This window comes from Amycolatopsis sp. NPDC050768 (assembly GCF_040654155.1).
Lineage (GTDB): Bacteria > Actinomycetota > Actinomycetes > Mycobacteriales > Pseudonocardiaceae > Amycolatopsis.
Genome location: NZ_JBFAHL010000027.1, coordinates 1 through 57671, shown reverse-complemented (window position 1 = coordinate 57671; position 57671 = coordinate 1). Strand labels below are relative to the sequence as shown.

Below are 57671 nucleotides of genomic sequence, written 5' to 3'. Positions count from 1 at the left end.
AGCGTGCAGATGCGGGAGCACGGCCCGGATGTACGACATCAGGACTTGTCCGCGCGCGAGAGGAGTAGCAGGCTCGCCTGTGAGGCCGATCACGATCGACCTTGGCCGTTCCCGAACCGGCCCGCCGGCCCCACCCGGGTCAGGCGGGCATTTGCTCTTGGAGGCCTTTGATGCGCATCACCGTCACCGTCGACGGCACGAAGTACACCGATGAGGTGGAGCCCCGCACACTTCTTGTCCATTACCTGCGGGAACGCGTCGGGAAGGTGGGCACGGTCGTCGGCTGCGACACGAGCAACTGCGGCGCGTGCACCGTCCACCTCGACGGTCATAGCGTGAAGTCCTGCTCCGTGCTCGCCGTCCAGGCCGACGGCAGCGAGGTCACCACCGTCGAAGGGCTCGCCCGCGACGGGCAGCTCCACCCCGTGCAGAAGGCGTTCCGCGACAACCACGCCCTGCAGTGCGGGTTCTGCACGCCCGGCATGATCATGGCGTCGATCGACCTGCTGGCCGACAACCCCGACCCCGACGAGAAGGCCGTGCGCGAAGGCCTCGAAGGAAATCTCTGCCGCTGCACCGGGTACCAGAACATCGTGCGCGCAGTGCGCGACGCCGCGCACCACATGAGCCCGGGCGCCGGACCCGAGGCCGAGCAGATCAAGCACGTCGGCGTGGGTGGTGAGTGATGACCGCGACCATTGAGCCGGAAGTCGGAAAATCCCGTCTCCGCAAGGAAGACGAGCGGCTGATCACCGGCCGCACGCGCTGGACCGACAACATCGTGCTGCCGGGCATGCTGCACCTCGCCGTGCTGCGCAGCCCGATGGCGCACGCGAAGATCGTGTCCCTGGACGTTTCGGCGGCCAAGGACTCACCCGGTGTCGTCGCGGTCTACACCGCGAAGGACCTGGACCCGGACGGCTCGATCGGCATGCCGTGCGCGTGGCCGATCACGCCGGACATGAAGGCGCCGCGCCGGCCGGTCCTGGCGGACGGCCAGGTCAACTTCGCCGGTGAAGGCATCGCGGTGGTGGTCGCGCGCTCCGCGGCCGAAGCTCACGACGCGCTCGAAGCGATCGACGTCGAGTACGACGAGCTGCCCGTGGTCCTCGACATGGAGGCCGCGCTCGCCGAGGGCGCGCCGCTCGTGCACGAGGACCTCGGCACCAACAAGAACGCGTTCTGGGTCTTCGACTCGGGTGAAGCGGGTACCGGCGGCAGCGTCGAGGACGCCATCTCGTCGTCGGAGATCGTGGTCAAGCGCCGCTTCCGCCAGCAGCGGCTGGTACCGGCGTTCATGGAGCCGCGCGCGTGTGTGGTCGACCCGACGGGCGCGCAGCTCACGATGTGGTCGGCTACGCAGATCCCGCACATTCTGCGGGTGATGACGGCGCTGACGCTGGGCATCCCGGAGCACAAATTGCGTGTGATCGCCCCCGACGTCGGCGGCGGTTTCGGCGGCAAGATCGGTGTGCTGCCGGAAGAGATGATGACCGTGCTGATCGCGCAGAAACTCGGCAAGCCGGTGAAGTGGAACGAGTCCCGGTCCGAGACGATGGTCACCGCACATCACGGCCGCGACCAGATCCAGGACATCACGATCTCCGCCAACGCCGACGGCACTGTCACGGGGCTCAAGGTCGAACTGCTTGCCGACATGGGCGCCTACAACGGACTCGTCGGTCCCGGGGTGCCGATCCTCGGCGCGTTCATGTTCAACGCCATCTACAAGTTCCCGGCGTACCACTTCGCCTGCACGAACGTGTTCACCACCACGACGATCACCGACGCCTACCGTGGTGCCGGGCGGCCGGAGGCGACGTTCGGGGTCGAGCGGATCATGGACGAGCTCGCCGACGAGCTCGGCATGGACCCGATGGAGCTGCGCGAGAAGAACTGGATCAAGCACGAGGAGTTCCCGTTCACCACGGTGGCCGGGCTGACCTACGACTCGGGCAACTACGAGGCGGCCACCGCGAAGGCCAAGGAGCTCTTCGACTACGACGGCCTGCGGCGCGAGCAGGCGCAGCGACGTGAATCGAACGACCCGGTGCAGCTCGGCATCGGCATCTCCACGTTCACGGAGATGTGCGGCCTCGCGCCTTCGCGGGTGCTCGGCTCGCTGGACTACGGGGCCGGTGGCTGGGAGTACGCGTCGATGCGCATGCTGCCGACCGGCAAGGTCGAGGTCACCAGCGGCGCCTCCGCGCACGGCCAGGGGCACGAGACGGCCTGGAGCCAGATCGTGGCCGACCAGCTGGGCGTCCCGTTCGAGGATGTCGAGATCCTGCACGGCGACACGCAGTCCTCGCACAAGGGCATGGACACCTACGGCTCGCGTTCGCTGGTGGTCGGCGGCGTCGCCGTCATCAAGGCCGCCGAGAAGGTGATCGCGAAGGCCAAGCCGATCGCCGCGCACATGCTCGAGTGCGCCGAGGACGACCTCGAGTTCGCGGGTGGCAAGTTCACCGTGAAGGGCACGGACTCGTCGACGACGCTGCAGGACGTCGCGCTCGCTGTGTTCGCCGCGCACGACCTGCCGGATGGGATCGAGCCGTCACTCGACTCCGACGCCACGTTCGACCCGGAGAACTTCTCGTTCCCGCACGGCACGCACCTGTGCGCGGCCGAAGTGGACACGGAGACGGGCAGCATCAAGCTGCGCTCGTACGTGTGCGTGGACGACGTCGGTGTGGCGGTGAACCCGCTGATCGTCGAAGGCCAGGTGCACGGCGGGCTCGCGCAGGGCATTGCGCAGGCGCTGTTCGAGGAGGCCGTGCACGACGAGAGCGGCACGCTCACCACAGGCACGTTCGCCGACTACCTGCTGCCGTCGGCGGCCGACCTGCCCTCGTTCACGACGGCGCGGACCGAAACGCCGTCGACCACGAACCCGTTGGGCGCCAAGGGCGTCGGCGAGGCGGGCACGATCGCCTCGACGCCGGCGGTGGTCAACGCGGTGATCGACGCCGTGCGCCACTTCGGCGTGAACGACATCGAGATGCCGCTGACGCCGATGCGCGTGTGGCACGCCGTCCAGCACGGAACCACGGACGCCGGGGGAGCCGGCTCGGAGGCCGGTGGCGGCCTCGGTTCGATCGACACCTCCGGAGGTGCCCAGTGATCCCGGCCCCGTTCGAGTACGTGGCTCCGTCCAGTGTCGACGAAGCCGTGCAGGCGCTCGCGGCGGCGGGCGAGGACGCCAAGGTGCTGGCGGGCGGGCAGAGCCTGCTGCCGGTGCTGCGGATGCGCCTCGCCGCGCCGAGCACGATCGTGGACCTCGGCAAGATCGCCGAGCTGCGCGGTGTGCGCGAGGACGGCGAAGCCCTCGTGATCGGCGCGATGACCACGCACTACGACGTGCAGCGCGACGCTTTGGTCGCCGAGCACGCTGCCCTGATCAAGGCGGCGACCGACACCGTGGCCGACCCGCAGGTGCGCCACCGGGGCACGTTCGGCGGCTCCATCGCGCACGCCGACCCGGCGGGCGACCTGCTGGCTCCGGTGCTCGCGCTCGACGCCTCGCTGGTGATCGCCGGGCCCAACGGGCGGCGCACGCTCGGCGCGGCGGAGTTCTTCCAGGACTTCTTCACCACCGCGCTGGCGCCCGACGAGCTGCTCGTCGAGGTGCGGCTGCCCAAGCACACGGGTTGGCGCGCGCACTACGAGAAGTTCAACCGGGTGGCGCAGGCGTGGTCGATGGTCGCCGTCGCGGCCACCGTCCGCACCGAGGGCGGTGTGATCGAGGAGGCCCGCGTGGCGCTCACGAACATGGGCTCGACGCCTGTGCGGGCCGTCGCCGTGGAGCAAGCGTTGGTGGGCGCTTCGGCGAACGCCGACGTGATCCGCGCGGCCGCCGCGCACGCCGCCGACGGCACGAACCCGGCAGCGGACGGCAACTCCGACGTCGAGTACCGGCAGCACCTCGCGCGGGTGCTCACGGGCCGTGCCCTGACGGCTGCTGTCGGAGCCTGATGTCCATGAGGCCCACCTTTCGACCGCCGACGGTCGTAAGGTGGGCCTCATCGGCTTCGGCCGAGACCGGCTTTGATGAAGGAGAGGAGGTCGGCCCGTGCGGCTCGACCACGAATTCACCGTCCCAGCACCCCTCGAGGAGGTCTGGCAGGCCGTCATCGACCCCGAGCGCGTCGCCCCGTGCATGCCGGGGGCAGCGCTCACGAAGGTGGAAGGCGACTCCTTCACAGGCACGGTGAAGGTCAAGCTGGGCCCGATCTCGTTGCTGTACAAGGGCTCCGGCGAGTTCCTCGAAAAGGACGAAGCGGCCAGGAAGGTCGTCATCAAGGCCTCCGGCAAGGACTCCCGCGGCGGCGGCACCGCGGCGGCCACCGTGACGGTGACCCTGAGCTCCGTCGACGGCGGCACCCACGGCGCGGTGGCCAGCGACATCGCGATCACGGGCCGCCCGGCACAGTTCGGGCGCGGCCTGATCTCGGAGGTGGGCGGCAAACTGCTGGACACCTTCGCCGGCAACCTGGCCGACTCACTGCGAACGGACTCCGGAGCGAGTGCTGGTGCTCCTGGTTCAGCCGCGGTGTCGGCCGGCTCGGGCTCGGTTTCGACCGAGCAGGCGGCCGCGGCTGCCCCGGCCGCCGAAGCGGCCGCGAAGGGCGACCTCGCCGAACAATCCGCCGCCGACACCGCCGAAGCCGGCTCACCGGCCTCGAAGCCCCAGCTCCGCAGCGTCTCGTCCGGCGGCTCGACCGGCGAAACCGAACCCATCGACCTCCTGGACTACGCGGGCCAGTCCGTGGCCAAACGCCTCATCCCGGTCGCCGCGGGCGCCGCGGTGCTGTTCGTGGTCTTCATGATCATCCGGGCGCTGCGCCGCCGCTGACCGCCAGGCCTAGCTCGGCTGCTCAACTGGACTCGGCACGGCCGAGTAGCGAGAAGCAGGAAGGTGTAGCCAGGCATAAGCACTCGCGAGCCGAGCCGAGCCGAGCCGAGCTCAGCCGGCCACGGCCTGACCCGACCCCGGAATTGCCCACCCGCTCTACTCTCACCATGTCCGCAGGGCAGAGGACCTCCGGGAATTCCCCCGGTCCGGCGACGGCGGAGGGTTGACCGGCTACCCTGGGCCACCTCGTCGGCCGAAGGGGCGTCACGATGCTGGGAGCGGGTCCCCGGGGCGTGCGGGGTGCGCTGGCGGCGTGGCGGGAGTGGGACGGCCTGCCGTCGCGGTGGGGGATGTGGGTGGTGGCGCGGCGGAGGTGGATCGCGTACGCCGTGGTTTGTGAGCTCGCCGCCGTGACGGCCGTGGTGGTCGGGTTCGCGACCGACTTCGGGGGCACAGTCCAGGTCGGGTGGTTCGCGACGCTCGTCGTGCTGGGTATCGCGCAGGCCGAGATGTCGCGCAGGATCGAGCGGTTGCGGCGGTGGATGAGCGGCCAGACGCACATCAACGTCACCTCCGTCTGGTACCTCGCGGGCGCCTTCCTGTTGCCGCCCGCGTGGGTGGCGTTGCTGGCGCTCGTCCTCTACCTGCACCTGTGGCTGAGGGTCTGGCGCAGCGTGCGTACGCGGCCCGCGCACCGGTTCCTCGCCAGCACGGCGTGGGCGATGCTCAGCTGCTTCGCGGCGTCCTCCGTGCTCACCATCGACCACCTCAACGACGCGACCCTCAACACGTGGCACGGCATGCTCGCCCTCGTCGCGGCGGCGGCCGTGTTCGAGGTGGTCAACATGGCGCTGGTCGCCGCCGGGATCTACCTCTACACGGGCAGCCGCCAGGCCGCGGACCTCCTCGGCACGTGGGAGGACAACGCGTTCGAGATCGCCACGCTATGCCTCGGCGGCCTCGCCTCGCTTGCCCTCGTGGCGCAACCGGTGCTCGTCGTCTTCGTGGTGGCGCCGCTGCTTCTGCTGCACCGCTACCTGCTTCTGAAACAGCAACTGCAGGTCGCCGCCGTCACGGACGAGAAGACCGGCCTGCTCAACACTGCCGGGTGGCACGACCTCGCCACGCGCGAGTTCACCCGGGCCCGAAGGCGAGGGCCGGGCAGTGAGTTCGCCGTCCTGATGATCGACCTCGACCATTTCAAGCGCATCAACGACACCTACGGCCACCTCACCGGCGACGAGGTCCTCGCCGCCGTCGCTGTGGCGATCGAGGACGCCGTGCGCCAGAGCGACACGGTCGGGCGGTTCGGGGGCGAGGAGTTCGTGGTGCTGCTGCCGGCCACCGGCGGCACGCCCGTGCTCGCCATCGCCGAGCGCGTGCGCGTCGCGGTGGGGGAGCTGGGTGTGGTGGTCGGCGGGACGGCGCAGGTCAGCGGCTTGTCGGTGTCCGTCGGCGTCGCCGGGTACCCCGACGCGGGCGACACGCTCGACCAGGTGCTGCGCTCGGCCGACGCCGCCCTCTACCGAGCCAAGGACGCGGGGCGCAACCGCGTCGCCGTGTGAGTCACCGCTCGAAATACGCGCTTTGCCAAGTTGTTGAACGTTGTATGAGTGCGGATCACGAGACCGACGTCGTGGTGATCGGGGCGGGGCAGGCGGGGCTGTCGGCGGCGTACCACCTGCGCCGCGCGGGACTCGCCAACGAGAGCGGCTTCGTGGTCCTCGACCACGGCAAACGGCCCGGCGGCGCGTGGCAGTACCGCTGGCCTTCACTGGTCGTCGGCAAGGTCCACGGCATCCACGACCTGCCCGGCATGGCCTTCGGCACGCCCGACACGACCAAGCCCGCCAGCGAGGTCGTGTCCGAGTACTTCGGCCGCTTCGAGAAGACCTTTGACCTCCCCGTGCACCGCCCGGTCGACGTCACGGCCGTGCGCAAAACCGGCGACCGCCTGCTGGTCGAGACCCCCGCCGAGACGTGGGCCGCGCGCGCCGTGGTGAGTGCGACGGGCACGTGGGACCGCCCGTTCTGGCCGCACTACCCGGGGCAGGAGACGTTCGCCGGCCGCCAGCTGCACACCGCCGACTACGCCGGCGCCGAGGAGTTCCGCGGCCGCCGCGTGGTCGTGGTCGGCGGCGGTACTTCGGCCGTGCAGCTGCTGATGGAGATCGGGCCCGTCGCGAGGTCGACCACCTGGGTCACCCGCCGGCCGCCGATTTGGCACGACCAGGACTTCAACGAGGACTGGGGTCGCCAAGCCGTCGCGAAGGTGGAGCGGCGGGTGGCGGAAGGGCTGCCACCGCAAAGCGTCGTGAGCGTCACCGACCTCGCCGTGACGCCCGAGGTGCGGGCCGCGGAGGCCGCCGGGTACCTCGACCGCAAGCCGATGTTCGACCACCTCGTGCCCGAAGGCGTCGTCTGGGCCGACGGCACCTTCGAACCCGCGGACCTGATCCTCTGGGCCACCGGCTTCCGCGCCTCGATCGACCACCTCGCGCCCCTGCACCTGCGCGCTCCCGGCGGCGGCATCCGCATGGACGGCACGCGCGTGGTCGCCGAACCGCGCCTGCACCTCGTGGGCTACGGGCCCTCGGCCAGCACCGTCGGCGCCAACCGCGCCGGGCGCGCCGCCGTGCAGGAGATCCGCCGGTACCTCGGCCTCTGAACTCGACAACTCCATACGACGTAAAGTATCGTCGGCTCCAATCGCTTACAACGTAAAGAGATGGGGGCCGGCATGGTCACGCTGCCCGGCGGAACGACGATCGACGTCGAGGTGCACGGCGACGGACCCGCGTTGCTGCTGCCTGTGAACCCGCGCCCGATGGAAGGCGAGCAGGCCGAGTCCGTGCGCCAGTGGGGCGGCGACCCCGCGCTGGGCCGCTCGCTCATCGACGGTCTCGCGGGCTTCCGCGTGATCGCCTTCGACTACGAGGGCCACACCCTCACCCATCCCCGCCCGGAAACCCTTACGCCGGACGAAATCTCGGCCGACCTGCTGGCGATCGCGTCAGCCGTGAACGCCGAAAGCTTCGCCTACTACGGCTACTCCTGGCTGGCTCTCGCCGGTCTCCAGCTCGCCCTGCGTACCGACCGTCTCACGGCCCTGGTGATGGGCGGCTACCCGCCCCTCGGCGGCCCGTGCGACGCGATGCTCGCCGTCACCCGGGCGACGCACGCGATGCCCCGCACGGAAGGCGGCGACGCGACACCGGGCGATTGGGACTCCGTCGACTTCACGATGTCCACGGCGCAGACCGGCCAGTTCGTCACGCTTTACGAGGCCCTGCAAGGCTTCGACGACCACGCCGTCCACCTGACGTGTCCCCGCCTGTGCTTCGCGGGCACCGAAGACCGCATCGAATACGGCGAACGCTGGGGTGGCGTCACGGTCGACATCGCGGGTCCTCTCGTCGCGAACCGCGCGGCCCTCGAAGAGGACGGCTGGACGGTCGAGCTCCTCGAGGGTCTCGACCACATGAGCGCCATGCAGGCCAAGGTTGTGCTCCCGATCCTGCGTCCCTGGCTTGACGAGCACGTGGCGTAGATCAAGAAAATAGACAGCCAAGGCTGATCAGTATAGGCTGTCTATCGTGAACGAACAGAGCTCTCCCGACGTTGTGGCCCAGCGGCTGCGGATCCTCGTCGGCCGGTTGCGGCGGCGGATGCAGGACGCGTCGTCCGTGCGTGGACTGAGTGCGCCGCAGGCGTCGGCGTTGGCGCGGCTGGCGATTTCCGAACCGTCGTCGGCCAGTCAGCTGGCGGGTGCGGAGCGGGTCCGGCCGCAGTCGATGGCCAAGACGGTCGCGGCGCTGCACGAGCAGGGCCTGATCCGGCGCGAGGCCGATTCCGAAGACGCGCGACGCCAGCTGCTCTTCCTGACCGACGAGGGGCGCGCCGTCGCCCAGGGGGCCCGCGCCAGCCGGGAAGAGTGGCTGGCCAACGCGTTCGAGCAGCGCTTCACCGAGGCCGAGCGCCAGGTCCTGGACCAGGCACTGACCTTGCTGGAGCGCGTGGTCGAAGAATGAGCGCGCCCGTGAAGCCACGCGAGCGGTTCGGCGCGGGCGACGGGTTCAACCGCAAGCTCATCGCACCACTCGTCTCCGGCGCGATCCTGAACCCGATCAACTCCACGATCGTCTCGGTCGCGCTGGTGCCGATCGGCGCCGCGTTCGGCGCGCCGCCCTCGCAGACGGCGTGGCTGATCTCCGCGCTGTACCTCGCGACGGCGGTCGGCCAGCCCGTGGTCGGGCGCCTGATCGACATCTACGGTCCGCGCCGGCTGTTCCTCCCCGCGGCGGCGCTGGTCGGGGTCGCGGGCGTGATCGGCGCGCTGGCGCCGAACCTGGCGGTGCTGATCGTCGCCCGCGTGATCCTCGGCTTCGGCACCTGCGCCGGTTACCCAGCGGCGATGCGGCTGATCCGCGACGAGGGCCGCCGCACGGGCGAGGACAGCCCCGCCGGCGTGCTCACCATCCTGGCGATCGCCACGCAGACCATCGCTGTGATCGGCCCACCCCTGGGCGGGCTGCTGATCGGCCTCGGCGGCTGGCGCACCACGCTGGCGGTCAACATCCCCATCGCGGTCGTGGCGTTCGTGCTCGGGTGGCTGCGCTTCCCGCGCGACGAACGCGCCCCGGGCAAGCTGAACCTCGACTTCCCCGGCATGGCCTTGTTCGCGACGACGCTGGTCGCACTGCTGCTGTTCCTCATGAACCCGCACGTCGGCTCGTGGTACCTGCTCGTGATCACCGTGCTCGCCGCGGCGGCCTTCACGGTGCACGAGTTGCGCCACCCCCGCCCCTTCATCGACCTGCGAGTGCTCGGCGGAAACGTCCCGCTGTTGCTCACGTACGGCCGCGCCCTGCTCGCGTACATCGTGTCCTACAGCTTCCTCTACGGCTTCACCCAGTGGCTCGAGGACGGCCGTGGCCTGTCGGCGAGCACCACGGGACTGGTCACACTGCCGATGTTCGCCGCCGGCATCGTCGTCTCGGCGATCACCGGACGCCGGCAAGGCTTGCGCGGCAAGCTGTTCGTCGCCGCGGTCGCGCAGCTCGTCGCATGTGCGCTGCTGCTGACCATGGTGCCGTCCAGTCCGTTGTGGACGATTGTCGGGATCGTGCTGATCTTCGGCATCCCGCAAGGGCTCAACAGCCTCGCGCTCCAGAACGCGGTGTACGGGCAGGCGAACCCCGACGACGTGGGCGCGTCCGCGGGTCTGCTGCGCACCTTCGGCTACCTCGGCGCCATCGTCTCCTCCGCCGCCCAAGGCGGCTTCTACGGCCAACGAGCCGACACCGGCGGCCTCCATCACCTGGCGTGGTTCCTCGTGATCGCGAGCGTCGTCTTCCTGCTCGTCAACGTCCTCGACCGGACGCTGGCGCGATCCACCCCCTCCGAAAGGCACCCGGAAATGACCGAACAGCTCGACCCGGCCCGCACTGCCCTGCTCGTCATGGACTACCAGGCCGGCATCGTGAGCCGCGTCGCCGACGACCAGGCGCTCCTCGATCGCGTCGGCACCGCGATCTCCGACGTCCGCGCCCACGGCGGGCACGTCGGCTGGGTCCGCGTCGGCTTCGACGACGCCGAGTTCGACGCCATCCCGTCCACCAGCGTGTTCGCCCGCATGGTGGCGCCCGAAAGCCGCGCGGTGATGCACGCCGACGCCGCGGCCACCCAGATCGACGAGCGGCTCAGCCCGCAGCCGCAGGACGTCTCGGTGCGCAAGATCCGCGTCGGCGCGTTCACCACCACCGACCTCGACACCCAGCTGCGCGAGCGCGACGTCGACACCCTCGTGCTGGCCGGCATCAGCACCAGCGGCGTGGTGCTCAGCACCGTGCGCGAGGCGATGGACCGCGACTACCGGATCCTCGTGCTCGACGACGCCAGCGCCGACCCGGAGCCCGGCACCCACGAGTTCCTCACCGGCACGATCTTCCCGAAGTTCGCCACCGTGCTCGACGTCGACGCGCTGGCGAAGCTCTGGGCCTAGCGGCTCAGGTAGCGGACCTGCCCGGGCTTCGCGGCGTCGAAGTCCGGGCGGCCCGCGAGGTGCTCGGGCACGCCGACCTCCCACCACGCGCCGGCTTCCGTCCACGCTGCGGGCAGCGTGCGCACCACGACCACCGCGGGCCGGCTCTCGGCGACGGCGGCCGTGCGCGCCTTGGCGTACGCGTCCCGGAGGTCGTCGACCGACGAAGCCGAGAACACCACGCAGCCCAGGGATTCCGCGTGGCGCGCGAAATCCACGCGGGGCGGCTCGGCGTGGGAGGTGCGGCAGTCGGCGTAGAAGTTGTTGAACGGCTTGCCACCCTGGCCCTGTTGCAGGCGCGCGATCACGGCGTACCCGCCGTTGTCGCAGACCACCGCGACGAGCGGGTGGCCCGCGAAGGCGGCGGAGAACAGGTCGGAGTTGAGCATCAGGTACGAGCCGTCGCCCAGCAGGGTCGTCACGAGGCCGCTGTCGTGGGCCATCGCGGCGCCCCACGCGCCGGATAGCTCGTACCCCATGCACGAGAAGCCGTACTCCACGTCCATGCTCACCTCGCCGGACCCGCGCCATCCGCCGATCAGCTCACCCGGCAGCCCGCCTGAGGCGGTCATCACGTAGTCGCGCGGCTCGGACAGGTCGTTGACCACACCGACGACCTGCGCGTAGCTGGGGATCTCCGAGGCAGCAGAACGCAGGGAGCCGATGTGCGCGTCCCACTTGACGCGCTCCTCGGCGGCCTGGGAAGTCCACTGTGGATCGACGCGCCAGCTTTCCAGCTGTGCGGCCAGATCGTCGAGCCCGGCGTAGGCGTCGCCCACGACGGCCAGCGCGCCGTGCTTCACCGCGTCGAACGCGGCCGCGTTGAGCGTGACCAGCCGCATGTCCGGCGAGAACACGGTCCACGACGCGGTGGTGAAGTCCTGCAGCCGGGTGCCGACGGCGAACACCACGTCGGCGGTCGCGGCCACGGCGTTCGCCGAAGACGACCCGGTGACACCCAGCGGCCCCGCGTGCAGCGGATGCGTGTGCGGCACCAGCGTCCGCCCCGCCGTGGTCTCCGTGACCGGAATCCCGTGCCGCTCGGCGAACTCCAGCGCGCGCTTACCCGCACCCGAGTAGCGCACGCCGCCACCCAGCACCAGCAGCGGGCGCCGGGCCGCGCGCAGCACCCCGGCCGCCTCGGTCACCGCACGCCGGTCCGGGCGCGGGCGCGGCAGCCGGTGCGTCACGGGCTCGAAGAGCGTTGGCGGGAAGTCGAACGTCTCGGCCTGCACGTCCTGCGGCAGCGCCAGCGTCACCGGCCCGCAGTCGGCCGGGTCGGTGAGCACGCGCGCGACCTGCGGCAGCGTCGCGAGCAGCTGCTCCGGGCGCGTGATCCGGTCGAAGTAGCGGCTCACGGCGCGGAAGGCGTCGTTCACCGTCGCCGTCCCGTCGTGGAACGGCTCGATCTGCTGCAGCACCGGGTCGGGCGCGCGGCTGACGAACGTGTCGCCCGGCAGCAGCAGCACCGGCAGCCGGTTGGCGTGCGCGACCCCCGCGGCCGTCACCATGTTGAGCGCGCCAGGACCGATCGACGAGGTGACCACGCCGACCTGGCGCCGTTGCGTCGCCTTCGCGTAGCCGACGGCCGCGAGCGCCATGCCCTGCTCGGTGTGCCCGCGCCAGACGGGGATCTCGTCGCGGTGCTCTTCGAGGGCGGTGCCGAAGCCGAGGACGTTGCCGTGGCCGAAGATCGCGAAGACACCGGGGAACAGCGGCACCTCGCGGCCGTCGAGCGTCTCGGACCGCTGCGCGAGCAGCCAGCGCACCAACGCCTGCGCCGTCGTCAGCCTCATCGAACCCGTCCTTCGTAATCGGTGACGGGACACCGAGGGTCCTGCTGCTGCGTGGCCCAGGTGTCGCGGACCCAGCCGTGCGCGGGGTCGTCGCAGAACGCCATCGAACGCTCTTCGGCGGGCCCGGCCAGCACGTTCAAGTAGTACATCGGGTAACCCGGCGCCGCGACGCACGGGCCGTGGTAGCCACGCGGGATCACGAAAACGTCGCCGTCGCGCACCGCCACGTCTTCGTCGAGCGAACCGTCGGCCGTGTAGGTGCGGTGCAGGCCGAAGCCCTCACGGGAAGGCGTGATCCCATCGCGCCCGGCGATGCGGAAGTAGTAGATCTCCTCGTTCACGACCTCGCACTCGCTCGCCTCGTCGTGCTTGTGCGGCGGGTAGGAGGACCAGTTGCCGTCGGGCGTGATGAGTTCGCACGCGTTGAGCTTGTCCGCGTGGTCCCACACGCCGGGCACACCGAAGTTGGTGACCTGCCGCGTCGCCTGGCCCGAGCCGCGGACCTCCACGGGCACGTCCTCGGCCGCGCCGTACCTCGGGTCCAGCCGGCGCTCGCAGCGGGCCATCGGCAGCGCGACCTCGGCGCCGGTGGGCGAGGTCAGCTCGACCTCGGCGTCGCGCGGCACGTAGACGAAGTCAGTGACACGCGAGAACACCGAATCGCGGCCTTCGAGCTCGAACTCTTCGTCGTCGACGCGCACGGTGAGCGAGCCGGACAGCGGCAGCACGAACGCCTCGAACTCGCCGGTCTCGATCATCCGGGGCAGCCGGCGGCCGACCTTGAGGACCCGCAGGCCGGTGTGCGACCAGCCGGCTCCTTCGGGCGTCAGCAGAATCGGGTCGGAGTCGTCGGTCAGTGTCCCGTGTGGACGGTGCAGTGCGCTCACTTCGCGGCCTCCAGGATCTTCGCGGCAGCTGCCACGGCGGACCCGACGTCGCCGTCGGGCGGGTAGAGCAGGGTACGGCCCACGACGAGGCCGCGCACCACGTCGTGCCGCAGCGTGCGGCCCCACGACGCGAGGTCGGCGGCGGGGTCACCGGAGGGCACCCCGCCCAGGATCACCACCGGCAGCGTCGTGGCGCCGAGCACGGCGGTGTCGTCGGTCGACGGCAGCTTGAGCCAGGTGTGCGCCGACGTCACGCCGATGCCCGAGGCCACCGTGACGGCCCGGGCCAGCGCCGCGGCGTCCTTCTGCAGCACCAGCCGGCCTTCGGCACGGGCGTAGGGCAGGGGCTCGACCATGGCGACGAGGCCGTAGGAAGCGAGCTCTGTGACGGCGTCGGCGCAGGCTTGCAGGGTCGGGACCGTGCCGGGGTCGTCGTCGACGAGCCGCAGCAGCATCTTGCCGCCGTCGAGCCGGGAGTCGACGAGCGACGCGGCGTGGTAGCCGGTGAAGCGGTCGTCGATCTCCCAGTCGGCGCCGGCCAGGCCACCGCGGTTCATCGAGCCGATCACGACCTTGTCGTGCAGCGCGTCGAGCAGCAGCAGCTCCTCGACGACGTCGGGGGTGGCGAGCAGCCCGTCGACGGCCGGGTTGGCCAGCGCCACCAGCAGCCGTTCGAGCAGCGACCGGCGGTCGGCCATGGCGAGCGGGTCGCTGCCCACGCCGAGTGCGCCGCGGGCCGGGTGGTCGGCGGCGACGAGGAACAGGGTTCCCTTGTCCGACAACAGGTTCTCGCGCCGCCGCCGGGCCGCGTACGCCCGCCGCACCGCGCCCGGGTCGGTGGCCCGCACGCGCAGCAGCTCGCTCCAGCGTTCGTCGGTCAGCAACGGCGTCACAGCAGCTCCTCGATCTCCGCGGCGGTCGGCATCGCGTCGGCGCACGCGAGCCGCGCCGCGACCAGCGCGCCGGCCGCGTTGGCGTACTCCGCGAGGCGCACCGGCTCCCAGCCCGACAGCAGCCCGTGCACGAGGGCACCGCCGAAGCCGTCGCCCGCGCCGAGGCCGCACACCACCTCGACACGCTGCGGTTTCACCGTCGCCCGGCCTTCGGGGGTCGCGACGAGCACGCCTTCCGCGCCCTTCTTGATCACCGCGAGCCGCACGCCACGGGTGAGCATCCGGTCCGCGGCCTCCTCCGGGTCCGCCGTGCCCACGGCCACCTCGACTTCCGCGCGGTTGCCGACGGCCACCGTCACGTGGTCGAGCATCCAGCCGATCTCCTCGCGCGCGGTCTCGACGTCCGGCCAGAACATCGGCCGGTAGTCGAGGTCGACCACGGTGTGCTGCCGCCGGCCGCGCGCCTCGAGGATCTTGCGCTGCGTCTTGCGCGCCGGGTCCGTGGAGACGCCCGTGCCCGTGACCCACAGCAGCGGGACCTCGCGGACGACGTCCCACGGCACGTCGGCGTCGGTCAGCGTGAGATCGGGCGCGATGGGGGAGCGGTAGAACAGCAGCGGTGGGTCGGCCGGCGGGTTCAGCTCGCAGAACACCACCGGCGTCTGCAGATCCGGCGAGGTGCCGACATGGTCCGGTGAGACGCCGAAGCGCGTGAGCGCCTGGCGCACGTAGTCGCCGAACCCGTCGGGCCCCACCTTCGTGAGCACGGCGGTGCGCCGGCCGAGCCGCGCGGCGGCGACCGCGACGTTGGTCGCGGTGCCGCCGAGCGACTTGGCGAACGTGGCGACCTCGGCCAGCGGCACGCCGCTCTGCTCGGGGTAGAGGTCCACCCCGACCCGGCCGACGGTCAGCGCCTCGAGACTCACGTCTCCACCGCGCGCAGCTCGTGTTCCAGGGCCTCCAGCTCGGCACCGCCCGCCATCTGCCGCGTGAGCTCCGCGATGCCGATCTCGGGCTTCTCGTACGAGCCGAGCGCGGCACCCCGCTTGAGCAGCAGGAACCGGTCGGCCACCGGGTAGGCGTGGTGCGGGTTGTGCGTGATCAGCACGACGCCGAGGCCGCGGTCGCGCGCCTGCGCCACGTACTTGAGCACCACGCCGGCCTGCTTCACGCCCAGGGCCGCGGTGGGCTCGTCGAGGATCAGCACCTTCGCGCCGAAGTGCACGGCCCGCGCGATGGCGACGCACTGGCGTTCACCGCCCGACAGTGTGCCCACGGGTTGCTCGACGTCACGCAGGTCGATGCCCATGTCGGCCAGCGCCTGTTTGGTGGTCTCGCGGCCCTTCTTCCGGTCGAGCATCCGGAACGGCCCGAACCCGGTCGTCGGCTCGGAGCCGAGGAAGAAGTTGCGCCAGACGCTCATCAGCGGTACCACGGCGAGGTCCTGGTACACCGTGGCGATGCCGAGGTCCAGCGCCTCGCGCGGCGAGGTGAACCGCACGGGATCGCCCTCGACCAGGAACTCGCCGCGGTCGTGCTGGTGCACGCCGGCGAGGATCTTGATGAGCGTGGACTTGCCGGCGCCGTTGTCGCCGAGCACGCAGGTGACCTCGCCCGCGTTGACCACTGTGGACACATCGCGCAGCGCCACGACGCTGCCGTACATCTTGCCGACGTCCTTGACTTCGATCAGGGGAGCGTTCATCGCCGGACCCTTTCCGCGCGTCGCCGGAAGGCGTTGTTGACCAGGACCGCGGCCAGCAGCATGATCCCGAGGAACAGCATGAACCAGTCGCTGTCCCACCCGGCGAACACGATGCCCTGGCGCGCCATGCCGAAGATCAGGGCGCCGATCGCCGCGCCCACGGCCGAGCCGTACCCGCCGGTGAGCAGGCAACCGCCGATCACCGCGGCGATGATGTACTGGAACTCCAGCCCGATGCCCTGGTTGGCCTGCACGCTGGCGAACCGCAGGATGTTGATCGAGCCGACGAGCCACGCCGCGAGCGCCGTACCCATGAACAGCAGGATCTTCGTGCGCACCACCGGTACGCCGACCGCGCGCGAGCTGGCCGCCGAGCCGCCGACGGCGAAGATCCAGTTGCCGAACCGCGTGCGCGAAAGCAGCCACGCGGCCACCGCCGTCACCCCGATCCACCACACGATGGAGATCTGGAACGGCGTGCCCCCGATGTCCACCGTGGAGGCGAACACGAACCCGGCCGAGGCGTAGCCGTCGGTCGAGCGCATGCCCGAGACCTGCACAGTGCCGGTGACCAGCCGCGTCACGCCGAGGTTGAGGCCCTGCAGCGCCAGGAACGTGCCGAGGGTGACGATGAAGCTCGGCAGGCCCGTTTTCATCACGAGCCAGCCGTTGAACGCACCGACGACCAGCGCGAACACCAGCGAGGCCAGCAGCGCGAGCCACACGTTCCAGCCCGCCTCGGTCGCGAGGATCGCGGTGACCAGCGAGGTCGACGCCGTCATCACGCCCGCCGACAGGTCGAACTCACCGCCGATCATCAGCAGGGAGACGGCCACGGCCATGATGCCGAGCGTCGCCGCGTCGTCGAGCCAGGTGGCGGCGCCGCTGGCGCTGAAGAACTTCTCGGTGACGAGGCTGAAGAACAGAAAGACGACTGCTGCGCCGAGCAGCGCGCCGATCTCCGGCCGGACCACCAGCCGGTCCATGAGCGTCGGTTTCACGAGCCGTTCGTCGAGGGTCGTCATCGGGTGCCCCTTTGCACGTACTGGCCGACCTTGTCCACAGTGGATTTGTCGACCAGGTCGGGGCCGGTGAGCACCGGCTTGCCGCCGCCGACGATGTTCGCGTTGTCGCGGTAGAGCTTGAGGAACATGACCGGCAGGTAGCCCTGCTCGTACTGCTGCTGGTCGACGGCGAAGAGCACGTCGCCCGACTTGATGGCGGCCACCACGTCGGAGTTGAGGTCGAACGTGCCGACCTGCGCCTTCGATCCCACCGACTTGATCGCGCTCACGGCCCGCGCGGCGACTTGCGAGTTCAGGGTCAGCACGGCGTCGATCGACGGGTCGGTCTGCACGGCACCGCGGATGCGCGACTCGGCGTCGGTAGGGTTGGAGATGTCCACCTGCAGCGTCTGCACGTCGCCGCCGAAGCCGGTCTTCGCGCCGTCACACCGTTGCGCCTGGCCGATGTTGCCGGCTTCGTGGATCACGCAGAGCAGCTTCTTCTTGCCGAGGTCCTTGAACTTCTTGCCGGCTTCCTGGCCCGCGATGGACTCGTTCTGGCCCACGTGGGTGAGCGCGCCGTAAGCCGCGCTCTTGTCCTCACCGGAGTTGATGGTGATGACCGGGATGCCGGCCCGCACCGCCGCCTCGATCGAGGGTTGCAGGGCTTCGGGGTTGGCCATCGAGACGACCAGGCCTCCGATCTGCTGGGCGACGGCGTTGTCGATCAGCTTGGCCTGCGCTCCCGGGTCACCGTCGGAGGCGTACTCGACCTGCACACCCAGATCCTTGCCCGCCTGCTCGGCGCCGTTCTTGACCACGTTCCAGAACGCGTCGCCCGCGGTGCCGTGGGTGATCACGGCGACCTTGAGCGGCCCGGACTCGACCGGTGCCGCGGCGGGGGCCGTGGCCTTCGGCTCGGCCGCGGGCCCGGTGCACGCCGACAGCAGCAGGCCGGTGGCCAGCAGCCCCGCCACGACCCGGGCGGCCCTCGAGCGCGGTTTCGGCACCCCGCGCCTCAAGCGATGGGACATCGTCGTCTCTCCTCGCTGCGTTTTCCTCGTTGTCTTCTCAGCCGGCCAGGCGGCCGACGATCGCCCCGAGGCAGGCCAGACTCGTCGCCACGTCCCGCTTCGGCAGGTCCACGGGGCTGCGCTCGTCGAGCGCCGTGTCCTGCTCCAGCACGTACCAGCCGTCGTAGCCCGCTTCGTGCACGAAGCGAACCATGGCTTCGATGTCCACGTCACCCTCACCGAGCGGGACGTACAGACCATTGCCCACGGCCTCGGTGTACCCGACGGTGCCCTTGCGGACGGCTTCGGCCAGCTCACCGCGCACATCCTTGAGGTGCAGGTGCCCGATCCGGTCCGGGTACCGCCGCGCCAGCTCGACGGGATCGGTGCCGCCGATCAGCAGGTGACCGGTGTCGAGGCACAGCGCCACGTCGGAGTCGGCGAGGAACCGTTCGACCTCGGCTCGCGTCTCGGCGTGGGTGCCGACGTGGGGGTGCAGCACGGTCTTGAGGCCATGGCCGGCCGCGACGTCGCGGATCCGGCCGGCGGTGGTGATCAGGGTGGTCCATTCGGCGTCGGTGAGGGCGGGCCGTTCGTCGTAGCCGTCGAGCCCGGTCGCGGCGGCGAGCACGAGCACCTCGGCCCCGCACGCGGCGAAGAGCGCGGCGGAGTCCTCGGCTTCGGCCAGCGCGGCTTCGGGGTTTTCGTGCAGCACCACGGCGAGGAAACCGCCGATGAGGTTGAGGCCGTGGCCGCCGAGGAGCTTTTTCAGCTCGGCCGGGTCGCGCGGCAGGTACCCGGGCGGTCCGAGCTCGGTGGCGGTGATGCCGAGCTCCGCCATCTCCCCGAGCACGGTCGGCGCGTCGAGGACGCGGCCCCAGCCCGGCACTTCGCACACCCCCCAGGAGATCGGTGCGGCGGCGATGCGGATGTTCGCGGTCATGGCTGCCCACTTCCGTGCGGTGACTGGCGTTGGCCCGTTCAGTGCGCGTTGGAGCGCTCTATTGATTAGAGCGCTCCAAGCTTGTAGCGTCGGCCACACCCGAGTCAAGGGCCGGTTTCCGGCCGGTTCCGGCGGAGAGGCAAGTGAATCGTGAAGCCCACCATGGAGGACGTCGCCGCGCGGGCGGGGGTTTCGCGCGCGCTCGTGTCCCTCGTGATGCGGGGTGCGCCCAATGTTTCGGCGCTGCGGCGCGAAGCTGTGCTGAAGGCGGCCGACGAGCTGGGCTACTCGCCGCACGTGATGGCGCGCTCGCTCGCCAGCCGCACGTCGACCGTGCTCGGCGTGATGGTGAACGATCTGCGCAACGCGTTTTTCGCCGACGTGGTCGAGGGTCTCGACGCGGCGGCGCAGGCGGCCGGGTTCGACCTCATCCTCAACACCGGTGGGCGCGTGCCTTCGCGGGAGAGCGCCGCGTTGCGCAGCCTGTTGTCCTTTCGGCCGGCGGGGTTGATCCTGCTGTCGCCGGTGGTGCCCGCGTCGGCGATCGAGGCCGCGGCCCGCCAATGTCCGGTGGTGCTCGTGTCGCGGACTTCGCGCGCGGCCGGGGTGGACACGGTGAACGACGACGGTGAGGCGGGGTCGGCGCTGGCCGTCGAGCACCTCGTGGGCCTGGGGCACCGCCGGATCGCGCACCTCGACGGTGGGGGAGCGGCCGGTGCCGCCGCGCGTCGGCGGGGGTTCCGGCGGGCGATGACGGGGCACGGGCTCGAACCGATCGTGGTGCGCAGCGAGCACACCGACACGGCGGGGGAGAAGGCCGTGCTGGAACTGCTGAGCACGTACGACGGGGCCGACCTGCCCACCGGGTTGGTGGCGGGCAACGACTTCAACGCCGTGGGCGCGATCTCCGCGTTGGAGGACAACGGGTTGCGCGTGCCTGGTGACGTGTCCGTGGTCGGCTACGACAACACGTCGCTGGCTTCGCTGCGGCACGTCTCACTGACCACTGTGGACCAGCCGCGCACCGAGATGGGCCGGCTGGCCTTCGAAACCCTGCTGGAGCGCGTGCGCGGCGAGCGCACGACGCCGGTCCGGCACCTGTTGCACCCCTCCCTGGTGGTCCGCTCGACCACCGGGCGCCGTTGAGCGTTTCGCCGCACGACGTTTCCCGTACGACAACGAGGAGGACCGCCACGATGAGGTTGGGACTTGCGGGCACCGGCCGGATCGGCACCGCCCACGCCGAAACTCTGAAGAGCTTCGCCGAGGTCTCCTCGGTGGTCGTCGCCGACGTCGACCCGGTCCGTGCGCGCTCGGCGGCCGCGAAGTTGGGCGTCGAGGTCGCCGACGGGATCGACGCGTTGTTCGCGGCCGGTCTCGACGCCCTCGTCGTCACCGCGGCGACGGACGCGCACCCGGAACTCATCGTCAAGGCCGTCGACGCCGGCCTGCCGGTGTTCTGCGAGAAGCCGGTGGCCGCGGACATCGCGGGCACGCTCGCGGTGATCGACCGCATCGTCGGCTCCGACGTGCCGGTGCAGATCGGCTTCCAGCGCCGATTCGACGCCGGTTACCGGGCCGCGCGCGCCGCCGTCGCGAGCGGCGAGCTCGGCTGGCTGCACACGATCCGTGCCACCACCCTCGACCCGGAACCCCCGCCCGCGGAGTACGTCCCCCACTCCGGCGGCCTCTTCCGCGACTGCGGCGTGCACGACTTCGACGTCGTCCGCTGGGTCACCGGCCGCGAGGTCACCGAGGTCTACGCCCTGGGCGCCAACCGCGGCGACCAGTTCTTCGCCGCCGCGGGCGACGTCGACACCGCGGCCGCCACCTTGACGCTGGACGACGGCACCCTCGCCACGGTTTCGCTCACCCGCTACAACGGCGCGGGTTACGACGTCCGCTTCGAGGCCCTCGGCTCCCTCGGCAACGCCATCGTGGGCCTCGACGACCGCGCCCCGCTGCACTCCGCCGAGCCCGGCTTCGCCCCGCTGCCCGGCCCCGCGTACCCGGGCTTCATGGAACGGTTCCGCCCCGCGTACGCGGCCGAGCTGAAGACGTTCCTCTCCGTCGCCGCCCGCCACCTCCCCAGCCCGGCGACGGCGGCGGATGCGTTGGAGGCGTTCTACATCGCCGAGGCGTGTGAGCTTTCCCGCCACGAGCGCCGACCGGTGTCCGTGGCCGACGTCCGTCGCTAGGCTGCGACGGCGAGGGTTTTCGGCGACACGACAGGAGCGGCCTTCGATGGAGTACGTCCGGTTGGGATCGAGTGGCCTGCAGGTCTCGCGGGTGATCCTCGGGTGCATGAGTTACGGCGACCCGAGCCGGGGAGGCCACGAGTGGTCGCTGGGGCTCGACGAGTCGCGGCCGTTCTTCCGGGAGGCGGTGGAGGCCGGGATCACCACGTTCGACACCGCCAACACCTACTCCGACGGCTCGAGCGAGGAGATCACCGGCAAGCTGCTCGGGGAGCTCGCCCGGCGCGAAGAGGTCGTGATCGCCACCAAGGTCTACAACCGGATGGGCCCGGGTCCCAACGGCGCCGGCCTGTCGCGCGGCGCCATCATGACGCAGATCGACGCCAGCCTGCGTCGTCTCGGCACGGATTACGTGGACCTGTACCAGATCCACCGCTACGACGTGAACACCCCGATCGAGGAGACGATGGAGGCGCTGCACGACCTCGTGCGCGCCGGCAAGGTGCGGTACCTCGGCGCGTCGTCGATGTGGGCGTGGCAGTTCGCGCAGGCGCAGTACGTCGCCGACCTCGGGGGCTGGACGCGGTTTGTGTCCATGCAGGACCAGTACAACCTCATCCAGCGCGAGGAGGAGCGGGAGATGCACCCGTTCTGCCTCGACCAGGGCGTCGGCGTGCTGCCGTGGAGCCCGCTCGCGCGCGGCAAGCTCACGCGCGACTGGGACGAGTCGACGAAGCGCAGCGAAAGCGACCGATTCGCCCAGAAGCTCTACTCGCAGGCCGAGGAAGCCGACCGCCTGGTGTCGGGGGCGGTGGCGGAGATCGCCGCGGAGCGCGGGGTGTCGCGGGCGCAGGTCGCGCTGGCGTGGATGCTGCACAAGCCCGCCGTGACGGCCCCGATCTTCGGCGCCACCAAGCCGGGCCACGTCGCGGACGCGGTCGCCGCCGTGGACCTCGAGTTGAGTGACAAGGACCTGGAGCGGCTCGAGGAGAACTACGCGCCGCACCTGCCCGCGGGCTTCTGACCTCATCCCCTCAAACGGCCCCCTGAAACCGGCGCGGTGGGACGGCACACCTGCCGTGTCGTATGTTCGAACCATGCCTGGTCGTGACGAGAACGAGGCCGGCCTCGCCGGTGGTGCGGGCGGCCATACACCGCTGCTCGTGCTCGGGAAGATCACCGAGATCCTCAACGCATTCACCCTGCGGGAGCCGTCGCTGACGTTGCGGGACATCCAGCAGGCCACCGGGATCCCGTCCTCGACGGTCCAGCGGCTGGTGACGAACCTCGTCGCCCACGGGTTCCTCGACCGGGTCGACGACCGGTTCCGGATCGGCGTGAAGATGGCGTACTGGGCGGCCGCCGCCGCGCGGGAGGTCGACGTGCTCGCGGTGGTCAACCCGGTGCTGAAGGACCTGCGTGACGTCACCGGCGAGACCGCGTGTTTCTTCCGGGTGGAGGGTGAGCACCGGGTGTGCATCGCCGTCGCCGAGACCCGCCACGGGTTGCGCCGGGAGATGTCGGTCGGCCGGATCGCGCCCGTCTCGGTCGGTGCGTCGGGGCGCGTCCTGCTGGCGTGGAACCCGGACCTGACCGAGCAGGTGCTGGGCCACGAGCTGCCTCAGCTGACCGCCGGCACGGTCACCGACCGCGACGAGCTGCGCAAGCTCATCAAGCAGACCGCTGCCGACCGGTACGCGATCACAGTGGGGGAGCGGGTCGACAGCGCGTCGGGTGTCGCGGCGCCCGTGTTCGACTCTGCCGCCGACCTGGTCGGCGCGGTCGTCGTGCAGGGCCCGACGCTACGGATGCCGTACGAGAAGTGCGTCGAGTGGGTCGACCTCGTCGTCGAGCACGCCGAGCGCATCACCCGTGCGCTCGGCGGCCGGATGCCGGACTGACGCCGGTCAGAGCGCCCACGGGAAGGCCATGGCACTGGTGCGCGCGCCCTGGCCGGCGCGCGACCGGTTCGGTTCGCCCAGCTCGTCGAGCAGGTCACCGGCGAGGCGCACGAGGCGAGCGAACACGCACGGCGTGAGCCACTCGGGACGCAGCGCGAACAACAGGTCCTCGGTCGCGGCGTTGCCACTGGCCCCCGGCGCGAACGGGCAGCCGCCGAGGCCGCCGAGCGCGCCGTCGACCTCGTCGGCGCCGGCGGCCAGCGCCGCGAGCGAGTTCGCGACGCCGAGCCCCCAGGTGTCGTGGCCGTGGTACACGACGCGTCGGCCCCGCCGCGCGACTTCGCCGACCAGGCTCGTGACCTGCGCGGGCACGGCTTGCCCCAGCGTGTCGCACACGACGACGTCCACAGCGCCGGCTGTCCGCGGATCGTCGGCGATCGCGAGCACCCGCTCCGGGTGCACCTCGCCGCGGAACGGGCACGTGAACGACGTGGCGATACACAGCTGCACCCGTCCGCCGCCCGCGTTCGCCACCGCCGCCGGCATGGCCGCCAGGCTGTCCTCGGTGGACCGGCCGAGGTTGGCCCGGTTGTGCGCGTCCGAAGCGGAAAGGCAGTACTGGAAGTTGACCGCGCCGGCGGCCGCTGCCTTCTCGACGTGCCGCGGCGTGGCGACCCACACCCAGCAGCGCGCGAGCTCCGCCGGAGTCAGCGCGGCCAGCACCTCGGGGGTGTCGGCCAGCGACGGCACGAGGTCGGGGCGGGCCATCGAGCCCACCTCGACGGCGGGTACACCCAGCGCGAGCAGTTCGCGCACGAGGGCGATCTTGTGGTCGGTCGGGAGCGGCTTGCCCGTCAGCTGCAACCCGTCCCGCAGTGTCACGTCCCGGAGCGTCATGCCCGTCCTCCCGCGATGGCTTCGATCTCGTCGTCGCCCCGGCCGAGCACGTCGCGCAGCACCTCACGGGTGTGCGCGCCGAGATCCGGGCCCACCGAGCGCACCGGCAGCGACCGTGCGCCCAGCACCGGCACGATCCCGGGGAACCCGACGTCGACCGGTTCGTCGCCGCCGACGTCGACCGGCAACGTCTGGATCATGGCGCGGGCGCGGTACTGCTCGTCGGAGCAGATGTCGGCGGCGGTGTAGATGGGACCCGCCGGGACCGCGGCCTCGTCGAGCGCCGTGAGCACCTCCTCGCGGGTGCGTGCGGCGGTCCACTCCGAGATGGCGCGGTCCAGTTCGTCTCGCCGCGCCCACCGGCCGGCGTTGGTCGCGAGCCCCGGGTCGTCGGCGAGGTCGGGCCGGTCGATGGCCCGCATGTAGCGACCGAAGATCGAGTCGCCGTTGCCGGCGATCACCACGCTCGTGCCGTCGGCGCACCGGTAGGCGTTGCTGGGCGCGATGCCCTCCATCCGGCCACCGACCCGCTGCCGCTCCACGCCGTGGGCGAGGTGGTCGGGCACGAGCGACTCCATCATGGAGAACACGGCTTCGTGGAGGGCGACATCGACCACCCGGTCCCGTAGCGGGCCGCGCTTCCCCTTGCCCCGCACCGAGATCTCGCGCAATGCGACCAGCACACCGAACGCCGCGTACAGCCCGGCGATCGAGTCGCCGATCGACACCCCGACCCGCGACGGCGGCCGGTCTGCCTCTCCGACGAGCTCCCGCAACCCGCCGAAGGCCTCGGCCACCGCGGCGAATCCCGGCCGCTGCGCGAGCGGTCCGGTCTGCCCGAACGCGGAGATGCGCGCGAGCACGACGTCGGGGTTCGCCTCCTCGAGCCGGTCGGGGCCGAGGCCCCACGCTTCGAGCGTGCCCGGCCGGAAGTTCTCGATCACCACGTCGCAGTGCCCGACGAGGTCGAGCACGGCGGCGCGACCGTCCGGGGTCTTCAGGTCGAGTACCACGGACTTCTTGTTGCGGTTGATCGTGCGGAACAGCATCGAGGTGTCGCCCGCGTGCAGCCGCCAGTTCCGCAGCTCGTCGCCGCGGCCGGGCCGCTCGACCTTGATCACCTCGGCGCCGAAGTCCGCGAGCAGCCGTCCGGCGGTCGGCCCGGCGATGTAGTTGCCGAGTTCGAGCACTCGCACGCCCGTAAGCGGCAGCTGGGTCATCGGGTCCTCTTTCGTTTCGGTCACAGCACCAGGCTCAGGGCGAGGATCGGGCCCAACGCGGTGACCGACGCGATCGAGACGCCCACCGAGCAGGTCTTCAGCGTGCCCCGCGTCGTCTGGCCCATCAGTGCTTGCAGCAGCCAGAACGTGTTGCTGGTCAGGTGCACGAGGAAGAGCGAGCCGGCGCCCGCGGCGAGGGCGATGAGTACCGGGTTGATCCCGAGCGCCGGTGCCACCGGGGCGAGCAGGCCCGCGGCGGTGATCGCGGAGATCGTCACAGAGCCGACCGCGATGTGCAGCACCGCGGCGATCGCCCAGACCACGAGCAGCGGCGCCCACGCGCCGGCCGAGAGGTACTTGCCGAGGATGTCACCGAGGCCGACGGCCTTGATGACGGCCGCGAGCGAGCCACCGACACCGCTCAGCAGCAGGATCTGCCCGCTCTGGCGCAGTCCGGCCGCGAGCGCCTTCTCCACCCGGGGCTGGCCGGCGTACCAGCGGCCGACGAGGCACGTCCCGACGAGCCCGATCAGCAGGGCCACCATCGGCGTGGACAGCAGCGCGACGACCGGGTTCGACCAGTGCGCCATCTCGGCGATGGCTCCGGTGGCGACCAGCAGCAACGCGACGACGAGCGGGGCCAGGAGCACGAACAGCCGGGGCTCGGCCCGCTGCCGCGTCTCGACGAGGGTGGCTGTGGCGCCGCCACCCGCGACGGGCTCGGCGGCCGTCGGAGCCCGGTCATCGTCATCGTCATCGGCGGGTTCGGTCTTCGGGGTTTCCGAGACGGCGACGTCCTGCTCGTCCATGGCCGGCTTCCACCAGCCGCGCGTGAGCAGGAAAGTGGACACGAAGATCGCGATGACGACCGTCGGGATGACCACGATCAGGCCGTACAGCAAGTAGGTGCCCAGGGGCACGTGCAGCAGCCCGGCGAGTGCGAGCGCGCCGACGCCCGGAACGGTGAAGATGATGCCGCACTCCAGCCCGATCGCCAGTGCGGTGGCCATCCGCGCGGTGCCGAACTTGCCCAGCCGGGGCGCGATGCCCTTGGCGAGCGGCGCAGCGATCACCAGCAGCACGTCCAGGTAGATCGACTGCAGGAAAGTGGAGATCGTCAGCGCCAGCGCGTACGGGATCCGTTTCGGCCCGACCGCGTGCATCAGGCGGTCCACCAGCCGCTCGATCGCTCTGAGATCGCGCAGGATCGCGCCCATGAGCACGCCGAAGGCGATGAGCAGGCCGATCTCGGCCATGATGTCGCCGAAGCCCGAGCTGATGGCGTCGACGGTCTTCCCGACGCCCAGCCCGGTGGCGAGCCCCAGATAGCAGCAGCCGATCACCAGCGCGATCAGCGGGTTCAGCTTGAACCTGACGATCAGCACGGCGATCGCGATGATCGCGACCGCCGTGTTGATCAAGATTGCCGTGTCCGACATAAGAGTTTTGTCCGTCCGCTCGTGCGACGTTGCACACTGTCCGCCCGGCTCCCCGGGTAAGTTGGCCCGAATTATGGGCACACGTTCACAATGTGGGTCAAGACGATGAGGGCAAAACGTCGTTACGGCTCAAATAGGGGATAAATCTTCCTAAACCGGACGCGGCTGAGGTTCGGTGCGTTGGGCACCTGCGAGCGAGCGCGGTCAAGGACGGAGCAGCTTGCGGGCCGAGCGGGCCACCAGGTCGGCGGCCTTCGGCGGTGGCGTCCGGCCGCCGGAGAGGTAGCGGTGGACCACGGCGCGCGGCACCTCGACGAGCGCCAGCACCACGTCTTCCGCGGTGCAGCCGACGGAGGACGGCAGCGTCGCCGTGGCGTGTTTGATCGCGGCTTTCAGTTCGTTCTCGGCGCGCGCGAGGTCGGCGGTCGCGGAAGGGGACCAGTCGGCCGGGGAGAACGCCTGCTTCCCCGCGTCCAGCACGTGCGCGCCGGCCGGGCGGCGGCGGCACCAGTGGACGACGCTGGCGGCGGCGGCGATGGCGTCGTCCACTGAGGGGGCCGGACCCAGCAGGGCAATGAAGTCGTCCTGGAAGTCGCGCAGTGTCGTGATCCACAGGGCGGCCAGGAGTTCCGGGCGGTCGGCGAAGCGGTGATAGATCGAGCCGTTCGGGGCGCCCGCGGCTTTCGCCGTGGCGGCCATCGTCACGGCGCGCGCGCCGCCCCCGGCGAACAGTGCGGTGGCCGCGTCGAGGAACTGTGCGGTCGTGTAAGCCGGAGGCCTGCCCATGTTGTGGAGACTATGCTCTAATACGTTATGGAGTAAAGTCTCTAGAACGGAGCGGTCCCATGGCTGTGCTCAACGTTCACGCTCGCGAGTTCCCCGTGTCCGCCGCCGAGGCGGGTGCCCTGCTCGACACGCTCGGCGCGCCCGGCGATCGGCTGTGGCCGGTCGAGCTGTGGCCGCCGATGCGGTTCGCCGGCCCGGTCGCGCCCGGTGTCCCGGGTGGCCACGGGCCCGTGCACTACGTCGTGGAAAGCTTCCATGAAGGACGGTCATTCCGTTGCAGATTCACGGCGCCGCAAGGGATCGACGGTTTCCACGAGTTCCTCGTGCAGGACACTTCGGACGGTTGTGAGCTGCGGCACGTGCTCGCGGCGCACCTGCACGGTGCCGCGCGGATCACCTGGCCGCTGTTCTGGCGGCCGCTGCACGACGCGCTGATCGAGGACTGCCTCGACCAGGCGGAACGGGTGCTGACCGGCGGTGTCGTGGCCCCGGCGCGGTGGTCGCCGTACGTCCGGTTGCTCCGCGAGGCCGGGAAGACGTTGGTAAGCCGTATTACCAGGTCGCGCGACCAAGATCCTCGTGCCAAGCTCCGTGCGTGACCGGAGCCTTCGATTCCGAGATCGTGCTGACCCCCCTCGACGAGCCGGCCCTGCACCGGCTGCTCGAGGCCGCGGTCGCCGACGCCGACCCCCTCGAGGTGATGCCTCCGGTGGAGGGCCCGCCGGGCTGGACGCCCGAGCGGCGCCAGGCGTTTCTCACGTTCCACCGGCGGCGCTGCCTCGACCCGGACACCGCGATCGAAACCACGTGGCTCGTGGAGGTCGGCGGCCGGGCGGCCGGGGCTGCGCGGCTGCAACCGGTGCACGGGCCCTCGGCCGTCGCGGTGGAGGCCGGTGTGTGGCTGGGCCGCTCGGTGCGCGGGCGCGGCATCGGCAAGCGCGTGACGGAAGTGCTGCTCGAAGCCGCGCGCGACGGTGGCGCGGCGAGGTTCATCGCCTCGACCACCGTGGACAACGCCGCCGCCCGCCGCCTGCTCACCGGCACCGGCGCGGACCTCGACGTGCACGGCGCCGACGTGGACGCCAGCCTCGAACTCTGACCCGCCGACCCGAGAAGAAGAGCCGTGGCCCGCCTCCCGGACGCGGGGGAGGCGGGCCACGGCGTCAAGCAAGGGAACTCAGTCCAGCTGCAGCTCGGGCGAGTACATGTCGAACCAGTGGTAGAGGTCCAGCGCGCGGTCCATCCCCACCCGCTGCGTCGGCTCGATCGTCACCGGGTCCACTTCGGACACCTTCGTGAGCCACTCGCGGCTCACGAGCTGGAACACCGGGTTGTCGCGCTCCGCCAGCACTTCCTTCACCTGCTGCTGCAACGCGGCCGGGTACCCGGGGTCCTGAGTGGACGGGTACGGGCTCTTCACGCGGTCGCGCACCGAGTCCGGCAGCACGTGCTTGGTCGCGTGCCGCAGGAGGCTCTTCTCGCGGCCGTCGAAGGTCTTGAGCGACCACGGCGTGTTGTACACGTACTCCACGAGCCGGTGGTCGCAGAACGGCACGCGCACCTCCAGGCCCACGGCCATCGACGCGCGGTCCTTGCGGTCGAGCAGCATCCGCACGAACCGGCTCAGGTGGAGGTTGCAGATGGTGCGCATGCGCGCGTCCTGCTCCGACTCGCCGTCGAGGTGCTCGACCTTGTCCACGGCGGTGCGGTACTGGTCGGCCACGTAGTCGCCGAGGCTCAGGTGCGTGGCGACTTCGGGGCGCAGCAACGCTTCCCGCTCCGTCATCAGGCCCGAGCGGAAGGCCAGCCACGGGAACGTGTCGGCGTGCACCGACTCGTCGTGGAACCAGCGGTACCCGCCGAACACCTCGTCGGCCGACTCACCCGACAGGGCCACTGTGGACTCGCCGCGGATCGCCTTGAACAGCAGGTACAGCGACGTGTCCATGTCACCGAGGCCGGCGGGGATGTCGCGCGCCCGCAGCACGGTGCGGCGCACCTCCGGGTCGGACAGCTCGCCCGGGTTGAGCACCACGTCCTGGTGCGCCGAGCCGACGAGCTTCGCGACGTCGCGGATGAACGGCGAGTCCGGGGTGTCGCGCATCTCGTCCGGCTGGAAGTTCTCCTCCTGGCCTGTGAAGTCGACCGAGAACGTGCGCAGCTGCTCACCCTGCTCGGCCAGCCGCACGGCCGCGAGACCCGTGACGGCGCTGGAGTCGAGCCCGCCCGAGAGCAGCACGCAACGCGGCACGTCGGCCACGAGCTGGCGGTTGACGATGTCGGTCATCAGCTCGCGCACGCGCGCGACGGTGGTCTCCTGGTCGTCCGTGTGCTGCTTCGCGTCGAGCTTCCAGTACGTGCGGGAGCGGATGCCTTCCTTCGACACCGTGACGACGGTGCCCGGCTCGACCTCGGCCATGCCCTTCCACAGCGACCAGCCGGGGCGCTTGGTGAACGCCAACAGCTCGCGCAGGCCGTCGCTGTCCACGACGCGCTTCGCCAGCGGGTTGGCCAGGATCGCCTTGGGTTCCGAGCCGAACAGCACGCCGTCGCGCGTCGGGTAGTAGTAGAACGGCTTGATCCCCATGCGGTCGCGGATCATCACGAGCTTCTGGTCGCGCTCGTCCCAGATCGCGAACGCGTACATGCCGTTCAGGTGGTCGACGACCGCGTCGCCCCACTGCAGGTACCCGTGGAGCACGACCTCGGTGTCGCTGTCGGTCTCCCACGTGTGCCCGAGCTTCGTGAGTTCTTCACGAAGTTCGGTGAAGTTGTAGGCCTCGCCGCTGTAGACCATGGAAATCTCGCCGTTGGGCGTGCGCACACTCATGGGCTGGCGGCCGCCCGGCAGGTCGATGATCGCGAGCCTGCGGTGCCCGAGCGCGACGTTGCGGCGCACCCACGTGCCACGGTCGTCCGGGCCGCGGCACGCCATCGTCTCCGTCATCGCGTCGACGATCTCCTGCCGTTGTGACAGGTCAGAGTCGTAGGAAACCCAGCCGGCGATTCCGCACATCCGCGTGCCTCCGTGATTTTTGCTTAGGTAATACAACTATTCGAAACACTGGTGTAACACAGACCGGCGGGCCATGTCTGCCCGAATTGCACGCTCCGTCGTAGATCCACTACGTTTTGTGATGCCAGTCACTAACCAACTACGTCGAGTTACCACCCAAGATCAACCGAACGTCCTCGAGTACCAGGCGAACGGCGGTGGCGGGGGTCACCCGGCGTCAAGAACGCGTAAATGGCCAAGGAGACCGCGTCAAGGAGGCGTCAGACCGTCTCCATCACGCAGCGCTACAACCGCACAGTTGCGACGTCCAACGGTCACCCGCCCTGGGTGACCTGTCTTGAGAGGTGCCTTGTGGCCGACTTGTTGTACGTCTTGCTGACGATCGGCGTGTTTGTGGTCCTAGCCCTGACGCTGCGCGGGATGGAGAAGCTGTGAGCGGCGCCGGCACCGTGGCCAACATCGTCGGCGGACTGCTGGCGCTGGGCCTGATCGTCTACCTGTTCATCGCACTGGTGAGGCCGGAGAAGTTCTGATGAGTGATGTCGGCGCCGGCCTCCTCCAGGTCGGTCTACTGCTCGTCGCCCTGGCGGTGGTCTACAAACCGCTCGGCGACTACATGGCCCGGGTCTTCTCGAACGAGAAGCACTGGCGGGTCGAGAAGGTCTTCTACAAGATCGTCCGCGTCAACCCCGACTCCGAGCAGCACTGGAAGACCTACGCGTCCGGGGTGCTCGGGTTCTCCTTCGCGTCGATCATCCTGCTGTACCTGCTGCAGCGCCTGCAGTCGGTGCTGCCGTTGAGCCTCGGCCGCGGCGCGGTGTCGCCCTCGGTCGCGTTCAACACGGCGGCGAGCTTCGTGGCGAACACGAACTGGCAGTCCTACGTCCCCGAGACGACGATGGGCCACTTCGTGCAGATGACGGGCCTCACCGTGCAGAACTTCGTGTCGGCGGGTGTGGGCCTGGCCGTCGCGATCGCGGTGACGCGCGGGTTCATCCGCTCGAAAACCGACCGCCTTGGCAACTTCTGGGTGGACCTCACGCGCGGCACGATCCGCGTGCTGCTGCCGATGGCGTTCGTCTTCGCCATCGTGCTCATCGGGCTGGGCGTGGTGCAGAGCCTGCACTCCGGCGTCGCGGTGACGAACCCCGACGGCAGCCAGAGCACCATCGCGCTGGCGCCGGCGGCGAGCCAGGAGACGATCAAGGAGCTCGGCACCAACGGTGGCGGCATCCTGAACGCGAACTCCTCGCACCCGTTCGAGAACCCGAACGCGTGGACCAACCTGATCGAGCTGTTCCTGATCCTCGTGATCCCTGTGAGCCTCACCCGCACCTTCGGGCAGCTGGTCGGGAACAAGAAGCAGGGCTACGTCCTGCTGTCGGTGATGGGCGCGCTCTGGGGCGCCATGCTGGTCCTGATCTGGACCGCGGAGTCCTTCACCAACAGCCCGGCCGCGCTGGCCGCCGGGGCCAACATGGAGGGCAAGGAACAACGCTTCGGGCTGAGCCTCACGTCGATCTTCGCCGATACGACAACGGGTACGTCCACGGGCGCGGTCAACGGCGCGCACGACAGCCTTTCGGGTCTGGGCGGCGGCGGGCCGTTGCTGAACATGCTCTTCGGCGAGATCTCGCCGGGCGGCGTCGGCACCGGTCTCTACGGCATCCTCGTGATGGCCGTGATCGCGATGTTCCTCGCGGGCCTCATGGTCGGGCGCACGCCGGAGTACCTGGGAAAGAAGCTCGGCAAGCGGGAAGTCACCGCCGCGGCGATCTCGATGCTCGCGATGCCGACGCTCGTGCTCGTCGGCGCCGGGATCGCCCTGGCGATGCCCGACACGCAGAGCGCGCTGGGCAACCCGGGCGCCCACGGCCTGTCGGAGATCCTCTACGGCTACGCCTCGACCGCCAACAACAACGGCAGCGCCTTCGGCGGCCTGACCGCCACGAGCAACTGGTTCCAGTCCTCGTTCGGCGTCGCCATGCTGCTCGGCCGGTTCATCCCGATCATCGCGGTCCTCTGCCTCGCCGGTTCGCTGGCCAAGCAGAAGAAGGTTCCCGAGACCGCCGGCACCCTGCCCACCACCGGGCCGCTGTTCGCCACGATGCTCACCGGAACCATCGTCCTCGTCGCGGCCCTCACTTTCGTCCCGGCGCTCGCGCTCGGGCCCATTGCGGAGGCGATGGCATGACAGTCACCGAAACCCCTCGAAGTCCCCTGGAAGACCAGCAGCACCACGCGGAGAACGCGGGCCGCGTCGGGGCGGGCGCGTTCAACGCGCGCCAGCTCTGGATCTCGCTGCCCGACGCACTGCGCAAGCTCAACCCCAAGCACCAGCTGAAGAACCCCGTGATGTTCGTGGTGTGGGCCGGTTCGGCGCTCACCACGGTGTTCGCGATCGTGGAGCCGAGCGTGTTCGCGATCCTCGTCGCGATCTGGCTGTGGCTGACCGTGCTGTTCGCGAACCTCGCCGAGGCCGTCGCCGAAGGGCGCGGCAAGGCGCAAGCCGAGTCGCTGCGCAGGTCCAAGAAGGAGACGGTCGCGCGGCGGCTGACCGAGGACGGCTCCGAGGAGAGTGTGCCCGGGGTCGACCTGCGCGTCGGCGACCTGGTGGTCGTCGAGGCCGGTCAGATCATCCCTGGCGACGGTGACGTCGTCGAGGGCATCGCGACCGTCGACGAGTCGGCCATCACGGGCGAGTCGGCGCCGGTCATCCGCGAGTCGGGCGGCGACCGCTCGGCCGTGACGGGTGGCACCACGGTGCTGTCCGACCGGATCGTCGTGAAGATCACCACCAAGCCCGGTGAGTCCTTCGTGGACCGCATGATCGCGTTGGTGGAAGGCGCTTCCCGGCAGAAGACGCCCAACGAGATCGCGCTGACGATCCTGCTCTCGACCCTGACCATCATCTTCCTGCTCGCCGTGGTGGCGCTGCAGCCGATGGCCGGGTATTCGGGCAAGGAACAGTCGGTGATCGTGCTGACGGCACTGCTCGTCTGCCTGATCCCGACCACGATCGGCGCGCTGCTGAGCGCCATCGGCATCGCGGGCATGGACCGGCTGGTGCAGCGCAACGTGCTGGCCACCTCCGGGCGCGCGGTGGAAGCCGCGGGCGACGTCTCGACGCTGCTGCTCGACAAGACGGGCACGATCACCTTCGGCAACCGCAAGGCCACCGAGCTGATCCCCGTCGTCGGGTCCACAATGGACGATCTGGCCCGCGCGGCCCGGCTGTCCAGCCTCGCCGACGGCACGCCCGAGGGTCGCAGCATCATCGAGCTGATCACGGCGAACCACGGCCTGCCCGACAAGGCCGGCGACAGCGAGAAGCTCGCCGAGTTCGTGCCCTTCACGGCGCAGACGCGGATGAGCGGTGTCGACCTCGGCGACCGTGAGGTCCGCAAGGGCGCCACCTCGGCCGTGCGCCAGTGGGTGCGCGAGCGCGGCGGCGCGATGCCGGACGAGACCGAGCGCGTCGTCGACGAGATCAGCCAGCAGGGCGGCACGCCGCTGGTGGTGGCGGAGTCGGCCGGCGGACGCGCGTTCGTGCGCGGCGTGATCCGCCTGTCCGACGTGGTCAAGCCGGGCATGAAGGAACGGTTCCAGGAACTGCGTTCGATGGGCATCAAGACGGTGATGATCACGGGTGACAACCCGCTCACCGCCAAGGCCATCGCCGAGGACGCGGGCGTCGACGACTACCTCGCCGAGGCCAAGCCCGAGGACAAGATGGCGCTCATCAAGAAGGAGCAGGAGGGCGGGCGGCTCGTCGCGATGACGGGTGACGGCACGAACGACGCGCCCGCGCTGGCGCAGTCCGACGTCGGCGTCGCGATGAACACGGGCACGTCGGCCGCGAAGGAGGCCGGCAACATGGTCGACCTCGACTCGAACCCGACCAAGCTCATCGAGATCGTGGAGATCGGCAAGCAGCTGCTCATCACGCGCGGCGCGCTCACGACCTTCAGTGTCGCCAACGACCTCGCGAAGTACTTCGCCATCCTGCCCGCGATGTTCACGTCCATCTTCGCCCAGCTGGGCGCGCTGAACATCATGCACCTGGCGACACCCCAGTCGGCCATCCTCTCGGCCGTCATCTTCAACGCACTGATCATCGTCGCCCTGATCCCGCTGGCCCTGCGGGGCGTGCGGTACCGGCCGTCGTCGGCTTCCGCGCTGCTGCGCCGGAACCTGCTGATCTACGGCCTCGGCGGCATCGTGAGCCCGTTCCTCGGTATCTGGGTGATCGACTTGATCGTGCGCCACATCCCTGGAATCGGGTGAATCTGATGAACTCATTGGTCAAGCAGACCTGGGCGGGCCTGCGCGTCATCATCGCGATGACGGTGCTGCTCGGGCTGATCTACCCGTTCGCCGTGTGGGCGATCGGGCGGATCCCGGGCCTGGAGTCGAACGCGGAAGGCTCGGTCGTCACGCAGAACGGGCAGGCCGTGGGGTCGTCGCTGATCGGGATCGACCCGGTCGCGGCCGACCCGGCGCACGACCCCTGGTTCCACAACCGGCCCTCGGCGTTGTCGAAGGACGCGCTCGGCCCCGGTGACCCGTCCACCTCGGGCGCGTCGAACAAGGGCCCGTTCAACGAGGACCTCGTGAAGACCATCACCGAGCGCAAGGACGCCATCGCGAAGCGGGAGAACGTCGCCCCGGCCCAGGTGCCGGCGGACGCCGTGACCGCTTCCGGTTCCGGCCTCGACCCGTCGATCAGCGTCGCGTACGCCGACCTCCAGATCCCGCGTGTCGCGAAGAACACGGGGCTGAGCGAGGACAAGGTGCGCGAGCTGGTCGAGGCGAACACCACGGGCGCCGGGATCGGCGTGCCGGGCGTGAACGTGCTGCTGCTCAACTTGGCCGTGCATTCCGCTGCGCCAGGAGCACACTGACAGCGTGAGCACACCGAGTACGACCCCGAAGCCGCGCCGAGGAGAACTGCGGATCTACCTCGGCGCGGCTCCGGGCGTGGGCAAGACTTTCGCGATGCTGGGCGAGGCCCGCCGCCGGCTGGAGCGCGGGACCGACGTCGTGGTGGGCCTCGTGGAGACCCACGGCCGTCAGAAGACCGCAGACCTGCTCGACGGCCTCGAGATCGTGCCACGGCGCACGGTCAGCCACCGCGGGCACGAGTTCGCGGAGATGGACCTCGAAGCGATCCTGAAGCGCGCTCCCGAGGTCGTCATCATCGACGAGCTCGCGCACACCAACGTGCCCGGCGCGCGCCACGACAAGCGCTGGCAGGACGTCGAGGAGCTGCTCGAGTCCGGGATCGACGTGCTGTCCACGGTCAACGTGCAGCACCTGCAGAGCCTCAACGACGTCGTCGAGCGCATCACCGGCGTCACGCAGCAGGAGACCGTGCCCGACGAGGTCGTGCGCAAGGCCGAGCAGCTGGAGCTCGTGGACATCACGCCGGAGGCGCTGCGGCGCCGGCTCGCGCACGGCAACGTCTACCCGGCCGAGCGCATCGACGCCGCGCTGGGCAACTACTTCCGTCCCGGCAACCTCACCGCGCTGCGCGAGCTGGCGCTGCTGTGGGTCGCCGACCAGGTCGACGTCGCCCTGCAGCGCTACCGCGCCGAGCAGAAGATCACCGACACGTGGGAGGCGCGTGAACGCGTTGTCGTGTCCATCACCGGCGGCCCCGAGAGCGAGACGCTCATCCGGCGCGCGAGCCGCATCGCCACGCGCGCGGGTGCGGAGCTGCAGGTGGTGCACATCCTGCGCGGCGACGGGCTGTCCGGGCTCGGGCCCACGGCCATGGCGCGCAGCCGCACGCTGGCCGAGGAAGTCGGGGCCACGTTCCACGCCGTCGTCGGCGACGACGTGCCCACGGCGTTGCTGGACTTCGCACGCGGGGTCAACGCCACGCAGCTCGTGATCGGCACCTCGCGCCGGTCGCGGGTGGCGCGGCTGTTCGACGAGGGCATCGGCGCGGCCGTGGTGCAGCAGTCCGGCTCGATCGACGTGCACATGGTCACGCACTCCTACGCCGGCGGCCGGCTGCGGGCGCGCCTCGGCGCGAGCCCGCTGGCGCCGTCGAGGCTCGTGGTGGGCTGGGTGCTGAGCCTGGCGCTGCCGATCCTCGCGACCGGCTTGGGCGTGCTGCTGCGCGACACCGTCGAGTTCTCCACCGACGTGATCCTCTACGTGCTCGCGACGGTGATCGTCGCGCTCGTCGGCGGGCTCGGCCCGGCGGTGATCGCGGCCGTGTTCGGCGCGGGTCTGCTCAACTTCTTCTTCACGCCACCGCTGTACACGCTCAACGTGCACAGCCCGCAGAACGTGGTCACGCTCGTGGCGATGATCGTGGTCGCCGTGCTGGTGGCCCTCGTCGTCGCCTCGGCGGCCCGGCGCGGCAGCCAGGCCGCGCGGGCGCGCACGGAAGCGGCGCTGCTGGCGTCGTACGCGCGCACGGTTTTGACGAACCCGAACCCGATCGAGCGGCTGCTGGAGAAGGTGAAGGAAAACTTCGGCCTGACATCGGTCACGTTGCTGGAGAAGAAGAACGGCGCGTGGCAGAAGGTCGCGATCGCAGGGCAGTTCCCGTGCGCCGACCCGGACGAGGCCGACGTGGACATCGCGGTGACGGCCGACGTCCACCTGACCCTGCGCGGCCGGGCACTGCCCGCGGCCGACCGGCGAGTGCTGGACGCCGTGGCCGGGCAGGCGCTGCTCGCGCTGCGCCAGCAGCGGATGGCCGCGGCCGCGGCGGCGGCCGAGCGCAAGGCCGAGGCGACGGAGCTGCGTACCACGCTGCTCTCGGCCGTCGGCCACGACCTGCGCACGCCGTTGACGTCCATCAAGGCGGCGATCGGCAGCCTGCGCGCGCCGGACCTGTCACTGTCCGAGGAGGACACCGCGGAGCTGCAGGAGACCATCGAGCTCTCGGCCGACCGGCTCGCCGGGCTCATCGACAACCTGCTCGACTCCTCCCGCCTGGCCACCGGCGCGGTCACGCCGCACCTGCGGCCGGTGGGCTACGACGAGGTGGTGGCCCACGCACTGTCCAACGTGGACAATTCGCAGGACGTGAAGGTGGGCGTGGACGTGAGCCTGCCTTCGGTGCTGGCTGACCCCGGCTTGCTCGAACGGGTGATCGCCAACGTCCTGGACAACGCCTTGCGCCACGGCGGTGGCGTGGTGTCGGCGCGGGCGAGCGCGCACTCCGAGTACGTGGAGCTGCGGATCGTGGACCACGGCCGCGGCCTGAAGAAGGGCACGGCGGATTCGGCGTTCGCGCCGTTCCAGCGGCTGGGCGGCGACCGCGACTCGACCCCCGGCGTGGGGCTCGGGCTGTCGGTCGCGAAGGGCTTCATCGAGGCGATGGGCGGCAGCATCCGGGCCGAGGACACGCCGGGCGGCGGTCTCACCGTGGTGATCTCGCTGCCCGCCTACACCGGGCAGAATCCGGACAAGGACCTCCTCAAGATCGACGAGGCCGCCGGCTCAGTCGCTGACGAGGCTGTGGAGGGAGTGGGCTCGTGAGTCCCGACAAGGCGGCCACCGTGCTGGTGGTCGACGACGAACCGCAGATCGTGCGCGCGCTGCGGATCAACCTCAACGCCCGCGGGTACAAGGTGATCACGGCGCACGACGGCACCGCGGCGCTCAAGGCCGTGGCCGAGACCAAACCCGACGTGGTGGTGCTCGACCTCGGGCTGCCCGACCTCGACGGCACCGAGGTGATCGCCGGCCTGCGCGGCTGGACCACGGTGCCGATCATCGTGCTCTCGGCGCGCGGCGACTCGGCCGACAAGGTCCAGGCGCTCGACGCGGGCGCCGACGACTACGTGACGAAACCGTTCGGCATGGACGAGCTGCTCGCCCGGCTGCGGGCCGCCGTGCGGCGCTCGACCGTGGCCGGCTCCGACGGTGCGGAAGCCGTGGTGGACACGGGTTCCTTCACGATCGACCTGGCGGCGAAGAAGGTCCGTCGCGACGGCAAAGAGGTGCACCTGACCAAGACCGAGTGGGGCGTGCTGGAGCTGCTGGTGCGCAACCGCGGCCGGTTGGTGGCCCAGAAGCAGCTGCTGCACGAGGTGTGGGGGCCGTCGTACGAGACGGAGTCGCACTACCTGCGCGTGTACCTGGCGCAGCTGCGGCGGAAGCTGGAGCCGGAGCCCTCACGTCCGCGGCACCTGCTCACGGAACCCGGGATGGGGTACCGCTTCGAGGTCTGAACACGACGATGTCTGAACACGACGATGGCCGCCCCGCGGGGCGGCCATCGTGTTGTGCGGCTTGTGTTTTCAGCTGGTGGGGCCGGTGGGGTCGGTCGTGCGAACGTCCGTGGAGGACGACACCGGCGGAGAACTCGGCGGCTCCCCACTGCTGCTCGAACCTCCGCCACCGCTGCTGCTCGGCGGCGGGTCCGATCGAGACGAGGTCGGCGGGTTGCCAGACGACGATGACGAGGGGCTGCCAGTCGACGTCGGCGGGGTGTCGCTCGACGACGGCGGCGGCGGCTTCACGGTGTTGCTGCTACCGGGCGGGTTGCCACCCGTGGGGTGCTGGCCCGGGTTGCCCGGCTGGCCGGGTGGGTTATTCGGCGGCGGGATGACCACGGTGGTGGTCGGCACGCCGTTGGCGCCCGTGGAGACCACGGTCGTGGGGCTCGAGGGGACCGACGTCGGGTCGCCCGGGGTCGGCTCGCCGGTCACGGTCATCGGGGCGCCCGGCACGGCGTTGCCCGGAACGACCTGCGAGCTGCCCGGCAGGGTGCCCTGGCCGCCGCCGGGGATGGTGGTGGACGTGGCGGTGGTGGTGCCAGGGCCCGCCAGTTCGGCGACCGCGGCGAAGGCGGTGGCGACCACGAGGCCGCTCACACCGAGGATGGCGTAGCCGGCCCGGTTCATGAGGCCGCTCGCGGCCTTCGGTGGCGCGACGGAGATGCGTGAGCTCGGATCCGGCCCGTCGGGACGGGACATGCAGGCTCCTTACATACATGCGGTTCAACGCTGTACGGGTCGAGGCAGTCGGGTCGTCGCCGGTTTTCGGCGTCGTCGGGTGCGGCAGTCTTTTGACGGACGAGTCGGCACCCGGGTCGACGCCGGAAGTCGTGGCGCGGTTCGGTCCGGCTCCCCGGAGTGGTTCGGGGGATCGGGGCGCCGGACGCGGACCCCGGCCGGGAGGTTATCACCGCCTGTGACCCATTCGCGCAGGTACGGGGCCTGTCCCGTCACTGTCCGCAGCGAGTGGCGTGGGGCAGGATGGACGCGTGAGTGAGGAAGAAACACACATCCGGCTGGCGGCGTGGGTCCACGGGCGAGTCCAGGGGGTCGGTTTCCGCTGGTGGACCCGGAGCCGCGCGCTGGAGCTCGGCCTGGTCGGCTTCGCCCGCAACCTGCCCGACGGCCGTGTCGAGGTGGTAGCGGAGGGTGGTCGCGACCACTGTGAGCGGTTGTTGGCCACCCTGAGGTCGGGAGAATCACCCGGAAGTGTGGATCACGTCGTCGAGCGCTGGAGCCCGGCGAAGGGTGGTCTGACGGGCTTCGCCGAGCGCTGAGCGGCAGCGCCGGGGGCACTGCGCCGCCCGGGTGACCGCTGTGACGGGTGGGACACAAGGGGTTGCCGGTGCGCTGCGTTCTGTGCTAGGCGCGCCGGGAGAAGGCGGCCTCCCGCGATCACGGCGGGTGCCCAGGTAGCCTTGGCCGACTGTAGAGCCAGTACCCGCGGCCGGAAGGGTCAGCACCACGTGCACCTGAAAAGCTTGACGCTGAAGGGTTTCAAGTCCTTCGCCTCGGCCACCACGCTGCGGTTCGAACCAGGGATCACGTGCGTGGTCGGGCCCAATGGTTCGGGCAAGTCCAACGTCCTCGACGCGCTGCGCTGGGTCATGGGTACTCAGGGCGCGAAAGACCTGCGCGGCGGCAAGATGGAAGACGTCATCTTCGCCGGCACCGCGGGCCGCGCCCCCCTCGGCCGCGCCGAGGTCACGCTCACCATCGACAATGCCGACGGCGCGCTGCCCATCGAGTACACCGAGGTCTCCATCACGCGCCGCATGTTCCGCGACGGCGCGAGCGAGTACGAGATCAACGGCGACCGCTGTCGTCTGATGGATGTGCAGGAACTGCTGTCGGACTCCGGTATCGGCCGCGAGATGCACGTCATCGTCGGGCAGGGCCAGCTGGCGGCGATCCTCGAGTCGAAGCCCGAAGAGCGCCGCGCCTTCATCGAAGAGGCCGCGGGCGTCCTCAAGCACCGCAAGCGCAAGGAACAGACCTTGCGCAAGCTCGCGAACATGCAGGGCAACCTCGACCGCCTCGGCGACCTCACCACCGAGCTGCGCCGCCAGCTCAAGCCGCTGGGCAAGCAGGCCGAGATCGCGCGCAAGGCCCAGTCGGTGCAGTCCGAGCTGCGCGACTCCCGTCTGCGCCTGCTGGCCGACGACCTGGTGACCCAGCGAGGCGCCATCGCCCGCGAAGAGGCCGACGAGCGCACCGCGCGTCAGCGCCGCACCGAGGTGGAACAGGCCCTGGAGGTCGTGGCCGCCGAGGAGACGGAGCTGGAGGCCTCGCTCGCCGAGGACGCGCCGAAGCTGCAGACCGCGCAGGAGACCTGGTACAAGCTCTCCGCGCTGGCCGAGCGCCTGCGCGGCACTGTCCGGCTCGCCGTGGAGCGCCAGCGCCACCTGTCCTCCGACGTCTCGGCCCCAACGGGCGGGCGCGACCCCGAGGAGCTGCTGGCCGAGGCCGAGCAGGTCGCCGAGCGCGAGCAGGAGCTCAACGAGGCCGTGATGGAGGCCCGGGAGCTGCTGGCCGAGACCGTGCTGCGGCGCGAGGACCTCGAACAGCGCGTGCAGGCCGCCGAACGCGCCCACTGGGCCGCGGTGCGCGCCATCGCCGACCGCCGCGAGGGCATGGCGAAGCTGACCGGCCAGGTCGAGGCGCTGCGCAGCAAGAACGGCGCCACCGCCGACGAGATCGACCGCCTGTCGGTGTCGCTGCAGGAATCCGCCGAGCGCGCGGAGATCGCGCTGGAGGAGCTCGAAGAGGCCAAGGCCGAGGGCGGCGTCGAGGAGTCCGACGACGCCGACCTCATGCAGCGCCACGACCGCGCGGTCGAGGCCAACAACGCCGCCAAGGCCCGCGTCGAAGAGCTGGTGAAGGCCGAGCGCTCCGCCGAACGCGAGATCGCGTCGGAGCGGGCACGTGTCGAGGCGCTGTCGATGGGTCTCAAGCGCAAGGACGGCGCCGGCGCGCTGCTGGGCGCGTCGCACGAGCTGCCGGGCCTGCTGGGGTCGGTCGCCGCGCTGCTCACGGTGGAGCCGGGCCACGAGGTGGCGCTGGCCGCCGCGCTCGGGCCGGTCGCAGACGCCGTGGCCGTGGCCGGCGGCGAGCAGGCGCTGACCGCGCTGAAGTACTTGAAGGACACCGATTCCGGCCGTGCCGGCATCGTGCTGGGCAGCTACGGATCCACTGTGGATATTCAAAGCGTGGACACCTCGTCGTGGCCGATGCTTCCCTACGGCGCTCGCTGGGCCCGTGAGGTCGTGACCGCGCCCGAGCAGCTGCGCCCGGCCGTCGAGCAGGCGCTGGACAAGCTGGCGCTGGTCAACGACTTGGAAGTGGCGCGGCAGCTCGTCGCGAGCCACCCGGACGTCCGCGCGGTCACCGGCGAAGGTGACGTGTTCGGCGCCCGCTGGGTCGCCGGCGGCTCGGCCGCGCGCGAGAGCGTGATCGAGGTCCAGGCCGCCGTCGACGAGGCGGGCGAGCGGCTGCGCACGGCCGAGCGCGCGCTGGAGCGCCACACCGCCGAGCTGGAAGGCGCCCGCGCCGAGCAGCAGGCCCGGCGCGAAGAGGTCGGCCAGGCCAAGGATGCCCTCGGTGACGCGAAGGTCCGCAAGGCGCGGTCGTCGGAGCGGCTGAACCGGATGCAGCAGGCCGCGCGTTCGGCGCAGGCCGAGGTCGAGCGCCTCGCCGGGCAGCGCGCGAAGGTGGAGCAGAGCCGCGAGCAGGCGCTGGAGCAGCTGGCCGAGTTCGAGGAGCGGCTCGCCGCAGTCGCCGAGCAGCCGGTGGAGGACGATCCCGACACGGCCGAGCGCGACGAGGCCGTGGCCCAGCTGACCGTGGTCCGCCAGGAGGAGATGGAGGCGCGGCTCGCGCAGCGCACCTCCGAGGAGCGGGCGCGCAGCATCGCCGGGCGGGCCGAGTCGCTGCGCCGCGCGGCGCTCGCCGAGCAGCAGGCCCGGGAACGCGCCGCCAAGGCCCGCGAGGCGCGGGAGCGCGGCGCCGCGATCGCCAACGCCGTGGTCAACGCCGGTGAACTCGCGCTGGAACGCATCGAGCACTCCGTGCAGCGCGCGGCCGCCGAGCGCGATGAAGCCCAGGCACAGCGCCAGACCCGCGAGACCGCGCTCACCGCGGTGCGTGCCAAGGTCCGCGAGCTGTCCGGCGAGCTCGAGAAGCTCACCGACGCCGTGCACCGCGACGAGGTGCTCCGTGCCGAGCAGCGGCTGCGACTGGAGACGCTCGAGGCCAAGATCGCCGAGGACTTCGGCATCGGCCTCGCGGACCTGGTCCAGGAGTACGGCCCCGACGTGCCGGTGCCGCCGAGCGCGGGCGAGATGGCCGAGTACGAGGCGGCCAAGGAGCGCGGCGAGGACGTGACCGTGCCGCCGCCCATGCCGTACGACCGCGACACGCAGGCCCGCCGCGCCAAGCGCGCGGAGAAGGACCTGACGCTGCTGGGCAAGGTCAACCCGCTGGCGCTGGAGGAGTTCGCGGCGCTGGAGGAGCGCTACAAGTTCCTTTCGACCCAGCTCGAGGACCTCAAGGACACGCGCAAGGACCTCGAAGCCGTGATCCGGCAGGTCGACGAGAAGATCCTGGAGGTCTTCGCCTCGGCCTACGCCGACGTCGCGCGCGAGTTCGAAACCGTGTTCAGCGTGCTGTTCCCTGGCGGCGAGGGCCGCATGGTCCTCACCCAGCCCAACGACCTGCTCGCCACCGGCGTCGATGTCGAGGCGCGTCCGCCGGGCAAGAAGGTGAAGCGGCTGTCGCTCCTGTCGGGTGGCGAGAAGTCGCTGGTGGCCGTGGGCATGCTGGTGGCCATCTTCCGCGCCCGCCCTTCACCCTTCTACGTGATGGACGAGGTCGAGGCGGCGCTCGACGACACCAACATGCGCCGGCTGATCGGGCTGCTGGAGCAGCTGCGCGACTCGTCGCAGCTGATCATCATCACCCACCAGAAGCCGACCATGGAGATCGCCGACGCGCTCTACGGCGTGAGCATGCAGGGCGACGGCATCACGAAGGTGATCTCGCAGCGCCTGCGCGCCGAAGACGAGGAGCCGGTGCCCGCGGGCTGAGTGCGGACGTGCGAAAAGGGGCTTCCCGGGGTGCCCGGGAAGCCCCTTTTCCGTTGTTGCTTTTAGTTCGCGGCCCAGAACGCATACTCGGCCGAGTACGGCGTGGAGGTCTGCTGGCCCGTGGTGCACGCGCCCTTCGGGGCGAGGCCGCCCTTGGTGGCCAGCCGCTGCACGTAGGTGACGGTGCCGAACACGCCCTTGCCGGTGTCCTGGTCGGACTTGAGCAGGATCTCGGGGATCGCGTCGGTGTGCTGCACGGCCTTGCCGGGCACGGCGGTGGCGGCGACCGTGCTGCCGTCCACAGTGGACGTCCACACCGGTCCCTTGCTGTGCAGGGCCACGGCCTTGCCGTTGTCGGACATGATGGCCGCGGGCTGGATCAGGGTCCACGCGCCGTCGGTGCAGCCGTAGATCTGCACACCCTCGCCGTGGAAGGTGGCCACGCGCTTGTTGCCCGGCGGCACCTGCACCTGCGCGGGGGCCGCGATCACCTCGGGGGTGCCGTCCTGGGTCCCGGCCTGCGACTGCGCCGGCGCTCCGGCCTGGGCCCCGGCCGCCGCCTTCGCCGCGCCCGGGTCGGCCGCCGCGGCCCCGGAGGCCGACGAACACGCCGTCGCACCGCCCAGGAGGATCATCGAACCCGCCGCCAGTGCCAGAGAAATCCGCTTCATCGTCCCCGCCTGATCCGGGCCCGCCATCCGGTGGCGGGCGCTCGTCAGGTGCACGAGCGCCCACCCCGGGACGGTTCACCCGATCGGGGAAAATCTCGCAGCGGTGATCAGACGGTGACTTCCTCCTTCGGGAGGTCGACTTCTGTGGCGTTCGGGTCGACGTCGCGGTGGCGCAGCGCGAGCAGCCCGCCGACGACCATCGTGATCACCACGCCGACGAACGTGTACCAGTACGTGGCCAACGGCACCAGCGTCTTGGTGGCCGCGCCGAACTGGATGTGCACGGCCGTGGTCGCCTTGTCGAACTTGACGAACAGGATCAGGAACGCCATGCCCACCACCGAGCAGGCGAACGCGACGATCGCGTCGGGCTGGCGCGCCTTCTTCACGATCAGGCCGAGGAAGAACGAGCCCAGCAGCGCGCCGTAGGTGTAGCCGACGATGCCGAGGCCCTGCTGGATCACCGGGTCCTTCGAGTTGGTGAACAGCGACGCGAAGATCGCGAACACGACTGCCCAGATCAGCGTCCACATGCGACCGTGGCGCAGCAGCTTCGAGTCCTCGACCGACCGGTTCGTGAAGCGCTGGTAGAGGTCGGCGATGGTCGAAGTGGACAGTGCGTTGAGCGCCGAGGCCAGCGCGCCCATCGTGGACGCGAGGATGCCGGCGATGAGCAGGCCCGCCAGGCCCACGGGCAGGTCGTTGACGATGAAGTTGGAGAACACGTCGTCGCCGGACATCTTCCCGGCCGCGACCGCGGTGGCCGTCGCGCCCGTCTTGCCGCCGGTGTAGACCCACAGCATCGCGCCGACCACCAGGAACAGCCCGAACTGCACGAACACCACGAACGACGAGCCGATCAGCGCGCGCTGGCCGTCGCGCAGGCTCTTGGTCGACAGCAGCCGCCCGACGATCAACTGGTCCGCGCCGTGCGAGGCCATCGACAGGAAGGCGCCACCGACCACGGCGCCGATGAACGCGTACGGGCTGGTGATGATGTTGGACGTGAAGTCGGTGAGCTGGAAGCGGCCCTGGCTCGCGGCGATCGACGTCCAGCCGTCCGGCAGCTTGGTCGAGAGGAACACGACCGCGCCGATCGCGCCGAGGACGTAGAGCGACCACTGGATCACGTCGACCCAGATCACCGACTTGATGCCACCGACGAACGCGTAGATGAGCGTGAGCGCGGTCAGCAGCACCACGATGTGCCAGTACGAGGTGTGGATGCCGTAGTGGTCGAGGATCGCCTTGATCGGGATGGCGCCGGCGAACAGCCGCAGGCCTTCGGCGAGCAGGCGCGTGACGACGAACGTGACCGACGCCGTGCCCTGCAGCCCGCGCCCGAAGCGGCGCCCGAGGAACTCGTACGCGCTCACGTAGTTGCCGCGGAAGTAGCGGGGCAGCAGCACGAACGCGGCGACGATGCGGCCGAGGATGTAGCCGAACGCCACCTCGAGGAAGAGGAACTCGCTGCCGAAGACCAGGCCCGGCGTCGAGATCACGGTGAGTGTGGAGGTCTCGGTGGCCACGACCGAGAGCGTGACGGCCCACCAGGGCATGCTGCGTTCGCCGACGAAGTAGTCGTTCGCGGACTTCTGTCTGCGGCCGACCAGCACACCGATGATCGGCATCGCCGCCAGGTACACGATGACGATCACCAGATCGACTGGGTTCATGGGGTTTCTCCTACCGTCGTGCGCCAACTTCCGTGACCCGCAAGCGGTTCACGGTGCCCCCCAGTGGGGCCGGAAGGTTCAGGGGGTGTGCGCCCGGGGTGAGCGCGCCGAGCAGCCGGGGCCCGCGCGCGCCCGTCGCGGACGGCAGCGTGGCCGGCACGCCGCACCAGCTCAGCCAGCCGAGCAACGCGGTCAGGTACGCCTCTTTGCCCGCGCCGGGCAGGCCGAGGTCGTCGCTGGTGCGCAGGGTGACGCCCGGGAGGTTACCCGCCAGCGCCGCCATCACGGCGGGGTTGCGCATGCCGCCGCCGGACACGACGAGCGTCGCCGCGAGGTGGCGCCGGCATTCGGCGGCGACGGTCGCGGCGGTGAGCTCGGTGAGCGTCGCCAGGAGGTCTTCGGGCGTGAGCGGCGCCACGCCGGCGAGGGCGGCGTCGAGGTAGTCACCGTGGAATTGCTCCTTGCCAGTGGACTTCGGTGGTGCGGCGGCGAAGTACGGGTCGGCGAGCAGCCGGTCGAGCAGATCGCGGCGGACGGTCCCGGCGAGCGCGAGCTTCCCGTCGACGTCGGCGTGCTGCTCGCCGCCGGTCACGCGGGCGGCGGCGAGGTCGAGCAACGCGTTGGCGGGGCCGGTGTCGTAGGCGAGCACGGTGTCGCTGCTGCTGACGACGGTGATGTTGGCGATGCCGCCGAGATTCAGCGCGGCCACGGGTTTGCCCGTCTCCTCGGCGAGGCCACGCAGCCACAATGCGTCGAGCGTGCTGGCGAGCGGTGCGCCCTGGCCGCCCGCGGTGATGTCGCGGATGCGCAGGTCGGCGACGACGGGGGTGCCGGTGCGTTCGGCGATCCACGCGGGCTGGCCCAGCTGGACCGTGCCGAGCGCCACGCCGTTCTCCACCCAGTGGTAGACGGTCTGGCCGAGCGAGGCGATCACGTCCACGGGCCCGTGCTCGGCGATGCCCTGTGCGGCGGCTTCGGCGAAGGCCTGGCCGACGCGAGTGTCGAGCACGGTGAGCGCTTCGGCGCTGCTCGGGTTGGGCGGCAGTGCGGCCAGCACGGCTTCGCGGGTTTCCGCCGTGAAGGGCACGTCGAGCTCGCCGAGCGGGGTGAGGACCACGGTGCCGTCTTCGGCGTGCAGTTCGGCGACGGCGACGTCGATGCCGTCGACCGAAGTCCCCGAAAGGAGGCCGAGGACGCGGAAGCCGTGGGTTTTCATCCGGAGTGGTTTAGCCGGGGTGAAGCGGTGACGCAACCCACGTCGTGAAGTCTTGGCCGAATCGGAACTCTGCGTGTGATCCGTTGGCCTGAAGGGTGCAGCGCGGTGGGGTGTCCGGGGGAGCCTCGGAGCAGATGACAGGATGGGTGCGTGTCGAGTACCTGGTTCTGGATCGTCATCGTCGCCGTCGTCGTCTTGGTCGCCGTGCTGGTGTCCGGGCTGCTCATCGCACGTCGGCGGCGGATCAGCCTCGAACAGACGCGCAAGGTCGAGGAGAAGCCGAAGGGTGGCGGGTACACCGCGTCCGGCGGCATCACCTTCGCGCCCGGAGGTGAGGCCGAGGCTGCCCCTCAGGCGGAACCGGTGCCGGCCGAGCACCCCGTCGAGGACCGCCCGGAGGTCGACGGCCAGCCCGCCGTGGGCGACGACGCCGCGGTGCCGCGCGACTCCGACCAGCGCACGATGCGCGACGTCAAGCTGCCCGAGCCGGAGTCGGAAGGCCCCGCGGCTGCGCCGGTCGCCGGCACCGTCGAACCGATCGAGCCGGTCCTCCCGATCGAGGAGATCGACCCTGCGGCAGGCCGCCTGGATCGCCTGCGCGGCCGGCTGTCGAAGTCGCGCTCGATGTTCGGCCAGAGCCTGCTGGGCCTGCTCGGCGCCGGCGACCTCGACGAGGACTCCTGGCAGGACGTCGAGGACTCGCTGCTCATCGCCGACCTCGGCGCGGCCACCACGACCCAGATCGTCGAACGCCTGCGTGACGAGCTGTCGCGCCGCGCGGTGCGCACGCCCGCCGAAGCGCGCGAAGTGCTGCGCGAGGTCCTGACCGCTTCGCTGTCCACGGACGGCATCCGCGCCGTGCGCGCGCTGCCGCACGAGGTCGACGGCCAGAAGCAGCCCGCCGTCGTGCTCGTCGCCGGCGTGAACGGCACCGGCAAGACCACCACTACCGGCAAACTCGCGCGCGTGCTCGTCTCGCAGGGATCCACCGTGGTGCTCGGCGCGGCCGACACCTTCCGCGCCGCGGCCGCCGACCAGCTCCAGACCTGGGGCGACCGGGTCGGCGCGTCGGTCGTGCGCGGCAAGGAAGGCGCCGACCCCGCGGCCGTCGCGTTCGACGCGGTGAAGCGCGGCATCGACGAAGGCGCCGACGCGGTCCTCGTCGACACCGCAGGCCGCCTGCACACCAAGACCGGCCTCATGGACGAGCTCGGCAAGGTCAAGCGCGTGGTCGAGAAGCAGGCGAAGGTCGACGAGGTCCTGCTGGTGCTCGACGCCACTACGGGCCAGAACGGCCTCGCCCAGGCCCGCGTGTTCTCCGAGGTCATCGACGTCACGGGCATCGTGCTGACCAAGCTCGACGGCACGGCCAAGGGCGGCATCGTCTTCCAGGTCCAGAAGGAGCTCGGAGTGCCGGTGAAGCTGGTCGGCCTCGGTGAGGGCCCGGACGACCTGGCACCGTTCGAGCCCGGCGCGTTCGTGGACGCCCTGCTCGGCTGAGACAGGATTCGCCCGTTGAGGTGATCAACCGGCGAAGCGGGCGGAACCCTCGTGGGTTTCTGCCACGGTGGACTCGTCGCTGCAGGCCGGACGAGGGGTTCACGGGGGATGACGGGCGGGTTCGACGCCGTAACGGAGGAGCTCGAACGCGCCGCCGACACCATCGGCGACGTCGTCGGGGGCGCCGCGGGCCTGCTGTGGCAGGGCCCGAGCGGCGACTACGGGCACCCCGGCGTGCAGGCGGGCTGGGGCAGCTTCATCGCGGACATCGAGTCCGTCGTCGAAGGACTCACCGGTAAGGCCCACGGCCACGGCGAGGACCTGCGCACGGCGGCGGTCCGCTACGCGGGCGCCGACGACACCGCGAGCGACTCGATCGTGAAGACCGCGGCGAAGGCGTTCGGCGGCTCTTCCGGCGGCGGCATCTTCGGCCCACTCGGCGAGATCCTGCACACCTCCGTTGACCCGAAGCCGGGCGACGGCGAGAAGCTCGGTCCCGCGTGGACCGGCGGCGCGACCGGCCGCATCAGCGGGTCGATCGACGAACTCCCGCCGGACGTGATGAGTCCCGAGCGCTCCCGGGAGCTGTTCCCCGGTCCGAAGTCCGAGGTGGAGGGCCCTGACCCCGTAACCGAGGCGGACCGCGAAGGACCGGTGTTCTGATGGCCGCCGAGCTGGGGGAGACGACCGACCCGAAGGAGCTCGTCCCCGGCGAGCCGCGCTTCATCTCGGGCGACCTGAAGGATCTCGTCCGCAACATCCAGAAGATGGCCGCGATCTCCGACGGCCTCTCGGGCGTCGACGCGAAGCAGTGGTCCGGCGAAGCGAGCGACCGGTTCCGCGAGACCTTCGGCCGGGAGCCGAAGAAGTGGTTCGACACCATCGGCGTCCTGGGCACCGGCGCCAACGCCCTCGCCGATTACGGCGACGCCCTGACGCGCAGCCAGTCCGAAGCCCAGCGGGCGATCGAGCTGTACACGCAGGGCCAGGCCGCCACGCGGGCCGCGTCCGCGCAGTGGATTGTGGACGCCTACAAGGCCCTCACCGGCGGGTACTCGGTCCCGGCCTTCGCCGACCCCGGTCAGGGCGCGACGCAGGAGGCCGAGCGGATCCTGAGGGCCGCCCGCGCCGCTCTGGAAGAGGCCGGCGGTTCCACGGCGGAAAAGCTGGGCTTCGAGAAGAAGGCCGACGGTACGTACAAAAAGGATCTCGGGGATTCCCACGAGTTCGGCGCTGCGCACCGCGACAAAGAGACGAAGACGGAGTGGGACCCCGACAAGAAGAAGTGGGTCAAGGTCGACGAGGACCCCGGCGGCTGGCAGGACCACAAGGGCGGCAAGAACTATTCCCGCGAATTCGGTTCGCAGTCCGACGGCATGCTCACCGACAAACTCGGCGGCCTCCTCGAAAAGTTCGGCATCGACACCTCCGAAAGCACGGTGTCGGCGTCGGCGAGTGTCGACCTCGTCGACGGCTCGCTGGAGGGGAAGTTCGGCGACGGAACCTTCGGCGGCAGCGGCAAAATCGAGGGCGCGGCCCTCGGTGCCGGCGCCGAGGCGCACGCCGGTGCGGGCCCGCTGGGTCTCACGGCGGGCGCGTCGGCCGAGGCGTACCTGGCTAAGGGCAGTGCCCAGGGTGAGGTCCACTACGGCGACCACGTCTCGGTCAAGGGCGATGCCTCGGCCGAGGTCGGAGCCAAGGCGTCCGCCCAGGGATCGCTCGGCTGGTCCGGGATGCAGGGCAGCGTCGAAGGATTCGCGGGCGGCCGCATCGAGGCCAACGCGAGCGCCGAGGTCGCCGGTGTCACCGCCGGTGCGCACGGCGAGGCGTGGGCCGGCGTCGGGGCCGAGGCGAGCGCCCAGTTCGGCATGGGCGACGACGGGAAGTTCCACGTCGGCGCTTCGCTCGGCGTGGCCCTGGGTATCGGTGGCAAGGTCGGGTTCGACCTCAGCATCGATCCGGGTGAGGTCGTCGACACCGTGCAGGACGTGGCCGGTGACGTCGCCGACGTGGCATCCGACGTCGGGCACGGCATCGCGAACGCCGCGGGCGCGGTGGGCGACTTCCTCGGCTTCTGACCACCAGAGATTCGGAGCAGACACAGTGGCAGGCACTCTCCCCGTCCCGATCGTCTTCGAGCTGCCGGACGGATGGCGATCCGTTCCGCCCGACGAAGTCGGCACGCCGGACGCCGCGTTCGTCGCGCTCAACACCGGCAGTTCGCGCGAGGGCTTCACGGCGAACATCACGATCACCGGCGAGCTCCGCGAGGACGACGCGCCGCTCACGGCCATCGGTGACGAGGCCGTCGAGCGGTTGCGGAGCGCGGACGCACAGGGCGTGCAGCTCGGGCGGCGCAACGAGGTCGGCTCGGCGGAGAACCCGGGTCTCACGCAGGCGGTGAAGCTGACCGTCGGCCTCAAGGGCAAGCAGGTTGACCTCGTGCAGTTCCAGGTGTTCATGGTCATGCGAGACCAGCAAAACCCGGAGCGGCGCGCGGTCTTGCACATCGTGCTGTCCGCGCTGCTGGAAAACCAGTTCGAGCACGTCATCGACGACTTCCAGAAGTTCCTCACCACCGTCAAACCGGAGCAGGCGGCATGAACGACACCGCACGGCAGCTGCTGGCCCGCATCGAGGCGATCGACACGGCCGCGGCGGACAACCGCTTGCGGGCCGAGGCATACAAGCGCGTGGCCGACGAACTGAAAGACGCGATGGGCAGCGCCACCTCGCCGGACGGTGTGGTCACCGTGGTCGCCGGTCCCGGCGGTGCGATCGCGTCGGTCACCTTCAGCGAACGGGCCCGGGAAACGGATCCCGCTGTGCTGTCGTCGGACGTCATGCGCGCGATCGGCGAAGCGCAGGCTGCGGCGGCGCGGATGCAGGCCGACGTGGTGCGCCGCGGACTCGGCAGTACCGAGTTCCTCGACCGCGTGCTCGACTCCGACGAGCAGCTCTTCGGCGCTCCTCGCCCGGCAGCGCCGGCCCCGCCGAAGCCGACTCGAGCAGCGCCCGCGGACGACGAGTTCGACGACTTCAGCGTCTACGACCAAGAGCCGACCCGGTGAGCACAGCGCTCATCCTCGTGATCGTCATCGGCGGCACGCTCCTGATCGCGGTCGCGGTGACGTGGTTCGTGGTGTGGAACAACCGCGGTATGCAGCGCGCCGAAGCCGGAGTGTTGCAGCGGTTGAGCCAGGAAGCGCCGCGGCGGGGCTGGCGGTACGAGGAGCGCAACGACTCCTACTGCGCCTTCTACAACGAAGGCGACCACTATCTGCAGCGTTCCTTCGCGGACGAGCTGTTCTCACCGAGCGATCCGTTCGCGCGGCTGCCCGAGGCGTTCGAGGCGCACGAGATCGTGAGCGGGACGCACCGGGGACGCCCCTTCCTCGGCGCCAGGTTCAAGGTGCGCCAACGCGGCGTGGCCATCCACTACACGCGGGCCGTGTGGGTGCGTACTCCGAAACTCGGCCCTGCCCTGCAGGTGGGCCCGGCGGTGGCGCTCGAGAGCCGCGTGAACGACTCGATCGGACGCGGCGACCTTCGAGTGGGCGACCCCGAGTTCGACGAGCGCTACGAGGTGCTCACCGGCGACGATCGCTTCGCCCGTGCGGTGCTCGTACCGCAGGTCACCCAGTTCTTGAAGACCGACCCTCGCGAATTCCGCGGGTTCACCTTGTTCGGCGCGAACTTCGTGGTCCTCGACCGCCTCGTCGATCACCGTGATCCCGAAAAACTCGTCGCCGCATTGGACTTGCGGTGCGACCTGCTGGATTTGGTTCCGCGTTCCGTCTGGGCCTAGAGGAGGCTGGCTGTGGTGCGTCGTTTGTTGGTCGCGGTGTGTGGCATCGCGTTGGTGGCCGGGTGTTCCGCGCACGTAGAGGTGACGCGGCGGGTGGCGAAGGCCGATCTGGAGAAGGGGATCGCCGACGCGCTGCAGAGCTCGATCGGGCAGCGGCCGGACACGGTGACGTGCCCAGGGCCGATCGACGCGAAAGTCGGGCAGCAGATGCGCTGCGAGCTGAGCGCCGGCACGACCAGGGCGGGCCTCACAGCGACCATCAACACCGTCAACGGCAGCGACGTCCGCTACTCGGTGAAGGTGGACGACCACGTCATCAGCAATTGAGGTGACACACCGGTCCCCACCGGCGCACACTCGCGGTGTGTATTGACGCCCGCGTGGACCGCCCGTTTCCCCTCGTCACCCGAACACCCCCGACGAGAGGAAACCCGGTCATGATCATCGAAGGCCCGCGCGTCCGCCTGCGTCCGCTCACGCGTGACGATCGGCAGCGCGCCCAGGAAATCCTGTCCACGCCCGAAGTCGCCCGATGGTGGGGCGAAGCCGAGCCCGAGGTCGAAACCCTCCTCGAGGAGGAAGCCGGCTACTCCAGCTACGCCATCGAACTCGACGGGGACGTCATCGGGCTCATCCAGAGCTCCGAAGAACTCGACCCGCAGTACCGCCACGCCGGCATCGACATCGCCGTCGACCCGGCCCACCATGGCCACGGCAACGGCCCCGAGGCGATCCGCGTGCTCGCGCAGCACCTGTTCGCCCAGGGCCACCACCGGCTCACGATCGACCCGGCCGCCGCGAACGAGAAGGCCGTGCACGTCTACACAAAGCTCGGCTTCCGGCCCGTCGGCCTGCTGCGCCAGTACGAACGCGGCCCCGACGGCACCTTCCACGACGGCCTGCTGATGGACCTGCTGGCGGGCGAGCTCAGGTGACCGGCAGCTGCTGCGAAAGCCGGTCGGCGATCTTCTGCACCACCGGCGCGATGCTCGCCACCGCGTCCGCGGTCAGCCGGCCGGACGGACCGGACACGGACACCGCCGCGGGTACCGGCATGCCGGGCACCGCGACGGCGATGCACCGGACCCCGAGCTCCTGCTCGGCCTCGTCCAGCGCGTAACCCTGCGACGCGATGCGCGTGAGCTCGTCGGCGAGCGAAGAAGGGTCGGTGAAGGTGTGTTCGGTGTACGCGGGCATGCCCGTGCGCGCCAGAAGCGCCGCGACGTCGTCGGCGGGCAGCTGCGCGAGCATCGCCTTGCCGACCCCGGTGCCGTGGGGCAGCAGGCGCCGGCCGACTTCGGTGAACATGCGCATGGAGTGCTTGGAGGGCACCTGGGCCACGTACACGACCTCGTCGCGCTCCAGCACGGCGAGGTTGGCCGTCTCGCCGACCTCCTCCACGAGTTCGACCAGCAACGGCCGCGCCCACGAGCCGAACTGCATGCTCGCGTTCTCGCCGAGGCGGATGAGCCGCGCGCCGAGGGCGTAGCGGCGGTTGGTGTTCTGCCGGACGTACCCGAGGTCCACGAGGGTGCGGATCAGCCGGTGAATGGTCGGCATCGGCAGCCCCGACAGGGTCGCGAGCTCCGACAGGCTGGCCTCCCCACCCGTGTCCGCGAGGTGCTCCAGCAGCTCGAACGCGCGCTGCAGGGACTGGACGCCGCCGTCCCGTCCGCCTTTCTCAGCTGCCACCGGTGGTCCTCCTCACAGGTCCTCTTCTTCCGAGCGTTTGAGCTTCCGCTATGCAGAAACTATAGTCCGTCAGGTAAAAACCGTAGGGACGTTATCCAAAGTACGACTCGGGGTGTTTCGCATGTCTGAAGTCCAGGTCCTCGGCGGCTCGGTGGAGCGCGGCGACGAGATCCTGACGCCGGAAGCCCTCGCCTTCCTGGCGGGGCTCCACGACGCCTTCGCGGCGCGCCGGGACGAGCTGCTCGCGGCCCGCGGCAAGCGCCGCGAAGAGGCCCGCACGACCGGCCGGCTCGACTTCCTGCCGGAGACGAAGGAAATCCGCGAGGGCGACTGGAAGGTCGCCGAGGCGCCGCCGGCGCTGCGCGACCGCCGCGTGGAGATCACCGGTCCCACCGACCGCAAGATGACCATCAACGCCCTCAACTCCGGCGCCAAGGTGTGGCTCGCCGACTTCGAGGACGCCAACACGCCGCACTGGGCCAACGTCGTGTCCGGCCAGGTCAACCTGTCCGACGCCATCCGCGAGACCATCACGCTGGAGAGCGGCGGCAAGAGCTACGCGCTCAAGGACGACGTCGAGCACGCCACCATCGTGGTCCGCCCGCGCGGCTGGCACCTCGACGAGCGCAACCTCACCTTCGGCGGCCGCCAGGGCGTCGGCGCGCTGGTCGACTTCGGCCTGTACTTCTTCCACAACGCCGCCGAGCTGCTCAAGCGCGGCAAGGGCCCGTACTTCTACCTGCCGAAGATGGAAAGCCACCTCGAGGCGCGGCTGTGGAACGACGTGTTCACCCACGCCGAGAAGACCCTCGGCATCGAGCACGGCACCGTCCGCGCCACCGTGCTGATCGAGACGATCCCGGCCGCGTTCGAGATGGAGGAGATCCTCTACGAGCTGCGTGAGCACGCCTCGGGCCTCAACGCGGGCCGCTGGGACTACCTGTTCAGCGTGATCAAGTACTTCCGCGACGCCGGTGAGAAGTTCGTGCTGCCGGACCGCAACTCGGTGACCATGACCGCGCCGTTCATGCGCGCCTACACCGAGCTGCTCGTGGCCACCTGCCACCAGCGCGGCGCGTTCGCGATCGGCGGCATGGCGGCGTTCATCCCGAGCAAGGACCCGAAGGTCAACGAGGGCGCGTTCGAGAAGGTCCACGCCGACAAGGCGCGCGAGGCGGCCGACGGCTTCGACGGTTCCTGGGTCGCGCACCCCGGCATGGTCGCCCTCTGCAAGGAGGAGTTCGACAAGGTTCTCGGCGACCGGCCGAACCAGCTCGAGCGCACCCGTGACGAGGTCAGCGTCACCGCCGACCAGCTCCTCGACGTCGCCTCGACGCCGGGCAGCGCCACCGCGGCCGGCCTGCGCGCCGCCGTCGAGGTCGGCATCCGCTACATCGCCTCCTGGCTGAGCGGCAACGGCGCGGCGGCCATCCACAACCTCATGGAGGACGCGGCCACCGCCGAGATCTCGCGGTCGCAGATCTGGCAGTGGGTCAAGAACGGCACGCAACTCGACACCGGCGACACCGTTACGGCGGAGTTGGTGCGTGGCGTGCTGGCCGAGGTCCGCGGCGAGCTCTCGGCCGAGGTCAAGGAAGACGTGCTCACCCCGGCCGTCGAGCTGTTCGAGCAGGTCGCGCTCGCCGACGAGTTCCCGGACTTCCTCACGCTGCCGGCCTACGAGCACATCAAGTAATGCGGGACGGCAGGCTCACCGAGGACGTCTACACCGCCGCCGACGCGCGCCTGGCCGAGGCCGACGCGCGCGTCGCGGCGCTGTACCCCGGTGAGCCGCCGGGCCGCCGCCCCGTGCACACCGTGTACGTGCCGGCGTCGGAGTACCGCACGCGCCTGGTCGCCGACTGGGGCAAGCAGGCCATGCGGGTGTTCGTCGAGCGCGGTGACGTGCTCGGCCTCGACGCGGACGTCGCCGAGCGCGTGCGGACGAAGCTCCTGACCGAGCCGATCGAGGACCTGCGGATCGACTTCGAGGACGGCTACGGCAACCCGGGCGACGAAGCCGAGGACGCCGCCGCCCTGGCCGCCGGGCAGACCCTGGCGACCACAGGCGGCACGCCGTTCGTCGGCATCCGCTTCAAGAGCTTCGAAGCCGCCACGCGCCGGCGCGGCATCCGCACACTGGACCTGTTTCTGACCGGTTTGCTCAGCAACGGCGACCTCCCCGACGGCTTCGTGGTCACGCTGCCGAAGGTCACTGCCGTCGAGCAGGTCTCGGTGGCGGCCGACGTACTCGGACAGCTCGAGGTCGCCTACGGCCTGGCGGAAGGCGCGCTGCGCTTCGAGGTACAGATCGAGACCGCGCAATCGATCCTCGCCCACGACGGCACGGTCGCAGTGGCCCGCATCATCCAGGCCGCCGCCGGCCGTTGCTCGGGCCTGCACTACGGCACCTACGACTACAGCGCGGGCCTCGGCATCGGCGCCGCCTACCAGAGCATGGCCCACCCGGCCGCCGACTTCGCGAAGCACCTCATGCAGGTCGCGGCGGCCGGCACCGGCGTACGCCTCTCCGACGGCTCCACCAACCGCCTGCCGATCGGCGACGACCTGCCCGGCGCCTGGGCCGAACACCTGCGCCTGGTCCGCCGCTCCCTGGAAAACGGCTTCTACCAGGGCTGGGACCTGCACCCGAACCAGCTGCCGACGCGCTTCGCCGCCACCTACGCCTTCTACCGCGAAGGCTTCCCCACCGCGGCAAAACGCCTCAGCGACTACGCCTCCCAAACGTCGTCCGGCGTCCTCGACGAACCCGCCACCGCCGCCGCCCTCGCCCACTACCTCCTCGGCGGCCTCCACTGCGGCGCCCTGGAAGCGGCCGAACTCCCCTTCGACGCCGCGACCCTCGACCGCTACGCCCGCCGCCTCACCTGACGCCCCTCTGAACGCACCCCAACGCGGCGTTCGTTGCGCTCACCGCACCCAATGCGGCGTTCGTTGCGCCCAACGCACCGAACGCCACAATTGAAGTGCTTTGACGCCCCACTCACCGCCGCCCGCCTGCCCAAATCGGCCCCCCACCCAGGCCGCGTTCACCCTCATGACCGCCGCCCCCCCACGCAGCGGAACCCTGCACCCAGACCCGCCCCGGCACCCCGATCCGAAGCCTTCTTGCGGCCGGCGAGCCGTTGTCAAGGCACGCTTTCCCGCCTTGACAACGGCTC

52 protein-coding genes are annotated in these 57671 nt (G+C 70.5%); 34 read left to right on the top strand and 18 right to left on the bottom strand.

Going from position 1 to position 57671, the window contains the following annotated elements:
- Positions 1–170 precede the first annotated feature (170 nt).
- From AB0H62_RS46800 to AB0H62_RS46760, 9 genes are all read left to right on the top strand, one after another.
- Positions 171–686, top strand: a complete 516-nt coding sequence (locus AB0H62_RS46800) for a (2Fe-2S)-binding protein (RefSeq protein WP_220237726.1) — start codon at positions 171–173, stop codon at positions 684–686.
- A complete protein-coding gene (locus AB0H62_RS46795; protein ID WP_220237727.1) occupies positions 686–3124 on the top strand; it encodes a molybdopterin cofactor-binding domain-containing protein in 2439 nt (812 codons plus the stop codon). The genes AB0H62_RS46800 and AB0H62_RS46795 overlap by 1 nt, the downstream gene beginning before the upstream one ends.
- On the top strand, positions 3121–3975 hold the full coding sequence (locus AB0H62_RS46790) for a xanthine dehydrogenase family protein subunit M (protein ID WP_220237728.1): 855 nt from the start codon (positions 3121–3123) through the stop codon (positions 3973–3975). Before AB0H62_RS46795 ends, AB0H62_RS46790 begins: the two co-directional genes overlap by 4 nt.
- Positions 3976–4072: 97 nt before the next feature.
- Positions 4073–4855, top strand: coding sequence for an SRPBCC family protein (locus tag AB0H62_RS46785; protein WP_360592583.1), 783 nt, complete (start codon positions 4073–4075; stop codon positions 4853–4855).
- A gap of 269 nt (positions 4856–5124) precedes the next feature.
- Positions 5125–6420, top strand: coding sequence for a GGDEF domain-containing protein (locus AB0H62_RS46780; RefSeq protein ID WP_255637637.1), 1296 nt, complete (start codon positions 5125–5127; stop codon positions 6418–6420).
- 44 nt (positions 6421–6464) lie between these two features.
- The gene (locus AB0H62_RS46775; RefSeq protein ID WP_360592581.1) at positions 6465–7523 is read left to right on the top strand and encodes an NAD(P)-binding domain-containing protein; all 1059 of its coding nucleotides are present in this window, start codon (positions 6465–6467) and stop codon (positions 7521–7523) included.
- A 60-nt stretch (positions 7524–7583) separates the two neighbouring features.
- Positions 7584–8405, top strand: coding sequence for an alpha/beta fold hydrolase (locus AB0H62_RS46770; protein WP_360592579.1), 822 nt, complete (start codon positions 7584–7586; stop codon positions 8403–8405).
- A gap of 46 nt (positions 8406–8451) precedes the next feature.
- Positions 8452–8886, top strand: coding sequence for a MarR family transcriptional regulator (locus AB0H62_RS46765; RefSeq protein ID WP_360592577.1), 435 nt, complete (start codon positions 8452–8454; stop codon positions 8884–8886).
- Entirely contained in the window at positions 8883–10859 is a 1977-nt protein-coding gene (locus tag AB0H62_RS46760) for an MFS transporter (protein ID WP_360592575.1), read from the top strand. The genes AB0H62_RS46765 and AB0H62_RS46760 overlap by 4 nt, the downstream gene beginning before the upstream one ends.
- On the opposite strand, the gene iolD is transcribed toward AB0H62_RS46760, so the two are convergent.
- Genes iolD through AB0H62_RS46720 form a run of 8 tightly spaced genes read right to left on the bottom strand, consistent with a single transcriptional unit; the run spans position 10856 to position 19139 of the window.
- Positions 10856–12694, bottom strand: a complete 1839-nt coding sequence (iolD, locus tag AB0H62_RS46755) for a 3D-(3,5/4)-trihydroxycyclohexane-1,2-dione acylhydrolase (decyclizing) (RefSeq protein ID WP_360592574.1) — start codon at positions 12692–12694, stop codon at positions 10856–10858. The two genes, AB0H62_RS46760 and iolD, sit on opposite strands and share 4 nt — an antisense overlap.
- Positions 12691–13581 carry a 5-deoxy-glucuronate isomerase gene (gene iolB, locus AB0H62_RS46750; RefSeq protein ID WP_360592572.1) on the bottom strand — a complete coding sequence of 297 codons (891 nt, stop codon included), beginning with the start codon at positions 13579–13581 and terminating at the stop codon, positions 12691–12693. Before iolB ends, iolD begins: the two co-directional genes overlap by 4 nt.
- Positions 13578–14474, bottom strand: coding sequence for an aldolase (locus tag AB0H62_RS46745; protein ID WP_360592570.1), 897 nt, complete (start codon positions 14472–14474; stop codon positions 13578–13580). The genes iolB and AB0H62_RS46745 overlap by 4 nt, the downstream gene beginning before the upstream one ends.
- Entirely contained in the window at positions 14471–15400 is a 930-nt protein-coding gene (gene iolC / locus AB0H62_RS46740; RefSeq protein WP_220237734.1) for a 5-dehydro-2-deoxygluconokinase, read from the bottom strand. The genes AB0H62_RS46745 and iolC overlap by 4 nt, the downstream gene beginning before the upstream one ends.
- Positions 15397–16179 (bottom strand): ATP-binding cassette domain-containing protein, encoded by a 783-nt coding sequence (locus AB0H62_RS46735; protein ID WP_360592568.1) that lies wholly within the window; start codon positions 16177–16179, stop codon positions 15397–15399. The genes iolC and AB0H62_RS46735 overlap by 4 nt, the downstream gene beginning before the upstream one ends.
- Positions 16176–17204: an ABC transporter permease gene (locus AB0H62_RS46730; RefSeq protein WP_354863633.1), complete on the bottom strand. Its 1029-nt coding sequence runs from the start codon at positions 17202–17204 to the stop codon at positions 16176–16178. Before AB0H62_RS46730 ends, AB0H62_RS46735 begins: the two co-directional genes overlap by 4 nt.
- Positions 17201–18217: a substrate-binding domain-containing protein gene (locus tag AB0H62_RS46725; protein WP_360592566.1), complete on the bottom strand. Its 1017-nt coding sequence runs from the start codon at positions 18215–18217 to the stop codon at positions 17201–17203. Before AB0H62_RS46725 ends, AB0H62_RS46730 begins: the two co-directional genes overlap by 4 nt.
- Positions 18218–18254: 37 nt before the next feature.
- Positions 18255–19139 (bottom strand): sugar phosphate isomerase/epimerase, encoded by an 885-nt coding sequence (locus tag AB0H62_RS46720; RefSeq protein ID WP_360592565.1) that lies wholly within the window; start codon positions 19137–19139, stop codon positions 18255–18257.
- A gap of 147 nt (positions 19140–19286) precedes the next feature.
- Here AB0H62_RS46720 and AB0H62_RS46715 point away from each other — a divergent pair, with 147 nt between their 5' ends.
- The 4 genes from AB0H62_RS46715 to AB0H62_RS46700 all read left to right on the top strand — a co-directional run bounded on the left by AB0H62_RS46715 (position 19287) and on the right by AB0H62_RS46700 (position 23238).
- Entirely contained in the window at positions 19287–20285 is a 999-nt protein-coding gene (locus AB0H62_RS46715; protein ID WP_360592603.1) for a LacI family DNA-binding transcriptional regulator, read from the top strand.
- A gap of 50 nt (positions 20286–20335) precedes the next feature.
- On the top strand, positions 20336–21337 hold the full coding sequence (locus AB0H62_RS46710; protein ID WP_220237739.1) for a Gfo/Idh/MocA family oxidoreductase: 1002 nt from the start codon (positions 20336–20338) through the stop codon (positions 21335–21337).
- A 46-nt stretch (positions 21338–21383) separates the two neighbouring features.
- Positions 21384–22361: an aldo/keto reductase gene (locus tag AB0H62_RS46705; RefSeq protein ID WP_360592563.1), complete on the top strand. Its 978-nt coding sequence runs from the start codon at positions 21384–21386 to the stop codon at positions 22359–22361.
- Positions 22362–22434: 73 nt separating this feature from the next.
- The gene (locus tag AB0H62_RS46700) at positions 22435–23238 is read left to right on the top strand and encodes an IclR family transcriptional regulator (RefSeq protein WP_220237741.1); all 804 of its coding nucleotides are present in this window, start codon (positions 22435–22437) and stop codon (positions 23236–23238) included.
- 6 nt (positions 23239–23244) lie between these two features.
- On the opposite strand, the gene AB0H62_RS46695 is transcribed toward AB0H62_RS46700, so the two are convergent.
- The 4 genes from AB0H62_RS46695 to AB0H62_RS46680 all read right to left on the bottom strand — a co-directional run bounded on the left by AB0H62_RS46695 (position 23245) and on the right by AB0H62_RS46680 (position 27580).
- Entirely contained in the window at positions 23245–24135 is an 891-nt protein-coding gene (locus AB0H62_RS46695; RefSeq protein WP_360592561.1) for a hydroxymethylglutaryl-CoA lyase, read from the bottom strand.
- On the bottom strand, positions 24132–25355 hold the full coding sequence (locus AB0H62_RS46690; protein ID WP_360592602.1) for a CaiB/BaiF CoA-transferase family protein: 1224 nt from the start codon (positions 25353–25355) through the stop codon (positions 24132–24134). Before AB0H62_RS46690 ends, AB0H62_RS46695 begins: the two co-directional genes overlap by 4 nt.
- A 20-nt stretch (positions 25356–25375) precedes the next feature.
- Positions 25376–26794 (bottom strand): SLC13 family permease, encoded by a 1419-nt coding sequence (locus tag AB0H62_RS46685; protein WP_360592559.1) that lies wholly within the window; start codon positions 26792–26794, stop codon positions 25376–25378.
- 204 nt (positions 26795–26998) lie between these two features.
- On the bottom strand, positions 26999–27580 hold the full coding sequence (locus AB0H62_RS46680; protein ID WP_360592557.1) for a TetR family transcriptional regulator: 582 nt from the start codon (positions 27578–27580) through the stop codon (positions 26999–27001).
- Between the two features lie 59 nt (positions 27581–27639).
- Here AB0H62_RS46680 and AB0H62_RS46675 point away from each other — a divergent pair, with 59 nt between their 5' ends.
- Both AB0H62_RS46675 and AB0H62_RS46670 read left to right on the top strand, forming a co-directional pair.
- Positions 27640–28179 (top strand): SRPBCC family protein, encoded by a 540-nt coding sequence (locus AB0H62_RS46675; protein WP_220237745.1) that lies wholly within the window; start codon positions 27640–27642, stop codon positions 28177–28179.
- Positions 28176–28679: a GNAT family N-acetyltransferase gene (locus AB0H62_RS46670; protein WP_360592556.1), complete on the top strand. Its 504-nt coding sequence runs from the start codon at positions 28176–28178 to the stop codon at positions 28677–28679. The genes AB0H62_RS46675 and AB0H62_RS46670 overlap by 4 nt, the downstream gene beginning before the upstream one ends.
- 78 nt (positions 28680–28757) lie before the next feature.
- Here the strand turns inward: AB0H62_RS46670 and asnB are convergent, their stop codons facing one another.
- Positions 28758–30596, bottom strand: a complete 1839-nt coding sequence (gene asnB / locus AB0H62_RS46665) for an asparagine synthase (glutamine-hydrolyzing) (protein WP_220237747.1) — start codon at positions 30594–30596, stop codon at positions 28758–28760.
- 231 nt (positions 30597–30827) lie between these two features.
- On the opposite strand from asnB, the gene AB0H62_RS46660 reads away from it, so the two are divergent.
- The 7 genes from AB0H62_RS46660 to AB0H62_RS46630 are packed head-to-tail and all read left to right on the top strand — an operon-like array spanning position 30828 to position 38794.
- Positions 30828–31031, top strand: a complete 204-nt coding sequence (locus AB0H62_RS46660) for a hypothetical protein (protein WP_220237748.1) — start codon at positions 30828–30830, stop codon at positions 31029–31031.
- Complete coding sequence (gene kdpF, locus AB0H62_RS46655) at positions 31028–31129, top strand: K(+)-transporting ATPase subunit F (protein ID WP_220237749.1); 102 nt, start codon at positions 31028–31030, stop codon at positions 31127–31129. The genes AB0H62_RS46660 and kdpF overlap by 4 nt, the downstream gene beginning before the upstream one ends.
- Entirely contained in the window at positions 31129–32790 is a 1662-nt protein-coding gene (gene kdpA, locus AB0H62_RS46650; protein ID WP_220237750.1) for a potassium-transporting ATPase subunit KdpA, read from the top strand. The genes kdpF and kdpA overlap by 1 nt, the downstream gene beginning before the upstream one ends.
- Positions 32787–34883 (top strand): potassium-transporting ATPase subunit KdpB, encoded by a 2097-nt coding sequence (kdpB, locus tag AB0H62_RS46645; protein ID WP_360592554.1) that lies wholly within the window; start codon positions 32787–32789, stop codon positions 34881–34883. The genes kdpA and kdpB overlap by 4 nt, the downstream gene beginning before the upstream one ends.
- A 5-nt stretch (positions 34884–34888) precedes the next feature.
- Complete coding sequence (locus AB0H62_RS46640; RefSeq protein WP_220237752.1) at positions 34889–35500, top strand: potassium-transporting ATPase subunit C; 612 nt, start codon at positions 34889–34891, stop codon at positions 35498–35500.
- 4 nt (positions 35501–35504) lie between these two features.
- On the top strand, positions 35505–38099 hold the full coding sequence (locus tag AB0H62_RS46635) for a sensor histidine kinase KdpD (RefSeq protein ID WP_220237753.1): 2595 nt from the start codon (positions 35505–35507) through the stop codon (positions 38097–38099).
- A complete protein-coding gene (locus AB0H62_RS46630; RefSeq protein ID WP_220237754.1) occupies positions 38096–38794 on the top strand; it encodes a response regulator in 699 nt (232 codons plus the stop codon). Before AB0H62_RS46635 ends, AB0H62_RS46630 begins: the two co-directional genes overlap by 4 nt.
- Before the next feature lie 69 nt (positions 38795–38863).
- Here the strand turns inward: AB0H62_RS46630 and AB0H62_RS46625 are convergent, their stop codons facing one another.
- Complete coding sequence (locus AB0H62_RS46625) at positions 38864–39541, bottom strand: hypothetical protein (protein ID WP_220237755.1); 678 nt, start codon at positions 39539–39541, stop codon at positions 38864–38866.
- Positions 39542–39831: 290 nt separating this feature from the next.
- Here AB0H62_RS46625 and AB0H62_RS46620 point away from each other — a divergent pair, with 290 nt between their 5' ends.
- Both AB0H62_RS46620 and smc read left to right on the top strand, forming a co-directional pair.
- The gene (locus AB0H62_RS46620) at positions 39832–40119 is read left to right on the top strand and encodes an acylphosphatase (RefSeq protein WP_220237756.1); all 288 of its coding nucleotides are present in this window, start codon (positions 39832–39834) and stop codon (positions 40117–40119) included.
- Positions 40120–40308: 189 nt separating this feature from the next.
- On the top strand, positions 40309–43926 hold the full coding sequence (gene smc, locus AB0H62_RS46615) for a chromosome segregation protein SMC (protein WP_360592551.1): 3618 nt from the start codon (positions 40309–40311) through the stop codon (positions 43924–43926).
- Between the two features lie 62 nt (positions 43927–43988).
- Here the strand turns inward: smc and AB0H62_RS46610 are convergent, their stop codons facing one another.
- From AB0H62_RS46610 to AB0H62_RS46600, 3 genes are all read right to left on the bottom strand, one after another.
- Positions 43989–44597, bottom strand: coding sequence for a DUF3455 domain-containing protein (locus AB0H62_RS46610; RefSeq protein WP_220237758.1), 609 nt, complete (start codon positions 44595–44597; stop codon positions 43989–43991).
- Between the two features lie 107 nt (positions 44598–44704).
- A complete protein-coding gene (locus AB0H62_RS46605; protein WP_360592550.1) occupies positions 44705–46273 on the bottom strand; it encodes a sodium:solute symporter in 1569 nt (522 codons plus the stop codon).
- 10 nt (positions 46274–46283) lie between these two features.
- Positions 46284–47489, bottom strand: a complete 1206-nt coding sequence (locus tag AB0H62_RS46600) for an anhydro-N-acetylmuramic acid kinase (RefSeq protein ID WP_360592548.1) — start codon at positions 47487–47489, stop codon at positions 46284–46286.
- Positions 47490–47639: 150 nt separating this feature from the next.
- Here AB0H62_RS46600 and ftsY point away from each other — a divergent pair, with 150 nt between their 5' ends.
- The 8 genes from ftsY (at position 47640) to AB0H62_RS46560 (ending at position 53732) form a co-directional block, all read left to right on the top strand.
- A complete protein-coding gene (gene ftsY / locus AB0H62_RS46595) occupies positions 47640–48989 on the top strand; it encodes a signal recognition particle-docking protein FtsY (RefSeq protein ID WP_220237761.1) in 1350 nt (449 codons plus the stop codon).
- Positions 48990–49097: 108 nt separating this feature from the next.
- Positions 49098–49652, top strand: coding sequence for a hypothetical protein (locus AB0H62_RS46590; protein ID WP_360592546.1), 555 nt, complete (start codon positions 49098–49100; stop codon positions 49650–49652).
- Entirely contained in the window at positions 49652–51067 is a 1416-nt protein-coding gene (locus AB0H62_RS46585) for a putative T7SS-secreted protein (RefSeq protein ID WP_360592544.1), read from the top strand. The genes AB0H62_RS46590 and AB0H62_RS46585 overlap by 1 nt, the downstream gene beginning before the upstream one ends.
- Positions 51068–51092: 25 nt before the next feature.
- The gene (locus AB0H62_RS46580; protein WP_360592543.1) at positions 51093–51593 is read left to right on the top strand and encodes a hypothetical protein; all 501 of its coding nucleotides are present in this window, start codon (positions 51093–51095) and stop codon (positions 51591–51593) included.
- The gene (locus AB0H62_RS46575) at positions 51590–52060 is read left to right on the top strand and encodes a YbaB/EbfC family nucleoid-associated protein (protein ID WP_360592541.1); all 471 of its coding nucleotides are present in this window, start codon (positions 51590–51592) and stop codon (positions 52058–52060) included. The genes AB0H62_RS46580 and AB0H62_RS46575 overlap by 4 nt, the downstream gene beginning before the upstream one ends.
- Positions 52057–52797: a hypothetical protein gene (locus tag AB0H62_RS46570; RefSeq protein WP_360592540.1), complete on the top strand. Its 741-nt coding sequence runs from the start codon at positions 52057–52059 to the stop codon at positions 52795–52797. Before AB0H62_RS46575 ends, AB0H62_RS46570 begins: the two co-directional genes overlap by 4 nt.
- 12 nt (positions 52798–52809) lie before the next feature.
- Positions 52810–53124 (top strand): DUF4333 domain-containing protein, encoded by a 315-nt coding sequence (locus AB0H62_RS46565; protein ID WP_220237767.1) that lies wholly within the window; start codon positions 52810–52812, stop codon positions 53122–53124.
- 110 nt (positions 53125–53234) lie between these two features.
- A complete protein-coding gene (locus tag AB0H62_RS46560; RefSeq protein WP_360592538.1) occupies positions 53235–53732 on the top strand; it encodes a GNAT family protein in 498 nt (165 codons plus the stop codon).
- Here the strand turns inward: AB0H62_RS46560 and AB0H62_RS46555 are convergent.
- Positions 53725–54489: an IclR family transcriptional regulator gene (locus AB0H62_RS46555; protein WP_220237769.1), complete on the bottom strand. Its 765-nt coding sequence runs from the start codon at positions 54487–54489 to the stop codon at positions 53725–53727. The two genes, AB0H62_RS46560 and AB0H62_RS46555, sit on opposite strands and share 8 nt — an antisense overlap.
- 121 nt (positions 54490–54610) lie before the next feature.
- On the opposite strand from AB0H62_RS46555, the gene aceB reads away from it, so the two are divergent.
- Together aceB and AB0H62_RS46545 are read left to right on the top strand one after the other, a co-directional pair.
- Positions 54611–56185, top strand: coding sequence for a malate synthase A (gene aceB, locus AB0H62_RS46550; RefSeq protein ID WP_360592537.1), 1575 nt, complete (start codon positions 54611–54613; stop codon positions 56183–56185).
- Positions 56185–57381, top strand: a complete 1197-nt coding sequence (locus AB0H62_RS46545; protein WP_360592536.1) for an aldolase — start codon at positions 56185–56187, stop codon at positions 57379–57381. The genes aceB and AB0H62_RS46545 overlap by 1 nt, the downstream gene beginning before the upstream one ends.
- The last annotated feature ends 290 nt before the right edge of the window (positions 57382–57671 follow it).

Coding starts and splice junctions, on each gene's coding strand:
- AB0H62_RS46800 (WP_220237726.1), top strand. CDS start 171: ATGCGCATCACCGTCACCGTCGACGGCACGAAGTACACCGATGAGGTG.
- AB0H62_RS46795 (WP_220237727.1), top strand. CDS start 686: ATGACCGCGACCATTGAGCCGGAAGTCGGAAAATCCCGTCTCCGCAAG.
- AB0H62_RS46780 (WP_255637637.1), top strand. CDS start 5,125: ATGCTGGGAGCGGGTCCCCGGGGCGTGCGGGGTGCGCTGGCGGCGTGG.
- AB0H62_RS46775 (WP_360592581.1), top strand. CDS start 6,465: ATGAGTGCGGATCACGAGACCGACGTCGTGGTGATCGGGGCGGGGCAG.
- AB0H62_RS46770 (WP_360592579.1), top strand. CDS start 7,584: ATGGGGGCCGGCATGGTCACGCTGCCCGGCGGAACGACGATCGACGTC.
- AB0H62_RS46760 (WP_360592575.1), top strand. CDS start 8,883: ATGAGCGCGCCCGTGAAGCCACGCGAGCGGTTCGGCGCGGGCGACGGG.
- iolD (WP_360592574.1), bottom strand. CDS start 12,694: ATGAGGCTGACGACGGCGCAGGCGTTGGTGCGCTGGCTGCTCGCGCAG.
- AB0H62_RS46735 (WP_360592568.1), bottom strand. CDS start 16,179: ATGAACGCTCCCCTGATCGAAGTCAAGGACGTCGGCAAGATGTACGGC.
- AB0H62_RS46730 (WP_354863633.1), bottom strand. CDS start 17,204: ATGACGACCCTCGACGAACGGCTCGTGAAACCGACGCTCATGGACCGG.
- AB0H62_RS46725 (WP_360592566.1), bottom strand. CDS start 18,217: ATGTCCCATCGCTTGAGGCGCGGGGTGCCGAAACCGCGCTCGAGGGCC.
- AB0H62_RS46720 (WP_360592565.1), bottom strand. CDS start 19,139: ATGACCGCGAACATCCGCATCGCCGCCGCACCGATCTCCTGGGGGGTG.
- AB0H62_RS46710 (WP_220237739.1), top strand. CDS start 20,336: ATGAGGTTGGGACTTGCGGGCACCGGCCGGATCGGCACCGCCCACGCC.
- AB0H62_RS46705 (WP_360592563.1), top strand. CDS start 21,384: ATGGAGTACGTCCGGTTGGGATCGAGTGGCCTGCAGGTCTCGCGGGTG.
- AB0H62_RS46700 (WP_220237741.1), top strand. CDS start 22,435: ATGCCTGGTCGTGACGAGAACGAGGCCGGCCTCGCCGGTGGTGCGGGC.
- AB0H62_RS46695 (WP_360592561.1), bottom strand. CDS start 24,135: ATGACGCTCCGGGACGTGACACTGCGGGACGGGTTGCAGCTGACGGGC.
- AB0H62_RS46690 (WP_360592602.1), bottom strand. CDS start 25,355: ATGACCCAGCTGCCGCTTACGGGCGTGCGAGTGCTCGAACTCGGCAAC.
- AB0H62_RS46685 (WP_360592559.1), bottom strand. CDS start 26,794: ATGTCGGACACGGCAATCTTGATCAACACGGCGGTCGCGATCATCGCG.
- AB0H62_RS46680 (WP_360592557.1), bottom strand. CDS start 27,580: ATGGGCAGGCCTCCGGCTTACACGACCGCACAGTTCCTCGACGCGGCC.
- AB0H62_RS46675 (WP_220237745.1), top strand. CDS start 27,640: ATGGCTGTGCTCAACGTTCACGCTCGCGAGTTCCCCGTGTCCGCCGCC.
- asnB (WP_220237747.1), bottom strand. CDS start 30,596: ATGTGCGGAATCGCCGGCTGGGTTTCCTACGACTCTGACCTGTCACAA.
- AB0H62_RS46660 (WP_220237748.1), top strand. CDS start 30,828: ATGGCCAAGGAGACCGCGTCAAGGAGGCGTCAGACCGTCTCCATCACG.
- kdpA (WP_220237750.1), top strand. CDS start 31,129: ATGAGTGATGTCGGCGCCGGCCTCCTCCAGGTCGGTCTACTGCTCGTC.
- kdpB (WP_360592554.1), top strand. CDS start 32,787: ATGACAGTCACCGAAACCCCTCGAAGTCCCCTGGAAGACCAGCAGCAC.
- AB0H62_RS46640 (WP_220237752.1), top strand. CDS start 34,889: ATGAACTCATTGGTCAAGCAGACCTGGGCGGGCCTGCGCGTCATCATC.
- AB0H62_RS46625 (WP_220237755.1), bottom strand. CDS start 39,541: ATGTCCCGTCCCGACGGGCCGGATCCGAGCTCACGCATCTCCGTCGCG.
- AB0H62_RS46610 (WP_220237758.1), bottom strand. CDS start 44,597: ATGAAGCGGATTTCTCTGGCACTGGCGGCGGGTTCGATGATCCTCCTG.
- AB0H62_RS46605 (WP_360592550.1), bottom strand. CDS start 46,273: ATGAACCCAGTCGATCTGGTGATCGTCATCGTGTACCTGGCGGCGATG.
- AB0H62_RS46600 (WP_360592548.1), bottom strand. CDS start 47,489: ATGAAAACCCACGGCTTCCGCGTCCTCGGCCTCCTTTCGGGGACTTCG.
- AB0H62_RS46590 (WP_360592546.1), top strand. CDS start 49,098: ATGACGGGCGGGTTCGACGCCGTAACGGAGGAGCTCGAACGCGCCGCC.
- AB0H62_RS46585 (WP_360592544.1), top strand. CDS start 49,652: ATGGCCGCCGAGCTGGGGGAGACGACCGACCCGAAGGAGCTCGTCCCC.
- AB0H62_RS46575 (WP_360592541.1), top strand. CDS start 51,590: ATGAACGACACCGCACGGCAGCTGCTGGCCCGCATCGAGGCGATCGAC.
- AB0H62_RS46560 (WP_360592538.1), top strand. CDS start 53,235: ATGATCATCGAAGGCCCGCGCGTCCGCCTGCGTCCGCTCACGCGTGAC.
- aceB (WP_360592537.1), top strand. CDS start 54,611: ATGTCTGAAGTCCAGGTCCTCGGCGGCTCGGTGGAGCGCGGCGACGAG.
- AB0H62_RS46545 (WP_360592536.1), top strand. CDS start 56,185: ATGCGGGACGGCAGGCTCACCGAGGACGTCTACACCGCCGCCGACGCG.